The sequence below is a fragment of the Aureimonas sp. AU20 genome (assembly GCF_001442755.1).
Taxonomy (GTDB): domain Bacteria; phylum Pseudomonadota; class Alphaproteobacteria; order Rhizobiales; family Rhizobiaceae; genus Aureimonas.
In genome coordinates, this window is sequence record NZ_CP006367.1 from 3676277 (window position 1) to 3733947 (window position 57671).

The following is a 57671-nucleotide window of genomic DNA, read 5'->3' on the forward strand; positions in this document are numbered from 1 at the left end:
TCGTCTACAACCGCAATCTCATGAGCGATGCGGAAGCGCCGCGCACGCATCTCCAGCTTGCCGAACTCCTGGAGCGCGAGCCCCGGCGCTTTGCCGGCCGGGTCGGCACCTACGACGTGGCGCGCAGCGGGGTCGGCTATCTCCTGGCGACGCAGGATCAGGCGATCTCCTCCTATTTCTGGCGCCTCGCCGCCGCTTTCGGGCGCACGCAGGTTCAGCTCAGCGCCTCAAGCCCGGCAATTCTCGACCGGCTGGTGACGGGCGATCTCGCCATCGGCTACAACATCATCGGCTCCTACGCCTTCGCGCGGCAGGACGCGGGCGCTGATATCGGCATCGTGGTGCCGGACGACTACGTGCTCGTCTTCTCCCGTTCCTTTCTGATCCCCGAGGACGCGCCGCAGCCCGCGCTGGCCGAGGCCTTCATCGATTTCACCCTGTCGCCTCAGGGCCAGGCGGTTCTGGCCGGCCCCGCCGCCTTCGGCGCGCTTCTGGATGGCGAAGGGCGATGGACGGCCGCGCGCATCACCGCGCTCGGAAAGGGCGCGGTGCAGCCCATCCGCTTCGGCCCTTCGCTGCTGGTCGGCCTCGACCGGCAGCGCCGCGAGCGCTTCCTCGCCACTTGGAGCGAGATCGTCTCGCCGCACTGAGAGACTGTCTTGCCCCCCCTTAACGAATTTGGAACGTTTCGAGGGATGGGGCGAAGCTGACAGGTTTTTGACAGGTCGAGCGGGCTAGTCTGAAAGGGATGGCCGGGGAGGCTTGAGGCACAGTCTTGGGAGAGCCGGCGAAACGCTCGCAGCGTTTCGCGCCGCTCGAATGTCTGGAGGGACATTCTTGCGGCCGGTCGATCCCCATTCGTTTCCGTTGTCTTTCCCTCGCGACTCGTGCCCCGCGCACGAGCCCGGCCCAAGAACATCCGGCCCCATTCGGCGGCCTTTCGTTTTGGGAGAAACACCGATGAAATCCATGGTCTTCGGCGCCTTCGTCGCGCTTGCCCTCGCCTCCACCTCGGCCTTTGCGCAGAGCGCGCCCGCCTACGAGATCATGGCGCCGGCCTCGCCCGGCGGCGGTTGGGACCAGACCGCCCGCGCCATGCAGAACGTGCTTCAGGAAACCAAGCTCGCCAGCAACGTGCAGGTGGTCAACGTTCCCGGCGCCGGCGGCACGATCGGCCTCGCCCAGTTCGCCTCCACCAAGTCCGGCAATCCCAACGCGCTTCTCGTCGGCGGCTACGTGATGGTGGGCGCGATCCTCACCAACAACTCGCCGGTCAGCCTGGACGACGTGACGCCCGTGGCGCGCCTGACGGGCGAGGACGAGGCGATCGTGGTGCCGGCCTCCTCGCCCTACAAGACGATCGCCGATCTCGCGGCGGCGATGAAGGAGAACCCGGGCGCCGTCGCCATCGCTGGCGGCTCGGCCGGCGGCACGGACCATATCGCGGCGGGCCTCTTCGCCCAGGCCGTGGGCGCCGACCCGAAGGGCATCAACTACATCGCCTTCTCGGGCGGCGGCGAGGCGCTGGCGGCCATTCTCGGCCAGCAGGTCGCGGCCGGCATTTCCGGCTACGGCGAGTTCGAGGCCCAGGTGAAGGCCGGCACGCTGCGCCTTCTCGCCACGACCGGCGAGCAGCGCGTGCCCGGCTCGGAAGCCCCGACGCTGAAAGAAGCGGGCATCGACATGGCGCTGCAGAACTGGCGCATGGTCGCCGCCGCGCCCGGCGTCTCCGCCGATCAGACCGCCGCGCTCGCCGCCAATCTTGAGAAGATGGTCGGCACGCCGGAGTGGAAGGCGGTTCTCGAGCGCAACAACTGGCAGAACACGTTCCTGGCCGGCGACGCCTTCAAGACCGAACTCGCCAAGAACATCGCGGACACCAAGCAGGTGCTGACCGCGATCGGCCTCGTCCAGCAGTGAGCGCCCCGCTCGCTCCCGCGCGCCGCCCCGACAGGGCGGCGCTTGCCATCGGCATCGGGCTCGGCGTTCTCGGCCTCCTGGTCGGTTGGGATGCGCGCAATGTCGGCGGCGGCACCTATGCGCGCATCGGGCCGGCCACCTTTCCCTATGTCATCTCCGCCGTTCTGATCGCCCTTTCGATCTGGACGATGGTGGAAGCCTGGCGCGGCCAGTTTCCCGAGCGCGACCATGACGAGGGCAAGCCCGTTCTCTGGATCGTGGGAGGCCTTGCCGCGCAGCTCGTGCTCCTGAACACGGCGGGCTTCTCCATCGCGACGGGGCTTCTCTTCGCCGCGACGGCGCGCGCCTTCGGCAAGCGCAAGCTGCATGTCTCGGTGCCGCTCGGCATCCTCATCAGCTTCGCGATCTGGATTCTGTTCTCGCAGGTCCTGCGCCTGTCCTTGCCGGCCGGCCCGCTGGAGCGCCTGTTCTTCTAAGGCAAAGGCATAAGAGCCGGGCGGCGCGCCTGCCACCCGACCGGCAAAGGCGGCTCGGCTAAACGCCCACGTCGCCCGCGACGCCGGCGTCCCGCCGACCCTGCAAAGACCCGCTGCCCGGCTGCGGCAAAAGCCGGACAGAAATCCGGCCTGCCCCACCGGACGGCCCGCTTCCGCCCCGCCTCGCCGCGGTTCGCCCCTTCCTCGTCGCATTGGTTCAGCCGATGGATACATTCGCCCTTCTGGGCCAAGGCCTGCTCACGGCCGCCCAGCCCATGAATCTCTTCTACGCCCTGATCGGCGTGACGCTGGGCACGGCGGTCGGCGTTCTGCCGGGCATCGGCCCGGCGCTGACGGTGGCCCTGCTTCTGCCCGTCACCTACCAGCTCGACGCCGCCGGCTCGCTCATCATGTTCGCCGGCATCTACTACGGCGGCATGTATGGCGGGTCGACCACCTCGATCCTGCTCAACACGCCGGGCGAAAGCGCCTCGATCATCACGGCGCTGGAGGGCAACAAGATGGCGAGAGCGGGCCGAGGCGGACCGGCGCTCGCCACGGCCGCCATCGGCTCCTTCGTCGCCGGCCTGATCGCGACGCTGGGCCTTGCCTTTCTGGCGCCCGTCATCGTCTCCTTCGCCCTGTCCTTCGGGCCGGCGGAGTATTTCGCGCTGATGATCCTGGCCTTCGTCACCGTTTCGGCCGCCTTCGGCGACTCGGCGCTGCGCGGGCTGACCAGCCTCGCGCTCGGCCTGACGCTTGGCCTCGTCGGCATCGACCTGCAGACCGGCCAGGCGCGCCTGACGCTGACGCCCGTCGCCAAGTACTTCCGCGATCTCGCCGCCGATCCGGCCGCGCCCCTGCACGCGGTCTGGGCCTCGCTTTCCTCCTTTTTCGGCGGCATCTCGGCCAATCTTCTGGACGGCATCGAGGTGACGACGCTGGCCGTCGCGCTCTTCGCCATCGGCGAGGCGCTGGTGGTGGCCGCCGCCGCCAGTCGCACGCCCGACACGATCCAGGCCGTGAAGGGCTCGCTCTGGATGACCAAGGAAGACTGGAAGCGCTCCTGGAAGCCATGGCTGCGCGGCACGGCAGTCGGCTTCCCGATCGGCGCCATGCCGGCGGGCGGCGCCGAGATCGGCACGTTCCTGTCCTATTCCATGGAAAAGAACCTCTCCAAGCACCCGGAAGAGTTCGGCCATGGCGCGATCGAGGGCGTGGCGGGACCGGAAGCGGCCAACAACGCCTCGGCCGCCGGCACGCTGGTGCCCCTCCTGACGCTCGGCCTGCCGACCTCGGCCACCGCCGCGATCATGCTCGCCGCCTTCCAGCAGTTCGGCCTCCAGCCCGGCCCGCTGCTCTTCATCACCTCGCCGCAGATCGTCTGGGGCCTGGTCGCCAGCCTGCTCATCGCCAATCTCATGCTGGTGGTACTCAACCTGCCGCTGATCGGCGTCTGGGTCCGGCTTCTCACCATTCCCCGCCCCTGGCTCTATGCCGGCATCCTCGTCTTTGCGACGCTGGGCTGCATCGGCGCCAATCCTTCGGCGGTGGAACTCGGGATGCTGCTCCTGTTCGGCCTGCTCGGCTACATGCTGCGCCGCTTCGGCTACCCGATCGCGCCGGTCGTGGTCGGCCTCATCCTCGGCCCCATGGCCGAGCAGCAGCTGCGCCGCGCGCTGGCGATCAGCCAGGGCGACCCGAGCGTGCTGGTTCACTCGGTCCTGGCGGTGACGCTTCTGACGCTGGCGCTTCTCGCGCTGGTCGTGCCGATGATCCTGCGCGCCCGGGGCCGGGGCAAGCTCCTGGCGGCCATGGCCTCCGACGAGGATTGATCGCTCCCGATCCGGGAGCCCGCAACGAAAAAGGGCAGCGCCTCGTGGCGCTGCCGTTTTTTCATGACCGGTTTGGAGTGGAGGGTCCCGCCCTCGCCCCAGCTTACTTGCGGTTGATGCCGTAATAGGCCTCGGGGTCGATGCCCACGGCCGTCAGTGCGGCGCGGCTGGGGCTGCGGCCCGCTTCGGCGGCGGCGGCACAGGCAGCAGCGCCACCGATCGTGCCGGCAATGCCGCGCAGCTGGCGGCCGAAGGTGCGGATGCGGGAGGTCTGGGTCATCGGTCTCGTCCTCGATCTGTTGCACCGAAGATGAGCCTTCGCACCCTTGCTTTGAAGAGCCAAAGCCGATGGGGAGCCATGCATCAAAGCATGGCTTGTGGATTGGATGCTGAACTGTCTGCGCTCGGCTGCCAGAATTTCGGCCTTACACATGGTCCGATGTGACCGTCTCATGCTTCCAGCGCATTCCTTAAATCGGTTGAACGGACGTTTCCTCGCCCCGAGCAGGCGTCGCCGGGTACTGGGCTCCTTGGTTTTCGCCCGTGCGACGGAACCTCCACCGCGCCCGTGCATTGGGCGCGGTCGACGCTGCGAACAAATTCGCGTGCGAGCAAAGGATGCTGCCTTGGATATCGTGACGTCGCAGATGCTCAAGAAGGCGCTTCCGCTGTTCACCGCCCTTGCGGTGACGGTGCTGATCCTGACGGTGTCCTCCATCCTCTATCTCGGCCGCGAAATCTTCGTTCCCTTCGCGCTCGGCATTCTTCTGTCCTTCATCCTGGCGCCGATCGTCATCAAGCTGCAGCGCTACCGCGTGCCGCGCATCCTGGCGATGTCCGGGGCCATCCTGGCCGCGACTGTGGTGATCCTCGCGCTCGGCTTCCTCATCGCGACACAGGTGACGGGCCTCGTCGGCGAAATCCCGTCCTACCGGGTAACGGTGGAGCAGAAGCTGCGCTCCCTATCGGAATCGGCCCAGGCCGAGGGCAACGGGCCGTTCAGCCGCGCCGCCGTGGCGCTGGAAGAAATGGCAGCGGACATCCAGAAGCTCGCTGCCCCCGCCGAGGCCGACGCCAACCAGCCCAAGCCCATTCCGGTGACGGTGGAGAACAACGGCAGCGTCTTCGCCACGTTGAGCGCCGTCGCCATTCCGCTTCTTTCGCCCATCGCCACGTTCGGCGTCGTCATCATCTTCGCGATCTTCATCCTCCTCCAGCGGGAGGATCTCAGAAACCGCTTCATACGCCTTGCCGGCACGGACGACCTGCAACAGACCACGGCGGCGATCGACGACGCAGCCAAGCGCCTTTCGAAGCTGCTTCTGTTTCAGCTGGGCGTGAACGCCGCCTTCGGCGCGATGACCGCGCTCGGCCTCTGGCTCCTCGGCGTGCCGAGCCCGATCCTCTGGGGCATTCTCGGCGGCATCCTGCGCTTCATTCCCTATGTCGGCGGCTTCGTCGGCGCCGGCCTTCCCATGCTGCTCGCCTTTGCGGTCGATCCCGGCTGGTCCATGCTGATCTGGACGGCAGTTCTCTATCTCGGCGCCGAAGCGCTGCTCAGCAATGTCGTGGAGCCCGTGCTCTACGGCCATTCCACCGGCCTCTCGCCGGTCGCCATCCTTCTGGCAGCGACGGTCTGGGCGCTGCTCTGGGGCCCGATCGGCCTGATCCTGGCGACGCCCCTCACCATCTGCCTCGTGGTTATGGGCCGGCACGTGCCGCGCCTCGCCTTTATCGACGTGATGTTCGGCGACCGGCCGGCGCTTTTGCCGGCTCAGATCTTCTACCAGCGCATGCTGGCCGGCGCGCCGCAGGAAGCGGCCGATCAGGCGCGCGAGTTCCTGCGCGAGCGCGAACTCGCCACCTATTACGACGAGGTGGCGCTGGACGGGCTGCGCATCGCGCACGAGGACGTGGCGCGCTTCGCGGTGAAGGGCGAGCGGCTGGAAACGCTGCGCGCGGCGACGCTCGAACTGGTGCGCGAGGTCGGCACGATCAACCCTTCCAAGCGCCGCCGCAAGGCGCACCTGACGGCGGAAGCGGCGGCGGCCGTGGACGCGGTCGGCCCCGACCAAGAGGTGACGCGCATCGTGCAGCGGAAGGGCGATCTCGCGCCGGAATGGCGCGGGCAGACACCCGTCATCTGCCTGTCCGGCAACAATGCGCTGGACGCCGCCGTTACCACCATGCTCGCCCAGGTGTTGGAGCGGCACGGGCTCGGCGCACGCCACATCGCCTTGTCGGAGCTGCGCGAGAAGCCGCCGACCGCCAAGGATGCGGAAGGCGTGGCGCTCGTCGTCCTGTCCTTCATCGAGCCGCTGTCGACCGTCCATCTTCGCCAGGCGGTGCGCGCGGTGCATCGCGTCGCGCCCAAGGCGCGCATCATGATCGGCATCTGGCGCCAGCGCGACCCCGCCATGCTTCAGGAGCTTCAGCGCCGCGTCCATGCCGACGCGCTGGTGACCACGCTGAACAAGGCGCTGGCCGCGGCCCTCGAAATGTCCGGCCAGCGCATGGCGCAGGCGCCCGAACCCCGCCCCGCCCCGCGCCCCGAACGACCGGGCAATAAGGTGGAACCGGAAGCCGCCGCCGTGGCGCTCTGAGGCGCGCTCAAGCGGGTGCGGGATCGCATCCGCTTCGGCGTGCGTGAAGAGGACTGGAGTTGAGACCCGCCCGCGCTGGCGGGACGAAATCTTCAAACGCGATCAGGCCCATCCCAACGGATGGGCCTTTTTCGTATGGGGGCGGCAATCCCTCAAGCGCGCCGCGTCCGACTGAACTCAGGGCCACGTGGAGCGCGACGCGGTGGCTTGAACGGTAATAGTCTCAACAGGTCCATGCTCGGCACCTCTGCCTCCGCCCGGCCTGACAGCCGCCGACGTCAGGGAGGATGGCGACGAGGCCGCTGACTCCCATCCACTATAGACCCAGGGCATCACTTCTTTTCAGGCCGTCCGAAACCACGCCCCCAAACGAAAAAGGCCGCGCTCGAAAGCGCGGCCTTTCCAGAAGTCTCGAATCTCGGACGAGATCAGTCCTGCGACTCGGGGCGCATGAAATGGACCCGGTCCACCGCCGACTTGCGGAAAGCTTCCGCCACATGGGCGAAGGCTTGGTGGGCGGCGTCCGAAACGTCGTCGTTCTGTTCCGGCTCCAGAAGGAAGACCAGGAACGAGCGGCCCGTCGCCATGTAGTCCGTGCCGAAGTCGAAGTGAGCGAGCTCGCTGCGGTTCGGCAGGTTGGTGTCGATGATGGAGACCCAGCGCTTGCCCCCGGGCGCGGAGGGAAGCTTGAAGTTCACCACGTCGTCATGCGCGTTCAGGACGAGAAGCATCGTGGCGTCGCCACCGAGGCGCCGGATGCCTTCCGCTTGCGCGCGGCCGTCCAGCAGCAGGCCGAAGCAGCGCGCGCCGGCATCCTGCCATTCGCCGTCCTGCATCTCGGAGCCGGAGGGCGAAATCCAGGTCACGTCCTTGGCGCCGATCTCCTCGTCGAACGTGCCATGCAGGAAGCGGCCTCGGCGCAGCATGGGCAGCGACTGGCGCAGCATGATGAGCTTCTGGACGAACTCGGCGAGTTCGACGCCCTGTTCGGTGACGTTCCAGTCGACCCACCCGATCTCGTTGTCCTGCGCATAGGCATTGTTGTTGCCGTTCTGCGTGCGGGCGAACTCGTCGCCCGCCAGGATCATCGGCGTGCCGCGCGAGAAGAGCAGCGTCGTGAAGAAGTTGCGCAGCTGGCGGAAGCGGACCTCGTTGATGGCGGGATCGTCCGTCAGCCCTTCCACGCCGTAATTGTAGGAGAGGTTGTGCGAATGGCCGTCGCGATTGTCCTCGCCATTCGCTTCGTTGTGCTTGTCGTTGTAGCAGACCGTGTCGTGCAGCGTGAAACCGTCATGGGCGGTGATGAAGTTCACCGAAGCCCACGGCCGGCGGCCGCGCTTGTCGAAGAGATCGGCCGAGGCCGAAATCTTGGAGGCCACGGCCGGGATCTTGCCCTGCTCGCCCTTCCAATAGGCGCGGATCGTGTCGCGATAGCCGTCGTTCCACTCCGCCCAGCCCGGCGGGAAGCGGCCGACCTGATAGCCGCCCGGACCGCAGTCCCAGGGCTCGGCGATGAGCTTGACCCGGGTGAGCAGCGGGTCCTGCATCGTGGCGTGGAGGAAGGAGGACTCCTCCGAGAAGCCGTGCGGCTCGCGCGCCAGAATGGTGGCGAGGTCGAAGCGGAAGCCGTCGACATGCATCTCGCCGGCCCAGTAGCGGAGAGAGTCCATCACCAGCTGCATGACGCGGGGATGCGAGGTGTTGACCGTGTTCCCCGTGCCGGTGTCGTTGATATAGTAGCGCTTGTTGTCCGGCATGAGCCGGTAATAGGAGGCGTTGTCGATGCCCTTGAAGGAGAGCGTCGGCCCGTTCTCGTTGCCTTCGGCCGTGTGGTTGTAGACGACGTCGAGGATGATCTCGAGACCCGCATGGTGGTAGGTCGAGACCATTTCCTTGAATTCGTTGACGAAGGGCGAGCCCATGTAGCGCGGATCGGGCGCGAAGAAGCCGAGCGTGTTGTAGCCCCAGTAGTTCCGCAGACCCTTCTCGACGAGATAGCTGTCGTCCACGTAGGCGTGGATCGGCAGCAACTCGACCGACGTGACGCCGAGGCTCTGGATGTAGCGAACGACGTCGTGATGGGCGAGGCCGGAGAACTTGCCGCGATCACGCTCCGGCACGGACGGATGGCGCTGCGTGAAGCCCTTCACATGGGTCTCATAGAAGATCGTCCGTTCCCACGGCACGTTCGGGCGGGTCTCGGTGCCCCACGTAAAAGCGGGGTCGATGACCTGGCTCTTTGGCACGAAGGGCGCAGAGTCGCGCTCGTCGAACGATAGGTCGCCGTCCGGGTGGCCGATCGTGTAGCCGAACAGCGCGTGGTCCCATTTCAGCTCGCCCACATGCTGCTTGGCATAGGGGTCGAGCAGCAGCTTGTTGTAATTGAAGCGGTGGCCGTTCTCGGGCTCGTAGGGGCCATGGACCCGGTAGCCATAGACCTGGCCGGGGCGCGCATCCGGCAGATAGCCGTGGAACACCTCGTTCGTGTATTCCGGCAGGACGATGCGCTCGAGCTCGTTCTCGCCCGTCTCGTCGAACAGGCAAAGCTCGACCTTGGTGGCGTTGGCCGAGAAAAGGGCGAAGTTGACGCCGAACCCATCCCAGGTCGCGCCTCGGGGAAAGGGCTGGCCCGCCTCGACCCGCGTGCCGCCGCGCCCGGCGCGCGGAAGGCTCTTCAGCAGGGAAGCTGTCGTGTTTTGGATGTTCACGGACGATAACTCGCGTCAGGAGGAAGACTGCGAGCGAGGAAAGGCGGGAAGCGCGGTTTGGTTCCGCGCCTTGGATGGAACGATTTTTCGCTGAAGGCGAATGCGATCGTCCAACCTCGGGTTCGGCCTGAACTCTTCGCGGGCTGCGGCGTTGAGGCGCGGCAGGAATGGCCAAGGGGGAACACCATCCATGAAGATCGAAGCCGTCATGACCCGGCATGTCGAATATGCCGCACCGGACGATGCCGTCTCGGACCTCGCTGTCATTATGGGGGATCTCGACGTGGGCGCGCTGCCCGTCGGCTCGGACGACGAGTTGCTGGGTGTCGTCACCGATCGCGACATTCTCTTCCGCGTCGTGGCGCGGGGCCTGCACCCCGCGCAGGTTTCGGCGCGCGAGATCGTGTCGACGCCGGTGATCGCCTGCCACCCAGGCGACAGTCTCGGCGCGGCGATGGACCTTATGGCCAGCAACCATGTGCGCCGGCTGGCGGTGCGGAGCGAGAGCGGCAAGGTCGTCGGCTGGGTGACGCTGGCCGATCTCTCCCGCAAGCTGCTTCTGGATTCCGACGTCGTGCAGAACGGCTTGGCCGAGATCAGTCGCGATAGCGGCGGTTGACGCTGCCGACCACCTCCTGCGACAGGCCGAGGCGTGCCGCCAGATACGTGAGATAAAGCTGGCCGGCAGCCTGCCGCGAGCCGGCCGCCAGAAGCGAGACGGCATAGGCATGGGCGGCCCGGTCGCTCGCCTGCGCCCCGGCGACGAGGACGTTCACCGACAAAGGCGCGGCGGCGGAGGCGCGAAAGCGCTCCAGAACCGCCTCATCCGCCCCGCGCCGCGCGAGCCGCGCTTCGGCGGCGGCAAGCGCCACCTCCCCGCCGCCGCCGGCCATCGCCGCTGCGGCTGCGACATCCACCAGGAAATCCCGCTCCGCCCCGGCCAGCGTGCGAAAGTCGATCGTCAGCGGGTAGGAGATCTGGTGGCGGTTCGCCAGATGCGCCCCCAGAAGCTTGGCCGAGAGAACCTTCAGCGTTTCCGCGCGCTGGCGGCGCATGGACTGCGGGAGGGGCAGCGGCTCGGCGAGCGTCGCCAAAGCCGTGTCCGGGAGGATCGTCTCCAGCGCCAGCCCCTGCCCGTCGCGCGGGCCGGCGGCGCGGCCGGCAAAACGCCAAAGCCAGCCGAACGCCATTACTGCGCCGCCGCCTCGGTCGCGGTGGCCGGCAGCAGCGCCTCGATCTGCCCGAGCAGGCGCGAGAAATCGACCGGCTTGGCATGATAGTCGTCGCAACCGGCCGCCAGCGTCTTTTCCCGGTCACCCGACATGGCATGGGCGGTGAGCGCGATGATCGGGATGCGGGGGATGGAGGGGTCAGCGCGGATGGTGCGGGCCGCCGTCCAGCCGTCGAGAATGGGCAGGTTCATGTCGAGCAGCACGATGTCGGGCGCGGCGACCTTGGCCTTGTCCACCCCGTCCTGCCCGTCATGGGCGAGAATGACCTCGTAGCCCCGGCGCTGCAGGCGCCGCGACAGGAAGTCCCAGATTTCCTCGTGATCTTCCACCAGCAGGATACGGGTCATCGGATGGGCTCCAGTTCGGATTCCTGCCCCGCGGGCAGAGCTTCGCTCGGTGTCTTGCGTGTCATAACGCGGATCTGGCCCGCAAGCTCCCGAAGGTCGACATCTCCCTTCATGAGAATGCGGGAGGTCTGTCCCTGCAGCCGCTCGAACTCCTCGCGGGTGAGGTCCTTCGAGGTCAGGACGAGCACGGGAATGTCGCGCCATTCGGGGCGCGAGCGCAGCGCGTTGAGGAAGCCGAACCCGTCCATCACCGGCATGACGAGATCGAGAAGGATGAGGCCCGGTTTTTGAACGGCGACGCGCTCCAGCCCTTCCTGCCCGTTCACCGCCGTCACCACGTCCAGCCCCTCGCGCTCCAGGAGGGTCGCGGTGCGCTGAAGCGCGTCCTCGTCGTCGTCCACCGCCAGAACCAACGAATTATCGGGCGTGCGGTAGCGCGTCATGACGCTTTTCAGCTTGGTCCATTCCACCGGCTTCAGGAGATAGTCCGAAGCGCCGAGGGCGAAACCGAGACTGTGCTCGTCGATGATGGTGATCATGATAACGGGAATGTCCGTCAGCTCCGGGTCGGCCTTCAGTTCGGTCAGCACCGTCCACCCGTCCATCTTGGGCATGGTGACGTCGAGAAGGATCACGTCGGGCTTGAGCATCCGGGCCATTTCCAGCCCGCTCAGGCCGTCCGCCGCCGTGCGGACCGAGAAGCCTTCCTTGCTGAGGAAGCGCATCATCAGCTCGCGCGCATGCGGATCGTCGTCGATCGCGAGGACCAGACCCGCCGCGCCGTGCGGCGTCGCCTCGCCGATCGTGACCGGCGCCGTCAGCTCCGCCTCTTCCGGAGGCACTTCCACCTCGGCGGGAATGCGGATGGTGAAGGTCGTGCCGGCGCCGGGCTCGGAGCGCACGCCGATGTCGCCGCCGAGCAGGCGGCAGAAGGCGCGGGTGATGGCAAGGCCGAGGCCCGTGCCGCCGAACTTGCGCGTGGTGGAACTGTCGGCCTGCGCGAAGCGCTCGAACAGGCGGCCGACCTGCTCCTGCGTCATGCCGATGCCGGTGTCCGACACTTCGAAGGTGATCCAGTCGCGCCCATCGCCCGCCGAGCGCTTGGCGTGGAGGGTGATGACGCCGTTCTCGGTGAATTTCGAGGCGTTGGACAGGAGGTTGATGAGGCACTGGCGCAGCTTCACCTGATCGGTGTGCATCGGCCCCAGCTCGCCCTCACGCTCCACCACGAGGCGGTTGTTCTTCTTGGCGACGAGCGAGCCGACCGTGGAGGCCACCTCGTCGATCACCGTGCCGGTCTCGAAGGTCTCGGCGAAGATGTCCATACGCTCGGCCTCGATCTTGGAAAGGTCGAGCACGTCGTTGATGAGGCTGAGGAGATGGCGGGCATTGCCCTCGATCTTCTTCAGGTCGGACAGGAGATGCTCGTGGCCGAGATCCTCGACCTCCTCTTCCAGCATCTCGGCATAGCCGATGACGGCCGAGAGCGGCGTGCGCAGCTCGTGGCTCATATTGGCGATGAACTGCGACTTGGCGCGGTTGGCGTTCTCGGCCGTCTCCTTGGCGGCGGCCAGCTCGTCCTCGGCCTCGCGCTGGCTGGTGACGTCCGTGTTGGTGCCGAACCAGCGCCGGATCACGCCCTCCTCGTCGCGGATCGGGATCGCCTGGCTGAGGAACCAGCGATAGGAGCCGTCGGCGGCGCGCAGGGGGAACGTGTCCTCCCAGGGCTGCCCCTCGGAGAAGCGCTGCATCAGCCCCTGGCGCACCCGTTCGAGATGGTCGGGATGGTGGACCTTGGTCCAGCCGAGGCCCTTCATCTCGTCCATCGTGGCGCCAGTGTAGTCGAACCAGCGCTGGTTGTACCAGTAGATCTCGCCGTTCGAACTGGCGGTCCAGGCGAACTGGGGAATGTTATCGGCGATGGCGCGGAACTGCTCGTTGGTCTCGCCGAGTTCGGCCGCCGTGCGCTTCTGGTCGGTGATGTCGGTGTGGGTGCCGATCCATTCCAGAATGTCGCCCTCGGGCCCAAAGATCGGCACCGCGCGGGCGATCATGTCCCGCCACTCGCCGTCGAAGCGGCGCACCCGGTGCTCGATCTTGTAGACCGATTTGGACTTCACCGCCTCGTTCCAGATGTCGGCCGAGCGCTGCCGGTCTTCCGGGTGGAGGGCGTCGATCCAGCCGAAATCGCTGTAGGCTTCCTCGCTCTGGCCGGTGAAACGTGCCCAGCCCGGCTGCTCGCCGCTGAAGCGACTGGAACTTGGCACCGACCAGACGATGGCCGATGTCGCCTCGATCAGCGAGCGGAAGCGGCTTTCGGACGCGGCGAGCCGCGCTTCGGCGCGCATACGCTTGGTGGCGTTGACGAGAGCGACGCCGGCGCCGACGACCTCCGGCCCCGCCCGGCGCCCTTCGGCATGAAGCGGGTAGAGGCTGGCGAGATAGACGCGCTCGTCCTCCCCTTCGCCGACCCGCAGTTCCACGTCGTTGTGCACCGCGCCGCGCCGCAGCGTTTCTTCGAACAGGCGCGACAGGCGCTTTCGGTCGGCGGGGAAGAGATCCAGCACGTTCGCGCCCGGCTTCGGAGCAAGGCCGCCTTCGCCCGAGACGGCGCCGAAGGCGGCGTTCATGCGCCCGAGCGTCAGGTCGCGCGAGACGAAGGCGGTGCCGATCGGCGCGTTGCTGATGACGGAACTGAGAAGATCGGCGTTGCGCCGGCCCTCGATCTGCCGGCGAAAGGCCAGGATGGCGAGCGCGGCGGCCGAGGAGATGGCGAGAAGAAAGGCGAGATTGGAGATGAGGTCGGTTCGCCGCCCGGCCGCCATGGCCTGATCGACTCGAATCTGCGCATTGCGCTGAACGGTCGCGACCTCGGCGCGAATCTGGTCCATGACCTCCCGGCCCTGGCCCGAGCGAACCAGTTCGGCGGCGGGCTCGAAGCCCCCGTCGGTGCGCAGGCGCACAACCTCGGCCTCGAAGGCGCGCTCGGCCGCCGTCAGTTCGGTCAGGCGCCGGAGCCGGGCCGGGTCGGCGCCCGCCGCCTCCCAGTTCTGGCCCATCCGGTTGAGCTGCGCGTCGAGCCCGGCTTCGGCCAGGCGATAAGGCTCCAGGAAGACTTCGGTGCCGCCCAGAACGAAGCCGCGCGCCGAGGTTTCCAGCGTCACGATCATCGACAGGAAGCGTTCAGTCTGGGTTCCGACCTCCGTGTTGGCGGTCACCCGCACGTCCCGCATCCGCGTCTGCCACACCGTCCAGCCGAAGGCGGCGATGGCCAGGACCAGAAGCACGGCGGCCGTCAGCCCCGTCCGCCCCATGCCGTCCATGCGTTTGCGGCCGGTGTCATTGTCGGATGCGCTTCCGACGCCATTCTTGATCATCGTCGTCCCCCGGACGCGGGCGAAACACCTGCGCGACGGGCGGAACAACGCATCGTCCCTCCTTTCGTTCAGCCGCCGGGCGCCCCCGGCGGCAATTTTGTCGCGAGTTCCCCTGATGACACTCGATCAAGCCCTGGCGTTCGGACTTGTCGGCCTCACCGTGGCCGGGTTCGTCTGGGGGCGGCTGCCTTACGACCTGATCGCGCTGGCCGGCCTCCTGGCGGGCGTCGTGACCGGCATCGTCCCGGTCAAGGCGGCCTTCACGGGCTTCTCGGACGACGTGGTGGTGATCGTCGTGGCCGCGCTTCTGGTGAGCGCGGCGATCGCGCGCTCGGGCGTGGTGGAGGACATCATGCGCCCCTTCATGCCCTTCATGAAGACGCCGCAGCGGCAGGTCATGGTGCTGGTCGGCGCGGTGACGCTGCTCGCCATGTTCACCAAGAATGTCGGCGCGCTCGCCATGTTCATGCCCGTCGCCGCGCAGGTCTCGCGCAAGAGCGGCACCTCGATCTCGCAGCTTCTCATGCCCATGGCCTTCGGCTCGCTGATCGGCGGCCTCGTGACGCTGGTCGGCACCTCGCCCAACATCATCGTCTCGAAGATTCGCCAGGACATCACCGGCCAGCCCTTCGCCATGTTCGACTATGCGCCGGTCGGCCTCGGCGTCGTCGCGGTGGGCTTTCTCTTCCTGTGCTTCGCATCCAACCTCATTCCCAAGCGCAAGCCGGCGGGCGCGGCCGGCGACGCTTTCGCGCTCGACGCCTACACGGCGGAAGCGCAGGTGCCGGAAGGCTCGGCCTTCTCGGGGCGGACGGTGGCCGATCTCGAAGCGGCGGCCGACGGCGACATCGCCGTGCGCACGGTGATCCGCGAGCGCTTTCGCCGGCTGGAGCCGACCCCGAACCTTCTGATCCGCGAGGGAGACGACCTTCTTCTGGTGGGCGAGCCGGAGGGTATCGAGCGCGCCGTCGCCCGCGCCGGGCTGCGCCTCACGGGCGAGCCGACGACGCAGGCCGGCGACATCGAAAGCGAAAGTGTGGTGGAGGGCGTCGTCACGCCCCAGTCGCCCATGGTCGGCTCGCGCATCGCCAAGCTTTCGCTCCCCTCCGCCCATGGCGTGACGATCCTCGCCGTCAGCCGATCGGGAACCGAAATCCGCCAGCGTCTCCATTCGCTGCGCCTGCGCGAGGGCGACGTGCTGGTCCTCAAGGGCACCAGCGAGACCGTGCCGGAAGCCCTGGCGGCGCTGAAGATCCTGCCGCTGGCCGAGCGCTCCATCGTACTCGGGCGCAACCGGCGCTCCTTCATTCCGCTGGGCGTGCTCGCCGTCGCCATGCTTCTCACGGCGACCGGGCTCGTCAGCGCGGTCGCGGCCTTCTTCGGCGCCGCCGTGGTGCTGCTTCTCCTGCGCGTCATGAGCATGCACGAGGCCTATTCCACGGTGGAGGCCTCGGTGATCGTGCTCCTGGCCGCGCTGATCCCCCTGTCGGAGGCGATCCAGACCACGGGGGGAACGGACCTCATCGCCGGCTGGCTGTCCACCGCGCTGCACGGGCTTTCGCCTCTCACCTCGCTCTTCATGGTGACGCTGCTCGCCATGTCGGTGACGCCCTTCCTCAACAATGCCGCGACCGTGCTCATGCTGGGGCCGATCGCGGGCAGTTTGGCGCAGCGGCTCGGCCTCAATCCCGACCCGTTCCTGATGGCGGTGGCGCTGGGCGCGGCCTGCGACTTCCTCACGCCGATCGGCCACCAGTGCAACACGATCGTCATGGCGCCGGGCGGCTATCGCTTCGGCGACTATTGGCGCCTCGGCCTGCCCTTGTCGCTGATCGTTCTCTTCGTCGGCGTGCCGCTCATCGCCTTCTTCTGGCCGGTGGCGGTGTGATGTCGCCGCACGGAGCTTTGGGGGAACCGCCGTTCGCGATAGCTCGCGAATTCAGCATGGGTTTGTTCGGAAAAGCCCCTTCCCGCCGCTAGGTTCTGCGGCAGAAACGGACCGCCGCCCCGGCGGCGTCCCTGGAGGGAAGGCAACCCATGGCTCGCATTCTCGTCGTTCCCGGCTGGCGGGGCTCCGAAAACGGACATTGGCAGCGCCATCTCGCGGAAAGCGACCCGGACGCGCTCCTGGTGGAACAGGAGGATTGGGAGAACCCGATCCTCACAGACTGGCTGCACACGCTGGAGGCGCACCTAGCGGCAGCGCCCGGCGCCGTGCTGGTCGCCCACAGCCTCGGCGCGGTGCTCGTGGCGCATCTGGCCGCGCGACCTTCGGCCCAGCATGTGGCGGGCGCGCTTCTGGTGGCGCCGGCCGACACCGCCCGGATGGCGCGCGGCGACCCGCGCTTCCTGTCCTTCGCGCCGATCCCCCGCGCGCCCCTGCCCTTCCCCTCCGTGGTGGTGGCCTCGCGGGACGATCCGTTTATGAGCCTGTCCACCGCGCGCTCCTACGCGGGCGCCTGGGGCTCGGGCTTCATCGATCTCGGGCATGCCGGGCACATCAACCCGGCCAGCGGCTTCGGGCGTTGGCCCGAGGGCGAGACGCTGGCGCGCGACCTCGCCAACGGCTGGGATCACGAGGGGCCGCATGCGGCGGGCCCGAGCCTCTCCTCCGTCGCCCACGCGCCGATCTTCTCGTTCGGCGTCAACATGGCGTCGAGCGGGTAAGCCACCGAGGCCGACGGTGGGCGGGAAAGCCCACCCGCCGCCTTCAGCCCAGCGCGAGCGCCGGCGTGCGCCCGTGCTCTTCCAGCTCCCAGACGGCGTGCCAGGCGCCGGCCTGACGCTCCACCACGAGATAGTTCCGGTCGGCCGTGTAGACCGGCCGTTGGCCCGGCAGGGGGCGCAGGCGGATCTTGCGGCCCTTGAGCGGCGATTCGCCGAGCCGCGACAGGAGCCCCAGCCCGATCGCCATGGCGCGCGGCGGCTTGGGGTGGGTGATGCCGGAGGCGACGAGCTGGTGCAGCTGGCTGCCGTCGCGAAGATCCATCGTGCCGCGCGTCGCCAGATGGATTTCGCCCGAGACGATGGTGACGGGCGAGCGGCGGCAGACCGCCTCGCCTTCCATGAGCGCGAGAAAGCGCCGCCATTCCGCCCGATGCGCCCGGCTCTGCCACTGGTCGCGCAGATCGTCCTCGTATTGCTGCGGCCGGGGGTAGAAGTCGAGCAGCGCTTCCACGAGGCTGAGACGCGGGCCGAGCGCCGGCACGCTGGAAACGACGATGCGCCGCGCACCCTCGGGTGCCGCCGTCAACGTGGCCTCGAAGGCCGCCCAGCCCGCCTCGCCCATGACCCGGTCGGGCCGGCGCTCGGAGCGCAGGTCCGGCAGGAGAACCGACAGGCCGGGGAAATGCGCCCCTTGCGTGAAGCTCCGCCCGGTCCGGTCCGGGCAGGTTTCCGGCAGCAGGCCGTCGGCGGCGCCGAGCTGGAAGAGAAGGAACATCTCGCGCGCCGCCGCGAACAGGCCGAGCGCCACCGGGCTCTCCTGCAAACCGGGCGGATGGCTGCCCCAACCGTCGAAAATGTCGTGATCGTCCCAGATCATCAGCGAGGGAACGGCGGCGAAGAGCGCGGCCGCCGCCGGCTGGCGCAGGAGGTCGAGATAGCGGCGGAAGAAGTAGGAGCGAACGGCCTCCTCCATCTCCGCCGTCCAAGCGACGCCGGGCCTTTCCTCGTTGGGCAGCTCGCCCCAGCGTTCGACCTCGGGATGGGCCTTGATGGCTTCGTCTGCGTAGAGCTGGTCGCCGCCATGGAGGAGAAGCGCGAAAGGCCGACGTGCGTGCTCACTCTGCAACCGGCGCCACATGACGTCGCGATCCTCGTGCGAGCGCGCCTCGTCGTCATGCTCCTGCCCGTTGCAGGACACGAAGCCGACCGCGAGGTCGCCGCTCATGTCGGTGGCGACGCGAAAGCTCCCGCCGTTCACGCCATAAGCGGCGGTCGGCGACAGGGGAAGCCGGAGATCGCTGCGCCAGACCTCGTGGCCGAACAGCGCGCCGAGTCGAACCGGCTCGCCCGCCGCCCCGCCGGGCGCCTCGAAGACCGGGGCCGGATCGCCCTGGCGCGTGACGGCGACCGCCGCCATCCGGGCTCCGTGCTCGTCCGCCCCGCGCGCGAAAAGGATCGGCCCTGCCGCAAGGCCGGTCTTTCCGTCATGTCCGGTCAAGAGAATCCCCTTCGCCGCCCTGGCTCGTTTGCCGGCTCCCAATGTCGGAAGTCGGCGGGCGGATGCAAGGGCAGCGCGCCCACACCAAGCGCGCTGGTTGCAGGGTCAGAGCCCGTTTGACAACTCGGTCGGGTCGGCCCGACGCGTTGTCAAACAGTCCCTTAGAGAATGGGCGAAAGGCTCCGTGCCGCCTCGTTCCGGGCGAGGCCGCCGGGCAGCGGGCGGTGGCTGGCGCCGGTTTCGGCGTTCAGGCACTGCACGTCGTCGGGCGAGAAGAAGACGCTCAGCCGCTCGCCGCGCGGCGGCGGAGGCGCGGCGGGGTCGTTGAACGTGTCGATCAAAAGTTCGTTAGCGCCGAAGCGGGCGCGGATGCGCACGACCGAGCCGAGAAACGCCACGTCGACGATCTCGCCTTCCAGCCGGTTGCGCCGGTCCGGCCCGGCCTGGAGCGACAGAGCCTCGGGGCGCAGCGCCAGCGTGACGCGGCTGCCCGGCTGGGCGCCCGGCGTCTCGGCATGGATTTCCTGCCCCGCCACGATCACCCGGTCGCCATGCGCCGCTTCGCCTTCCAGAAGGCCTAGGGTGCCGACGAAGGAGGCGACGAAGCGCGTGCGCGGCCGGTTGTAGATTTCGAAGGGCGTGCCGACCTGCTCCATCCGCCCCTCGCTCATGACCACGATCCGGTCCGACATGGACAGGGCCTCTTCCTGATCATGCGTGACGAAGATGGTGGTGATGCCGAGCTCGCGTTGCAGCTCGCGAATTTCCTCACGCAGCGACACGCGGATCTTGGCGTCCAGCGCCGAGAGCGGCTCGTCGAGCAGGAGGACACGCGGCTTGGGCGCGATGGCGCGGGCGAGCGCGACGCGCTGCTGCTGGCCGCCGGACAGCTGGTAGGGATAGCGATCCTTCAGATGCTGGAGCTTGATGAGGCCGAGCATCTCGTCCACCCGCGCGGCGATCTCGGCCTTGCCGAGGCCGGCGATCTTAAGCCCGAAGGCGACATTGTCCCCGACGCTCATGTTGGGAAACAGCGCATAGGCCTGGAACACCATGCCGATGCGCCGCGCGTTGGGCGGGGTGTCCGTCACGTCCTCGCCGGCGATGCTGACGCGGCCGGCGCTGGGCGTCTCGAAGCCGGCGACGATGCGCAGCATCGTGGTCTTGCCGCAGCCGGACGGGCCGAGAAAGGAGATGAACTCGCCTCGCTCGACCTCCAGATCGAACTCGCGCAGCACGGGCACGCCGTTGAAGCTCTTGCGAACGCCCTCGATCTTCAGAAAGCTCATGGCGTGGCCCGTTTGCGAAAGGGAAGGGAAAACAGGCGCGCGCGGGGCCGACCCGGCCCGCGACCGCCCGCGACCTGCAGAAGCACCATGCAGGCCCAGGTGACGAGGAAGGAGATCACCGCCAGCGCCGCCGGCTCGTAGGCGCGGTTGGCGCCGACATTCTGCAGATAGGGCCCGAAGGCCGGCCGGTTGAGAAGGCTGGCCAGCACGAACTCACCGATCACGATGGCGAAGGTGAGAAAGGCGCCCGACAGGACGGCCGGGCGCACATTGGGCAGGATCACGTTCCAGAGGATAGCGCCGCGCTTGGCGCCGAGACTCTCGGCCGCTTCCGTCAGCGTGCGGATGTCGATCGCCTGCAGGCCGGTGTCCACCGCACGATACATGTAGGGGAGCGCCAGCACGCTGTAGCCGAAGACCAGCAGCACGTTGGTGCCGGGCACCGTGGCGGTGAAGGGCAGCCAAGACGAGGAATTGTAGAGCCGGAGATAGCCGAAGACGAGCACGATCGGCGGGATCACCAGCGGCAGCAGCGTGACGAACTCCACCACCGGCCGCATGCGCGGCAGGCGCAGGCGCACCCAATAGGCCGTGGGCACGACGAGCGCGGCGCCGATCACGATCGTGGCGAGCGCCGCCACGGCCGAGAACAGGAACGTTTCCTGAAAGCGCTGGTCGGCGAAGACGACGCGGTAGGCCTGGAAGCTCCAGGTGCCGCGCAGCATGGACAGCGAGAACTGGAAGGTCGCCCAGAGCGGAAGCAGGAAGTAGAGGGCCGCCAGAAGGACGATGAGGGTGGAGACGATGCGGCGCGGCTTCATTTCAGCCACCGTTCGGCGCGCGCGCGCAGCCAGATGTAGAGAAGATTGGAGCAGCCGGTGATGACGATCATGCCGAAGGCCAGCGCATAGCCGAGATTGGGATTGTAGAGCACATCGCCCCGGATCTGCGCGTAGAGGAGGATCGGCACGATATTGAGCGAGGAGCCCGTCAGCGCATAGGCCGTGGCGATGGCGCCGAAGGCGTTGGCGAAAAGGAGCAGGAAGCAGCCGAGAAGGCTGGGAAACAGCACCGGCAGGCCGATCATGCGCCAATATTGCCAGTTGGTGGCGCCCAGGATCGAGGAGGCCTCGCGCCATTCGCGCTTCAACCCGTCCAGCGCCGGCGCGATGATGAGCACCATCAGCGGGATCTGGAAATAGAGATAGGTGAGCGTGAGCCCCCAGAAGCTGAGGAGGTTGAAGCCCATCCGGTAGATGTTGATGCCGAAGGCCTCGTTCAGGAACCAGGTGACGAGGCCGAGCCGACCGACCGTCGCCAGGAAGGCGAAGGCAAGCGGGATGCCGGCGAAGTTCGAGGCGACGCCCGAGAAGGTGACGACGCTGGAACGCACGAAGGACGGCAGCCCTCCGTGCACGATGGCATAGGCGACGAAGAAGCCGATCAGCGCGCCGAGCCCGGCCGAGGCGAGGCTGATGCGGATCGAGATCCAGTAGGCGGCCAGGATCTGCGGCTGGAAGAGAGCCGTGAGATTGGCCAGCGTGAACTCGCCGGCCGGATTCTGAAAGGCACCGATGATGAGATAGAGCGTCGGCCCCACCAGGAAGAGGAGCGCGAAGAGGAGGAAGGGCACGACGCCGAGCCAGGCCATGGACAGGCGCGCGCGCCGCTCGGCCAGCGGACCGGAGGCCCCTGCCCGCCCCTGGGCCGCGCCGCTTTGGCCGAGGCCACCGGGGCCCGCTCCGCCCTGCGGCGCTTCAAGAAGTCCGACGCTCGATGCCAAGGCCACTCCGCGATCTTGCCGAAGGCGCCCCCGCCCCTCCGATCAGACGCGGAAGACGAGAGCTGCCCGTTGGAACGATGTCCGCTCCCCGCCCGTCAGCCCGGCACGAGAGCCGAGGGGTCGGAACGGGAAAAGGCCGCCGGCGAGCGGCGGCCTTTCAGAAGTTTGGGGTTACTGGACTTTGGCGCCCACGACCTGATCCCACTTGGTGGTGATCTCGGCCTTGGCGCCGTTCTGCTCGTCCAGCGTCGGGAACTTGGCCCGCTCGTAGGCGGCCGCAGGCGGCAGCTTGGCCAGGAGGTCCTGCGGGATCTTGCCGGCCTTGGCCATCGCGTTGAAGCGGATCGGGTGGCAATAGCCCTTGAGGTAGTTGATCTGCCCCTCGTCGGAATAGATGTATTCCATCCAGAGCTTGGCGGCGTTCGGGTGCGGCGCGTAGGCGCTGATCGCCTGAACGTAGACACCGGCGACTACGCCGGACTTGGGCACCACGACCTCGACCACAGGATTGCCGGCCAGCGTGTCGCGGCCTGCCAGGGCGTTGTAGTCCCAGCGGATCATGATCGGCGTCGTGCCCTGCGCGAGCGAGGCGGGCTTGCCGATCACCGGCACGAAATTGCCGGCTGCGTTCAGCTGCTTGAAGAAGTCGAGGCCGGCATCGGCGATTTCGGTGGCCGAGCCGTTCGGCTTGGCGGAAAGGCCGGCGGCGTAGACCGCCTGGATCGCCTGCGCCGAGGCGCGGGGGTCACCCGCCAGCGCGACGGAATTGGCATAGTCGGACTTCAGGAGGTCGGACCAATCCTGCGGCACGTCCTTCACGATGTCCTTGTTCACCTCGAAGGTGAGGACACCGTAATAGTCGCCGTACCAGAAGCCGTCGGCATCCTTGGCGTCGTCGGGGATCTCGCTCCAGGTCGCGACCTTGTAGGGCTGGACCAGCTTGTCGGTCTTGGCCTGCGGGCCGAAGGACAGGCCGACGTCGATCACGTCGGGCGCCTGCGGGCCGGTGTTGCCCTGGTTGGCCTTGATGGCCTCGATCTCGTCGGCCGAGCCGGCGTCGGGGTTCAGCTCGTTGACCTCGATCCCGTACTTGGCCTTGAAGCCCGAGATCATCTCGCCGTAGTTGCACCAGTCGTGCGGCAGGGCGATCGTAGTGAGCTGGCCTTCCTTCTTGGCGGCGGCCACCAGCTCGTCCATCGACTGAGCCCGCGCGGCGGGCGCGGCGGCGGCCATCGCGAAGGACGCGACCGCCAGAATGGAAACACCGCGATTCAATGTCCGGCTCATGTCAGCCCTTCTCCCTTGATGCCGCCCTTTGGCGGATCCGCGCTGCGAGCCGATGCCCGCCGTCTGCGGCTAGCACGCTCGCATGACAGTTCGGTGTCAGTTGAACAGGCCTTCAACCGCCCCGGCTCCTGGGTGACATGTGATCGGCTTATCGAAAACGAGGCAAGCAAAAAGAAAAGGCAGCCTGTGCGTTTCCCCAAGGGAGCCACGGCCCATCGAAAAAAAGGGCCGGCTTGGTGCCGGCCCTTCTCAAAGGTTTGGATTGTCGCGTCTTCGAGGCGCGTTCGGCTTACTGGCCTTTGCGGGCGTCCGAACGGCTCTTGAGCAGACTCGCCACCGTGGTCACCACGAGGATGCCGACGATCACGGAGAGCGAGAAGCTCGTCTCGATATGCGGCAGGCCCTGGATCGGCTGGCCGCCGTTCAGGAAGGGCAGCGTGTTGGCTTCCATGGCGTGGATCACCAGCTTCACACCAATGAAGGCGAGAATGAGCGACAGGCCGAGGCCGAGATAGACCAGCCGGTCGAGCAGGCCGCCGAGCAGGAAGTAGAGCTGCAGAAGGCCGAGCAGCGCGAAGGCGTTGGCGGTGAAGACGATGTAGGGCGCGTCGGTGAGACCATAGATCGCGGGGATGGAGTCCAGCGCGAAGAGAAGGTCGGTCATGCCGAGCGCGATGATGACGATGAACATGGGCGTGAAGAAGCGCTTGCCGTTCTCGATCACCGTCAGCGCGTTGCCGCGATAGTCGTCGGTGGTCGGCAGGTGGCGCTGGAAATACTTCACCAGGGCGTTCGGCTCGTATTCCTCGTCGGTCGACTTGGCGCCGTGCGAGAAGCTTTCCACCGCGAGCTTGTAGGCGGTGTAGAGCAGGAAGGCGCCGAACAGGTAGAAGACCCAGGAGAAGCGTTCGATGGCCGCCGCGCCGAGCGCGATAAAGATGCCGCGCATGATGAGCGCGATCACGATGCCGATCAGAAGCGCCTTCTGCTGATAGGCCGCCGGCACGCGGAAGCTCTTCATGATGATGACGAAGACGAAGAGATTGTCGACCGAGAGGGACTTCTCGGTGATGAAGCCGGCGAAATACTCGATACCGTGCTCGCGGTCCCAGAAATGCCAGACGCCCCAGCCGAACAGGAGGGCGAGCGCGACGTAGAAGGTCGACCAGAGGGCCGCTTCCTTGAAGGTCGGCTCATGCGGCTTGCGCACATGGGTCAGGAAGTCGAACACGAAGAGCGCGGCGATGCCGCCGATCGTCGCGAGCCATACCCAGGTCGGCACCACATCGGGGGAAATCCCCGTCAGGGCGGTCTCCGCCGCGGCATTCGATATCGTCTGGTCCAACTATCCCTCCTTGGCGACGGACGACATGTCCGCATGGCCCAATCCGTCCCGCGCGGGCCGCCACCGGCTGTCCCGGCGGTCTCGGCAGGCTGTGGGCGGTCGGCTCGTTCGCCAACCGTCCCCACGCCGCGACGCGGCGCATAGGTGTGTTGTTTTTTTCGCGGTGCAACGGCGCCGCGCGTGAATTCGGACAGTGTGTGGGAAACAACGCCGCCGATCCGCGCGCCGCGCGACAGATCAAACCGGTTTAACCGGCCGAGGGCTTGGGTTTTTCCGCTGGAAAGACAAGACGATCAGCTCGTCTTATCACATCGATTTGAGGAAGACTTGAAGCGGCACGGAGCGCCGCTTCCTCTTCTTGCCCTTCTGGAACGCCTGTTCAGGCCGCGTTCGCATGGGCGCGCAGCGCGTCCATGTTGGCGCGGTAGCTCGCCTCGTTGCCGCCCTTGTAGACCGCCGAGCCGGCGACGAACGTATCGGCGCCCGCCTTGACGATCTCGCCGATCGTCTCGGGCGAAACGCCCCCGTCCACCTGAAGGCGGATCGGCCGGTCGCCGATCCGGGCGCGCAGGCGGCGGATCTTCTCCAGCGTCGAGGGAATGAAGCTCTGGCCGCCGAAGCCGGGATTGACCGTCATCACGAGGATCAGGTCCACCCGGTCGAGCACGTATTCGACGGCGCTTTCGGGCGTCGCGGGATTGATCGCCACGCCCGCCTTGCAGCCCAACGCGCGGATGGCCTGGAGCGAGCGGTCGAGATGGCGCGTCGCCTCGGCATGGACGGTGATCCCGTCGCAGCCCGCCTTGGCGAAGGCTTCAAGATAGGGATCGGCCGGCTCGATCATGAGATGGGCGTCGAAGAACTTCCGGGACGCCCCGCGCACGGCCGCCACCACGGGCGGGCCGAAGGTGATGTTGGGCACGAAATGCCCATCCATCACGTCGAGATGGATCCAGTCCGCCCCGGCGCGGTCCACCGCCGCGATCTCCTCGCCCAGGCGCGAGAAGTCGGAGGAGAGGATGGAGGGGGCGATGACGAGGTCTGCGGCCACGGCTCAGATCCCTCCGGTCGGGCGGTGAAGAAGAAGCGGCGATTCGGCGGCGAGACTGTCGGGATCGGCGAAGGTGCGGCCGATCTCCAGCACCTCGTTGCGCGAGCCGAACACCACCGGCGTGCGCTGGTGCAGCCCCTCGGGCACGATGTCGAGAATGGGATGGATGCCGTCGGTCGCCGCGCCCCCCGCCTGCTCGGCGCAGAAGGCCACCGGGCTCGCCTCGTAGAGAAGCCGGATGCGGCCCTGCGCATAGCCCTTGCGGCTGTCGCCGGGATAGAGATAGACGCCCCCGCGCACGAAGATGCGATAGGCGTCGGCCACCATCGAGGCGACCCAGCGCATGTTGAAATCGCGCCCGCGCGGGCCGTCCTTGCCGGCGAGACACCGGTCGACATAGAGGCGCACCGGCGCGTCCCAATGGCGGACATTGGACGCGTTGATCGAATATTCCTTGGCGTCCTCAGGTATGCGCAGCGTCTGGGCGTAGGTGAAGCGCTGCGTCTGGGACGACCAGCCGAACACATGCGTCCCCTCGCCCACGGTGACCACCAGCAGGAGCTGCGGCCCGTAGACGAAGAAGCCGGCGGCGAGCTGCCGGCGGCCGGGCTGGCGGAACACCGAAGCCGGGTCGGCCCGGTTTTCGGCCTCGACCGGCAGGACGGAGAAGATCGTGCCGATCGAGACATTGGTCTCGATGTTGGAGGAGCCGTCGAGCGGGTCGATGGCGAGCGCCAGCGTCCCTTCCGCGTTCATCGCCACCGCCTCGTCCTGCTCCTCGGAGCCGTAGAAGGCGACGGGCGCGTTCCGCGCCGCCGCGACGAAGAGCCGGTCGGCCTCGAGATCCAGCACCTTCTGCACGTCGCCGCCGCCATTGGCCGCGCCCTCGGCCGAGGTGGCCTGGCCGCCGCCGAGCGCACCGCCGGAGCTGATGAGGGTCTGCAGCCGGATCGCCGCCTCGGCCAGCTGCGAGAGAAGCGACACAACATCCCGCCCGATCGGGCTCTTGGCCGAGGTGGGCGCGAAATACTCGTCGAGCGTAGCGGTCATGCGTCGTCCCCTCAGTCCCCTCGGATAGGCTGTGGATATAAGGATGCGCCAAGCTTCGCAAACCGGAAAATGGCGGGACGGCCCTTCGGGCGGGCCCTCCCCTCTATCCCTCCCCGCCCTCCAGAAGCGGCGCGTGGCGCAGGGCGGCGAGGTTGGGGGAGCCGGTGCAGAAGCAGGCAATGCGCAGCTGCGCGATGACATTGGAAAAATGCGCGACCACCGCTTCCGTGGAGTGATCCGCGCCGGGCAGCGCGGCGGCCGCTTGGCCGGCGAGATCGGCGCCCAGGCGAATGGCCCGCGCCGCGTCCAGCCCATGGCGCACGCCGCCCGAGCCGATCACCACCGCATCGGGGCAGGCGGCGCGCACGTCGGCAATGGCGCGGGCGGTGGGAATGCCCCAGTCGGCAAAGAGCAGCGCCGTGGCGCGCGCGCCGGGATCGGCGAGCCGCTCGGCCTCGATCGCGGCCCAGCTCGTGCCGCCGGCGCCCGCCACGTCGATGGCGCCGACGCCGGCCTCCATCAGGCGCCGCGCCAGCCGGCCGGAAATGCCGTTGCCGACCTCCTTGGCGACGATCGGCCGGCCGAGATCGCTGGCCAGCGCCTCGATCGCGCCGAGAAGCCCGCGCCAGCGCCGGTCGCCCTCCGGCTGTACCGCCTCCTGCAGCGGGTTGAGATGGACGATCAGCGCGTCCGCCTCGATCATGTCCACCGCCCGGCGCGCCTCGTCGAGGCCCCATCCGGCCAGAAGCTGCGCCCCGCCGATATTGGCGAGGATCGGCACGCTCGGCGCCAGACGCCGAAGCGAGCCGTCGAGCCCGCCCTGGCCGCGCCCTTCGAGCGCGATGCGCTGCGAGCCGACGGCGAGCGCGAGGCCCAGCGCCTCGGCCGCTTCGGCCAGCCGCTCGTTGATGCGGGCCGCGCGCTCCATGCCCCCGGTCATGGAGGAAATCAGAAGCGGCGCGCGCAGGGGCCGGCCGAAAAGCGCCGTGGAGAGATCGACCTCGTCCAGATCCAGCTCGGGCAGCGCGGCGTGCTCGAATCGCACGGCGTCGAAGCCGGATTCCACGCGCGGGCTCGCGAGCTTGGGGCGCAGGACGATGTCGAGGTGATCACCCTTTCGCGAGCGGATGTCGGCGTCTGGCACGGCGTGTCCTCTTGGCGGGTGCGAATCGGCGCGGGCGAGGCGCCCTTCTACTCCTGTTTGCGGCCGGAGGGATGGAACGGGGCGCTATGTCCTTTCGTCGCAGACATAGGTCGCATCGGGCGCGGCGCACTTCCCGCCACGACTTGGAGTGCTACTAATTCCTGTTCAGCTTGGATTTCCCATGAAATGCTGGCCACGAAGACGCTTGAACAAGGTTACGACGCGACGATGATAGCCGGACCGCAGACGACCCGCGATCTTCTGGCCGAGGTGGATGGCCGGCTGGCCACCCTGACCCCCGGCGTGATCGAGGGACAGTCGCCGCTGGACCTTGCCCTGCGCGACGGCGTGCTGGCGCCGGGCAAGCGGCTTCGCCCGCTGGTGACGCTGCTGGTGGCAGAAGCCTTGGGCGGCGCGCGCGCGGCGGCGCTGGACGCCGGTTGCGCCTTGGAGATGATCCATGCCGCATCGCTGATCCTCGACGACCTGCCCTGCATGGACGACGCCGAGTTGCGGCGCGGCCGCCCGACGCTGCACCGCGCCCATGGCGAGGATGTCGCGGTTCTCTGCGCCATCGCGCTTCTGTCGGAGGCCTATGGCACGCTGGCGCGCCTGGAAGGCGTGGACGGGGCGCGGCGCGGCGAGTGCGTGGCGGTTCTGGCCGAGGCGGTGGGCACGCGCGGCCTCGTCGCCGGCCAGTATCAGGATCTTCGCGGCGGGCGCGGCCCGCGCCCCGTCAGCGAGATCGACGCAGCCAACGGCCTGAAGACCGGCTCGCTCTTCACCGCCGCCGTGGAGCTCGGCGCCATCCTGTCGGGCGCCGGGGCGGAGCGACGCGCGCGCCTCAGGGGCTTTGCCAGCGAGCTGGGCCTTGCCTTCCAGCTGCTGGACGATCTTCTCGACGCGGCCGGCCCGAGCGCCGTCGTGCTCGGCAAGGATGTCGGCAAGGACGCGGCCAAGTCCACCATCGTCTCGATCATCGGACCCGAGCAGGTGGGCCGGCGCATCGACCGGCATGTGGACGAGGCGCGCTCGCATCTCTCGGCCGCGCTCGGGCCCGCCTCGCGGCTGGAAGCGCTGGTGATGGACGTGTTCGACCGTTCGCTGGGCGCCCGCCATCTCACCGAGGCCGCGCGAGAGCGCGAACCCGAGCTCGGCGCGTTATAATGCCTGCAATGGGGCCGCAGGCCCCGCCGACTGTCGAAAGCATTGCCATGACCACGAGCTGGCTCGCACTGACCCTTATCGCCATCGGCGTCTTTCTCGTGATGGAGATCGTCGCCTGGGCCGCACACAAATACATCATGCATGGCTGGGGCTGGGGCTGGCACGAAAGCCACCACGAGCCGCACGAAGGCCTGTTCGAGAAGAACGACCTTTACGCCGTGGTCTTCGCCATCTTCGCCATCGGCCTCTTCGCGCTCGGCACCTTCGCCGCGCTGCCGATCGTCACCGCCATCGCCAGCGGCATCACGCTCTATGGGCTGTTCTACTTCATCGTCCATGACGGGCTGGTGCACCAGCGCTGGCCCTTCCGCCACATCCCGCACAAGGGCTACGCCAAGCGCCTCGTCCAAGCGCATCGGCTGCACCATGCGGTGAAGGGGCGCGAAGGCTGCGTGTCCTTCGGCTTCCTCTACGCCCCGCCGGTGGAGAAGCTTTCGGCCGAACTCAAGTCGTCCGGCCGGGTGCGCGAGGAGCAGGGCGAGCGGCGCCCGACGAACTGAGCCCGCCCCTACTCTCCGACCACGGCGAGGGCGAACCCGTCCCAGCCCTTGACGCCCACGGTCTGGATCGCGGTGGCCCGGAGCCTTGGATGGTTGCCCAGCAGGCGCAAGGCGGCCTGCGATCCCTGGACGTTCGGGTCGGCGCTGCCGGTGTCGGCCACTGCGCCGCTCCGGATCACATTGTCGAAGACGATCGTGGTGCCGGGCCGCGAGAGGCGCAGCGCCCAGTCAAAATAGCCGGGATTGTTGGGCTTGTCGGCATCAACGAAGACGAGGTCGAACGGCCCTTCGAGGGTGGGCAGCACGTCCAGCGCCGCGCCGATCCGAAGGTCGATCCGATCCGCCATCCCGGCCCGTTCGAAATTCCGGCGCGCGACTTCGGCATGGGCCGCCTCGCGCTCGATCGTCACCACCCGCCCGCCCGCCGGCAGGGCGCGCGCCAGGCAGATCGTGCTGTAGCCCCCGAGCGTGCCGATTTCGAGCACGCGCTTCGCTCCCGTCATGGCGACGAACAGCGCGAGCATTCGCCCCTGCGCCGCCGACACGTCGATCGGCGGCAGACCGGCCGCCGCATTGGCCGCCAGCACGGCGTCGAGCACGGGGTCGGTGAGGTTCAGGACCTCGCCGAGATAGCTATCCACCTTCGCCGACACGGCCGGGTCGGTTTCGACATGCGACATGGGCTTCTCTCCGAAGGCGAATCGGCGAAAGCTTAGGCGCCACCGGCCGCCTGCGGCAATCCTCTGGCCAAGGGAATTCCAGGGGGCGTCAGCGCCCCGGATCAATCCTCGGCCTTTGCCAGAGGGCCGGGTCGCGCGCGGGGTTGGCAAGCCTGCGGGGGCCGAACGCGGTGCCGGCGCCGCGAAGGATGGCGCCGAGCTTTTCGCCCGTGCCGGTGGAGATGCGTCGGCCATGCGCCGCCGCGCCGCGTTCCACGAGCTTCAGGCCGATGCGGCGATAAACGAGGGCGGCGGTCGCCACCGCCCAGGCCGAGCGGCGGGGGAGATGGTCGATGCCGATGCGGGCGGAGGCGTAATAGGGCTCGGCCGCTGCGACCAGCCGAGCCTGTAGGCGCGCGACGGGTTCGGCCTTTGCCGGGTCGAGGAGGTCGGCGGGCGTCAGCCCCTCCTCGCGCAGCCAGCCGAGCGGGAGATAGACCCGCCCCTCCCCGGCATCGGCCACCACGTCGCGCGCGATGTTGGTGAGCTGAAAGGCGAGGCCGAGATCGGCGGCGCGATCCAGCACCGCCTCCTCGCGCACGCCCATGACGGCCGACATCATGACGCCGACGACGCCCGCCACATGCCAGCAATAGGCGAGAAGCGCGTCCAGCGTCTCGTAGCGCTGCCCGTCCACATCCAGCGCGAAGCCTTTCAGATGCTCCTCGAACAGCGCGGCGGGCATGGAATGGCGGTGCGCCACGCTGGCGAGCGCCAAAAAGCTGGGATGGAGACGCGCCGTCTCGCCGGCCAGCGCGCGCGCCGTGTCCCCCCTCAGACCCGCGATGCGCGCCTCCGGCGGCTCGGGCGCATGGACACGGCCCTGCCCGCCCTCCTGCCCGTCCACCACATCGTCGCAATGGCGGCACCAGGCGTAAAGGCGCATCACGTCGCGCCGCGTCGCGGGGTCGAACAATTGGGCGGCGGCGGCAAAGCTCTTGGAGCCCTTGGCGATGGAGTCCTCGGCGAAGCGGTCGAGCGCCTCGCCCTGCGTCTGGCTCATGCGGCGGGGTCGAGGATAAGGCCCGCCGTCGCCTTAGCCGAGCCGACGACGCCCGGCACGCCCGCGCCGGGATGCGTGCCCGCGCCGACGAAGTAGAGATTGGGGATTTCGTCGTCGCGGTTGTGCGTGCGGAAATAGGCGGACTGCGTCAGCACCGGGTCGAGCGAGAAGGCCGAGCCGTGATGGGCGTTCAGCTCGGACTTGAAATCGTCCGGCGTGAAGATGCGATGGGTCACGAGATCGGCTCGCAGGCCCGGCATGTATCGTTGCTCGAGATAGTCGAAGATGCGCTCGGCATAGCGCGGCCCTTCCACGCTCCAGTCGAGCGGCGCGTTGCCCAAATGCGGCACGGGCGAGAGCACGTAGTAGCTGCCCGCCCCGTCGGGCGCGAGCGAAGGGTCGGTGGCGCAGGGGCTGTGGAGATAAAGCGAGAAGTCGCCGGCCAAGGTTTTGGCCTTGAAGATCTCGTCGATCAAGGCGCGGTAGCGCGCGCCGAACAGGACGGTGTGATGCGCCAGCTGCGGCTGATGCCGCTTTAGGCCGAAGTAAAGGACGAAGAGCGACATGGAGAAGCGCTTGGTCTTGAGGCGCTTGGCCTCCTTCGTGCCGCGCGGCGTGTGGCCGAGCAGCGCGTCGTAGGTGTGGACCACGTCGGCATTGGAGGCGACGAGATCGGCCGCGAGGCGCCGACCGTCGTGCAGGGTGACGCCCGTTGCGCGGCGCCCCTCCGTTTCGATGCGCGCGACCTCGGCCGAGAGTTCGACCCGCCCGCCGATATCCTCGAACAGCTTGACCATGCCGGCGACCAACGCGCCGGTGCCGCCTTTGGGAAACCAGACGCCCCATTCGCGCTCCAGCGCATGGATCAGCGCGTAGATCGAGGAGGTCGCGAAGGGATTGCCGCCGACCAGAAGCGAATGGAAGGAGAAGGCCTGCCGAAGCTGGTCGTCCTTGATGAAATCCGAAACCTTGGCATAGACGGAGCGCCAGGCCTGCAGCTTGGCCAGCTTAGGCCCGGCGCGGATCATGTCGCGGAAATGGAGGAAGGGTACGGTGCCGAGCTTGAGATAGCCCTCCTCGAACACGGCGCGGCTATAGGCGAGAAAGCGCTGGTAGCCCTCGACATCGGCGGGGCTCTTGGCGCCGATCTGCCGGTCGAGCTCCGCCTGGTCGTTGGCATAGTCGAACTGGTAGCCGTCCTCCCAGCAGAGGCGATAGAACGGGCTGACGGGCAGAAGCGTGACATAGTCCGCCATGCTGCGGCCGGCCGCTCGCCACAACTCTTCCAAGGCGCTGGGATCAGTGATGACGGTCGGCCCCGCGTCGAAGACGAAGCCCTGATCCTCGTAGACATAGGCGCGGCCGCCGGGCTTGTCGCGCTTTTCCAGAAGCGTCGTCGCGATGCCCGCCGCCTGGAGGCGGATCGCCAGCGAGAGCCCTCCGAAACCCGACCCGATCACGATGGCCGTTTGCGGCCGGGACGGGGTAGGCGAAGGCGGCGATGCAGATGTCATGCGGTATCCCTGAGGCGAGACGGCGCGGCGAGGATGCGCAAGGCACCGCGCACCGACACGGGCGGTTTGCCCACGAAGATGCGCAGCTTGTCGGAAAATTCCAGCCGTGCGGCGTAGAACCGCGCCACGACCGGATCGGGCAGCCGATAGAAATGCTCCAGGATGCGGTAGCGCTCGGCCGGCTCTCCCGCCCCGAAGAGAAGCCGGTTCAGGAGCCTGAAATAGGCTCGGTCGCTCCAAAGGTTTCGAGCATGCTGGGCGAGCAGCCGCGACAGGGCCTCGGCCGAAAGGTCGGGCGCCGAGGAGACGAGATCGGCGACATGCACGGCGTCGGGCAGCGAATAGCCGGTGGTCGGGTGGAACAGGGCGCGGGCGAGGCCCACGGTCGGCACGCCGGCGGCCTCCTCGATCAGTCGCTCCATGTCGCCGCCGAGCGCGATGGGCAGCACGCCATCCTCTTCGCGCGTGAGCCGAGCGAGCTGCCAGCCCTGCCGCTTCGCATAGGCCGCGATCTCGGCGCGTAGCGTTTCGCGGTCGAGCGCGACGTCGTCGGCGTAGTAGGTGTCCTCGATCAGAAGCCGCGTCGGGGAAAAGGGCAGGACATAGACGAAGCGATAGCCGCCGGCCTGCGGCACGGTGGCGTCCATCACCACGGGGCGCGTCACCCCATGCGGGATGGCGGTCTCCCATTCCTGGCCGAGGAACTTCTGGAAGCCAAGCGAGAGATGGGCGCTGCGGCGCTGCCCGCGCCCGTCGATCACCGCGCGGGCGCGCAGCACCTCGCCGCTTTCCAGCGTGACGCTGCTCCCCGTCAGCGCCCGAACCGGCGCGCCGAGCTTGAGGCGCTCAGTCAGCCGCTCGCGCAGCACCATGGCGAAGCGCTCGGAGGAAACCGAAGCATAGCCAGTTTCCACGCCGCGCGCGCGGCGGGGAAAGCGCACGTCGTAGCCCGGCCAGCGATGGGCAACGAAGGGCTCGATCCAGCCATGTTCGACGGGCGAAAGATCGCCATCGTGGAAGCTCCAGGTGTGGTTGCCGCCAAGCTCCGCGGCGCTTTCCACCACGAGCAGGTCGAGGTCTGGCCGTCGCTCACTGAGGCGATGGGCGATCAGCCCGTTGGCGAGCCCGCCGCCGGCCAAGATCAGGTCGAACACCCGCTCGCTCATGCCGGCTCGGGCTCCCGGGCCCGGGTGGGAACGGGCGAGACGAGGAGCCTTTCCGCCCAGTCGGCCGCCGCCTCCGAGCCGCCGGCCGAGAGGATCTCGCGGCCGATCCGCGCCGCGTTGCGGCGGAAGCTGGGGTCGCGCAGCATGAGGGAAAGTGCGTCGGCCACCTCGCCCGCCTGAAGGCGGCGATGCGACAGGCGAAGCCCCGCGCCATGGTGGAGCAGCCGCGCGGCGACGCCCGGCTGGTCGTAGGCGATGGGCAGCGCCAGAACGGGCACGCCTGCCTCCATCGCGTCCAGCACGGTGTTGAGCCCGGCGTGGGACACGCAGAGATCGGCCTCGGCCAGCACCGCGCGTTGCGGCAGGAAGTCGGTCACCACATCGGCGTCGATCAATCCGGCCTCAGCGGCCGAGAGCCGGCCGCAATGGGCGACGGCCAGCTGCGCGCCGATGCGCCGGCAGGCGCGGGCAACGGCCTGAAACACGCCCAAGCGATGGCCTTGCAACGTGCCGAGCGAGGCGAAGACGAGCGGGCGCGCGGGGTCGCGCCGAAAGGGCAGCTCCTCCTCCGCGCCGCGCGCGCGAAACGGCCCGAGCGCATGAAGCCGCGCCGCATCGGGGCGGGGATAGTCGAAGCCCGGCACGGTCTGCGACAGGGTGGCGAGCGGCGACAGGCAGTCCTCCATCCGCTCGCGTGGGCGAAGGCCGAGATCGAAGCAGGCCGCGCGCAACGTCTCGCGCTGGCGGCGCAGGAGCAGGCGGGCGACGCGCTCGCCGCCGCGATTGCGCTTGCGCCCCTCCGGCGAGGGATCGAAAGGCCAGCCGAGAAAGGGCGAGGGAATCGTCGGGTCGGGATCGATCGGCAGGGCGGCAGCGATCGACAGGAAGGGAACGCCGAGATGCTCGGCCAGAAGCGCGCCCGCCGGCTCCATCTGATCGGCCAGCACGGCCTGCGCGCCCCAGCGCGCGGCAAGGCCGGGGCCTTCCCGACAGAGACTTGCCGTGCGCGCCGCGCCTTCGCGCACCGTACGCAGGATGCCGAACAAGCCGGTCGGCCGATCGGTCAGCGCGGGGCCGGCCTCGAACGCGCCGGTCTCCCAGACCGCGACGCGGGGCGAGCCGACCAGCGCCCCGCCCCCGGCATTGAGAAGAAAGGCCACGGCATGGCCGCGCGCCACCAGCGCCTCGCCCACCGCCTCGAAGGCGCGGACATGGCTGACGAGCGGCGGGCAGACGAGAAGGAAACGGGTCATGAGGCAAAAGCGGCGGGCAAGGGTCCGCGAACACCGGGACCTCGCGCACCATATGGCGCAGACCCGCCCGCGATCCATCGCGGCGCACCGATGATTTCGCCGGCGTCCGGAGGGGCCGCGCTGGCGCCTCGGCGGTTTTCCAGCGTGGTTTTCACGCAGAGCGGCGAAGTTGCCGAGACGGGCGCGTTGAAGACACTTGGTCGCTTTGCGGCGGGAAGTGTGTGCTGGCGTTTCCGTCGCTCGCATGACGCCGATTTCAAATGACGATCAGCAACGGTTCCGGGTGATGGACTGGTCCGCAATGCGCGTTGGAAAACCGTGGACAAGCCTCCAGGACCGATGGCCTCGCACGATGCAGAGGCAGCTTCGGGTGGCGCGCGAAACACAAGGCGGCGGGACACCATCGGAAGACGTCGACGATATCGGCTCATGACGGCGAAGGCAGGCGGGTCGACACGACCGGCTCCGCCGCCTTGGTCAATGTTTGAGTTCAGGAAGCCATTGCGACCAGATGGAAACGGGCACCCTTGGCGCACCCAAGCCGAAGCGGAAAGCGTCCAACGCATCCTTTCGCTTAAGGTTCGCGCGCGGCTTGCGCGATCGGCCGCAGCGCCCCCGCGCAACCCTTGGGCGGACCGGCGCGTTGGGCCGGAATGTTCGGTTCGGATCGGTCGGCAGCCGTGGCAGTCAGACCGGCCGGTGGGTGTGGAGTGCGACGACGATGAGCGACATGTCCCATCCCCATCGGCCCGAAGGCCTGTCCGCCCTGCCCGCCGGATTGGCCGGACAGGTGATGGTGGGATTGGGCATCCTGGCGGCGATGGCGGCTTGGCTCGCCTGGATGGACCGCCCGCTGACCTGCCCCTGCGGCACGGTCGCGCTGTGGGACGGCGATCCGCATTCGCCCGGCGCCTCGCAGCAGTTCGCGGACTGGTATTCCGCGCTGCACGTCATGTACGGGATCGGGCTCTACGCCTTTATCCGGCGGATGGCGCCGCGCTGGCCCTTGAGCTGGATGTTTCTGGCGGCGCTCGCCTCCAGCGCGATCTGGGAGGCGATGGAAAACACGCCTGCGATGATCGCCCTGTTCGGGGACGCGCCGGGAACGCCGAGCTACGAGGGCGACAGCATTCTCAACGCCTTCGGCGACACGCTGTTCGTAGTGCTCGGCTTCTTTGCCGCGCGCGGGCTTCCGGTTCCCGCCACGCTTTTCCTCGCGCTGGCCCTGGAAGGCGCCGTCGCCTTCACGATCGGCGACGGCTTCATCCTGGGGAGCCTGCGTCTTCTGGGCGTCGGGGTGTAAGAGTACCTGACAAAATCTCTGGGCGGAGGATGGTCGAGGGATTTTCGTCGGGGACAAGGAGCGAAGCGCAGTCGATGCCGGCGGCATCGGCGAGCATTCGCGACGAAGTCCACGGCGAAAAGACCCGGCCAGCCGACCCCAAGAGATTTTCGTTAGGTGCTCTAAGCCCTCAGGCGTAGAGCGGATTGGCCGAGGCGATGGAATAGGTCGGGCTCATGCCCTCGTCCATGGCGATGGCGTAACGGGCGCGGACCGTTTCGTTCGAGATGCCGATGGCGGCGAGATCGGCCGCGACCTTGTCGAAACCGCCGCGACCACCGGGCTTGGCGACGCCCGCGCCGATCACCGAACCCGCATAGGCATCGATCTCCTGGCCCTCGAGGCCGAGCTGGCGCGCGGCCCACAGGCCGACGATCCGGTCCGCGCGGGCGCGGTCCTGGAACGAGCGCCGCTCGCGGGCGGCGTAGAGATTTTCCTGCATTTCGCGGCGACGATCGATCGACATCTGGCTTTTCCTTTTCCCCTCGCCGCCTCTCTCTGCGGCATGGGAGGACTTTGCCTTGGAACGCCTCAAATTCGACTTTTCAGAATGGAGTCAATTGAATCGATCGCCGAAAAAAGAGTGTTGCGAAATCCTTAACGGCCCTCGCCCTCTTCCCTCACGATCTTGCGAGCGAAAACTCAGGCCCGCCGCATGCGGGACGTCATGCCCGGCGCGCGCTTGCCCGAACTGCCCGCGCCGGTGCGCCAGTCGCTGCCCGCGATGGACACGACGCGGTTGCCACGAAAGTCGGTTTCGGCCGCGATATAGCCGCGCTCGGCCATGTAGGTGAGCAGGAAGCGCCCGCGCGAGGGCGAGTGGCTGCCATAGGCGCGGGCCAGCGTCTCGTCGCTTGGGCAGGGCTCGCCGTCGCGCGCCGCCTTGGCAAGCAGGAGATAGACGCCCTGCATATCCTCCGGCAGCTCTTCCGAGCGGCGCACCACCTCGATCCAGTTCTCGTCCTCGCCCGCCGCGCCGATGCCGGCGCGCGCCAGGGCAAGGCGGCGGCGGAAGCCGGCCATGTCGAGCCCGCCGTCGCCCACGCGCTTGAGGCGGCAATGGGTGACGAAGTCCTGGTAGAGCAGCTGCACGGGGCGGAACGCCGCCTCGGGATCGGCCATCAGATCGGCGAAGATCGCGTCCACCACGACCTGCCGCTCGGCCTCGGCCTCCGGGTCGGGCTCGTTTTCCTCCTCCAGCCGGGCGGGCGCGGGCGCGCCGGCGCGGTTGGCGGCCACGCGCTCCAGAAGCTCGCGCGTCGGCAGCGGCTCGCGCCGCACGGGTGCCGGCAGGGTCTCGGGCTCGTCCGCCCCGGCGGTGAAGATCAGGTCCGCCATGGCCTCGGGGCTGGAATCGGGCAGCGCCATGAGAACCGGGCGACCGGAGCGGCCGGCGGTTTCCACCGGGCCGATGCGGATCGGGATCGGCCGGCGCGACAGGGCGGGGCCGAGCGCCACGAAATGGCCGGGCTCGAGATCGCGAAATCGCTCGGCCTGCCGCCGGTCGAGGCCGAGAAGATCGGCCGCGCGCGCCATGTCGATGTCGAGGAAGGTGCGGCCCATCAGGAAGTTCGAGGCCTCGGCCGCGACGTTCTTGGCGAGCTTGGCGAGGCGCTGCGTCGCGATCATCCCGGCGAGGCCGCGCTTGCGGCCACGGCACATGAGATTGGTCATGGCGCCGAGCGAGATGCGCCGCGCCTCGTCCCCCACTTCGCCCGCCATGGAGGGCGCGAAGATCTGCGCCTCGTCCACCGCGATCAGCATGGGGAACCAGTAATGCCGGTCGGCGTCGAACAGGCCGTTGAGGAAGGCCGCCGCGCAGCTCATCTGCAACTCGGCGTCGAGCCCTTCGAGGTTGAGCACGACGGAGGCGCGGTGCTGGCGAATGCGCGCGGCGATGCGTCCGAGCTCGGACGGGGTGCGGTCGGCATCCACCACGATATGGCCGAAGCGCTCGGAAAAGGAGACGAAGTCGCCCTCCGGGTCGATGATCGCCTGTTGAACCCAGCCCGCGCTCTGCTCCAGCACGCGGCGGAAGAGATGCGACTTGCCGGAGCCGGAATTGCCCTGGACGAGAAGACGGGTCGAAAGAAGCTCCTCGAGATCCATCTCCGCCGGTTCGCCCGTTGCGGTGGTTCCGAGATCGACCGCGACCTTGGTCAAAGCGCACCTCTTCGGAAAAACAGGCCTGAGCGCGCGGCAAGCCACGGCGCGGGGGACGGCCCGACAGGGGTTGGATAGTTCTATCTAGCGGGCGCCATTCACCATTCATAGCGGACCGAGTGTCCCATCCACAGTTTCACGAACGGTCGCTCGTCATCGGTCATCCCTGGCTACGACGTGAGTTCGGATGATCTCGCCTCAGAGCACAGACTTCGGGGAACCCATGCATCGTGAACCAATCCATCGCAGACTATCCAGCGTATAGATCGTTTACGATGCAAGCCAGGTCGTTGAAATTAGAGTTTCGTTTACGAGTAGCTACTCGCTTGCTTCACCTGCAATTAAGTTGCTTCAAGTTATATACTTCCAGGGGATCAGGAGATTACCCAGGGAAACTTACGAACGCAGAGGGCGTTTCGATGCGCTTGACGATAAAGTCCAAACTTGCCGCCAGCTTCGGATGCATCCTCGCCCTGAGCGGGGGCATCGGCTATTTCGGAATGGCGAGCCTTGATCGAGCAAACTCCACCCTGGACAATTTTGCAGCCGGACCCTTCGTGCAGTCGAGCGCGGCCAAGGATTTCCAATCGTCCCTGCGCGCGATCCGGCTCGACATCCGACGCATGACCGACAGCGCGGACCCGGCCGTGATCGAGACCATCAAGCGCCAGTATGATGGGGACTGGGCCAACATGGAGGCGGCGCAGAAGGCGCTGCTCGCGTCCATGCCCGCCGCCGAGCGGGATCGGTTCAAGGATCTCGACGGGCTGCTCCACGACTATCGCCCGCTGACGGACGAGGCCATCGCCGCCGCCTCGCAGGCCGACGCCAACGAGGGCAACACCGCGCTCACCAAGACCGCTCCGGCCGTAGAGGCCTATCGCGCCGCCCTGAACGATCTGGAAGCGCGCGGCAAGGAGGCCCAACTCGACGCCGCCACGCTCACTCAATGGCGAGTGCAACTCGACGCCCTGGCCAGCGGCGCGCAGCTGGACATGTTGAAGACGATCAACCTTTCCGACAGTACGGCCATCCTCGCCGCGAGCGACCGGCTGAACGCGACCAATCAGGCCTTCGAAACGGCCCTTAGCGGCATGACCGCCGCCGCGCCCGCCCTGTCGCGAGAATGGGACGCGGTGCGCCAGCGCTGGCAGGACTCCTTCGCGGCGACGCGCAAGGCAGCCGATCATGGCGCGGAGAACTGGTCCGAGAAGGTCACCCTTCTCCTCGGCAAGATCCGCACCGTGGAAAGCAAGCTGTCCGAGCAGTTGGATACGGCGGCCGCGCGCGCCAACGAGGTGACGCAGGCGTCTCTGGCCGATGCCAAGACCTCCTACGACCAGACCCGATTCTGGCTTCTGACCATGCTGGTGGGCTCGGTTCTCGCCGGAACCGCCGCCGCCGCCTGGATCGCCCTGTCCATCTCGCGCGGCCTCGGCCGCTCCGTGAAGCTGGCCGAGGCAATCGCGCAGGGCGACCTGACGCAGCGGGTCGAGGCCAAGGGGTCGGACGAGATCGCCGATCTCCAGCGCGCCATGGGCCGCATGGTCGTCAACCTGTCCGAGATCGCCTCGGACGTGACGACATCCGCCTCGCAGGTCGCCGCCGGGTCGACGCAGGCAGCCGTCACCGCCGAGCAGTTGTCCGCCGGCTCCACCCAGCAGGCCGCGACCACGCAGCGCCTTTCTTCCGGTGCCAGCGAACAGGCTGCCGCCACCGAGCAGGCCTCGGCCGCGATGGAGGAAATGGCGGCCAATATCCGCCAGAACGCCGAGAACGCCACCACCACGGAAAAGATCGCGACGCTCGCCGCCACCAATGCCGCGCGCAGCGGCGAGGCCGTGCAGAAGTCGGTGGACGCCATGCGTACCATCGCCGCCAAGATCTCGGTGGTGCAGGAGATCGCCCGTCAGACCGACCTTCTGGCGCTGAACGCGGCGATCGAGGCCGCGCGCGCCGGCCAGCACGGCAAGGGCTTCGCCGTGGTCGCCTCGGAAGTGCGCAAGCTCGCCGAACGCTCGCAGCACGCGGCGCTGGAAATCGGCGCGTTGTCCGGCGAAACGCTGGGCGTGGCCGAGGAGGCCGGCACCATGCTCGGCGCGCTGGTGCCCGACATCCGCCGCACGGCGGAGCTGGTGGCCGAAATCTCGGCCGCCTGCCGCGAGCAGAATATCGGCGCCGAGCAGATCAACCAGGCGATCACGCAGCTCGACCAGGTGACGCAGCAGACCGTCGCCTCCGTCACCGAGCTCGATCAGGTGACGCAGGCGTCGAGCGGCGCCGCCAACGAGATGTCGGTCACGGCCGAGCAGCTTTCGGGCGAGGCGCGGCGTCTCGCCGAACGGGCGAGCTTCTTCCGCGTCGATCCGGCTCACACCGCGAAGGGCGCCGAGACCGCCGCGACCCAGCCCGTCCGCATCCAGATCGGCCCCTCCGCCAAGGCCAATGTCCGCGAGTTGCAGGCTGCGGCCCAGCAGTTCGCTCCGGCGGCTGGCGCGGCCAAGGGCAAGGAGGCCGCGAAGGCGAACGGGTTCAACCTCGAACTCGACTCGAACTTCGAGCGCATGAGCGCCTGACGGCCGAGCCGAAAGGCTGATCGGAAAAGCAGACGGGGCGGACGATCGGATCGTCCGCCCCGTCTTTCGTTCGGGAAGCGGTTCGCTGGAGTGCTTGAGAGCGCCCGTCAGCCGACGGCGATCTCCGGCACTTCCCGCTTCACCCGCGCCATGTCTTCCTCGAAGGCCGCTGTCTCGCGCCGCTGCGCTTCGGGGTCGGGCAAGCGCAGGATATAGGCGGGGTGGACCGTCACGAGGAGCTTGGTCTTCCCGTCGGGCAGGTCGATCAGGCGCGAGCGCGTGTCGCGGATCGTCACGGCATGGCCGAGCACGGAGGCCGCCGCCGTTGCGCCGAGAGCCACGATGAGCTTGGGCTGGATCAGCTCGCGCTCCTGCTCCAGCCACCAGCGGCAGACCTTGACCTCGCCCATATTGGGCTTGGCATGGATGCGCCGCTTGCCGCGCGGCTCGAACTTGAAATGCTTCACCGCGTTGGTGACATAGGCTTGGGTGCGGTCGATGCCCGCCGCCGCCAGCGCCGCGTCGAAGACCTTGCCGGCCGGGCCGATGAAGGGCTCGCCCGCCAGATCTTCCTGATCGCCCGGCTGCTCGCCGACGAAGATGACCGGCGCGTCCGCTGGCCCCTTGCCGAACACGGTCTGCGTCGCCGGCTCCCAGAGCGGGCAAGCCTTGCAGTGCATCGCCTGTTCCCGCGCCTCTTCCAGATCGTCTGGCGCTTTGTTGAAGCCGTTGAAGACCGGAGCCTTCGCAACCCTTGCCATCTCGCCGCGCTCCTTTGCCCGTTCGTGACGAAAACTCGGCAAGGTCGGCGCGGTTTCGATCATGCGGCGCGATGCCTCTTCCGCCCCGCGCACGAGCGGTTCGATCAGCGCGGCCTCGGGCAGGTTGTGCCAGTATTTCTTCGGCATCTCGGCCTGCATCGCCTTAACCTTCAGCCGCGCCGGGTTGAAGATCGAGCGGTAGTAGGTGAGCCAGAGCGCCTCCATAGCGTCCTCCGGCGGCTTGTCGGCGGGGTCAGCACCGGGCGCGAAAGTCAGCTCGGCCCCGTCCCAATGGACGGAGCGCTTAGGCGTCAGGATGCTCCAGATCATGCCGGGGAAGCGGCGCATGAAGAAGGGCGCGGTGAACTCGACCACGTGATGGAAGGGCTCGAACCAGGCGACATAGAGAAAGCCGCCCGCCTCCGTCTCGATCTCGCGAAAGCGCACGAAGGCCTTCATCTTGTGGCTGTCGCGCCGAACCGCCTTTTCCATCTCGTGCGCGTGGGCGACGTCGGGGTCGGCCAGGATTTCCAGGAGCTTGCGCTCGCCCTGAAGACGCCACAGGAGCCGATAGGCGAAGCTGAAGCGCTCGGGGTCGCTATGGCAGACGAGCTTGCGGGCGAGATCGGGAAAGCTGCGCGGCACGGAAAAAGGTGGCGCGTCGGCCGGAGCTGGCGGAAGCGGCTCCGCGAAAAGCCCGCCCGCACCCTCTCCCACTTGGAAGCTCAGCGCCTCGGGCGCGATACGGAGCGCCAGCGCGCTTCGCGCGGCGTCGCGCCAACCGTCGAAATCGGCGGGAAAGGCCAGCCTCGCCTCGAACATCGCGCCCTCTCCCGCGTGAACCTTTCGGCCTCAACGTCGGGTCGCGCCGTTCGGCTCCAGCGCTGTTGGTTGTCTGCAGCATCCCGCCGCGAAGCGATGCGCCATTCGGAAGAACGGGGCGGCTGACCGCCGCCCCATCCCGAACCGTCTCAGTTGGAAGAGGGCTTGGCGGCCTTGCCGTCGGCCTCTTCTTCCGCCTCGTCTTCCTCGTCTTCGTCCTCATCCTCCTCCAGATCTTCTCCGAAGGGGAAGGACTCCACCATCTGCTCGACGTCCTCGTAGATTTCGTCGAGGAATTCCATGGCCGCGTCGGCGTCCTCGGTGCCCTGCGTCACCAGCATCGCGAGCTGGATCTTCAGGACGCTGGCGACGTCGTCCAGTTCCATCCCCTGGAAGATCGCCGCGATCTTTTCGGAGATCTCGTCGGTCTTGGCTTCGGTCAGCATGGTCGGGTCTCCTTGGGTTCGGCTGGAGAGAAGAAGGCGATCGTCGGCCGGTGGTTCCGGGTTTCCCGGTCTCGCGCATCCTCTTTGGGCAAGCAGGGCTCCGCTCACCTGGGGCGCCTCTAGCAGAAAGCGAGCGGGCGCACCGGCTTTTTAGCCGCCATCAACGGCAATTTCACGAAACAGGCCTTGGGCACGCCGCCCTCAGGCAGGAGAAGCCCGGCGCGGCGGGCGGCGGGTGCGCGCGGGAGAAGCCGGCGAGGCAGCTGGCGGCGGGGGCGAGGCCGGCGCGGCGGCGGGCGCGGGAGCCCCATCCCCCGCCCCATCCCCCGCCGCGGCCTCCCCGCCCTCCGGCGCCAGCGCACGATAGACCGTCATGCGCGAGACCTTGAGCGCGCGGGCGATGTCGGTCACGCCCTCCCCGGCCGCGCGGCGGCGGCGGATCTCGGCATTGGGCGCGGTGCGCGGGCGGCCCTTGTAGATGCCGCGCTGCTTGGCGGCCTCGATGCCGGCGCGCTGGCGCTCCAGAATGAAGCGATGCTCCATCTCCGCCACCATGCCGAGCACGGTGACGACGATGCGGCCGAGATCGCCGCTGGTGGTGAGTTCGGGATCGAGGACCCTCAGCGAAGCCCCGGCCTTGTCGAGATCGTGGACGATGTTCAGCACGTCGCGCGTCGAGCGCCCGAGTCGGTCGAGCCGCACCACGACGAGTTCGTCCCCCTCACGCAGGAACTGAAGGACCGTCTCCAGCTCGTCCCGCCCGGCCATCGACTTGCCGGACTGCTTTTCGGAGCGGACGATGGTGCAGCCCGCCGCCTTCAGCCGCTCCACCTGAAGCGTCAGGTCCTGGTCGGCGGTGCTGACGCGGGCATATCCGATTCGAGCCATGGGCGATCCGTCACGCTAGGGTCCCCTGTTGTGCGACGCGCCCGACCAGGGGTCAAGCCGCGTCGCCCCCTAGCGCTTCGCTTGGCCGCGGACGCGAAAAGGCCGGGCGGAGAGGGCTCCGCCCGGCCTTTCGTTTCAGCGATAGCCCGTCGTCAGTAGACGTAGCGGTTCACGACGCCTTCCAGATATTCCTGCCGGCCCGAACGGGGCTGCGGCTGGAGGCCGAGGCCGCGCTCGGCCACCGCCTCGAAGCTCGATCCGCCCGAAAGGATCGTCTGGTTCTCCGGCTTGTCCCAGCCGGCATAGCGCTCGGCCAGCGGCTTCTCCAGCGCGCCTTCGTTCAGCATGCGCTCGGCCGAGATCAGCGCTTTCGCGCAGGCGTCCATCGAGGCGACATGGGCGATTACGAGATCCTGCGGGTCGATCGACTGGCGGCGGATCTTGGCGTCGAAGTTCAGGCCGCCCGTGGTGAAGCCGCCATGCTTCAGCATCTCGTGGAAGACCAGCGTCATTTCCTTGACGTCCATGGCGAACTGGTCGGTGTCCCAGCCGAGCAGGTCGTCGCCGCGATTGATGTCGAGCGAGCCGAACAGATCGTTGGCATAGGCGAGCTTCACTTCGTGGTCGAAGGAATGGCCGGCGAGGATGGCGTGGTTCTGCTCGAGATTGAGCTTCACGTCGTTGACCAGATCGTACTTCTGCAGGAAGCCGAACACGGTCGCCGTGTCGAAGTCGTACTGGTGCTTGGAGGGCTCCTTGGGCTTGGGCTCGATCAGGATCGGGCCCTTGAAGCCGATCTTGTGCTTGTAGTCGACCAGCATGGACAGGAAGCGGCCGAGCTGGTCCAGCTCGCGCTTCATGTCGGTGTTGAGCAGGGTCTCGTAGCCCTCGCGCCCGCCCCAGCAGACATAGTTCTCGCCGCCCAGACGATGCGTGACGTCGATCGCCGCCTTCACCTGGCCGCAGGCATAGGCGAAGACGTCCGGGTCCGGGTTGGTCGCCGCGCCCGCCATGTAGCGGCGGTTGGAGAAGAGGTTCGCCGTGCCCCAGAGAAGGCGCGTGCGATGGGTCTTCATCTTCTCCTCGAAGATGTCGGCGATCACGTTGAGGTTCTTGATCGACTCGCCCAGCGTCTCGCCCTCGGGCGCCACGTCCACGTCATGGAAGCTGAAGAACGGCGCGTCGAGAATCTGGAACAGCTCGAAGGCGACCTCGGCCTTTTCCTTGGCCTTGGCCAGCGGATCGCCGCCCTGGCGCATCCAGGGGCGGTTGAAGGTCTCGCCGCCGAACGGATCGCCGCCCGGCCAGGTGAAGGAGTGCCAGTAGCAGATGGCGAAGCGGAGCTGGTCTTCCATGGACCGGCCCATCACCTGCCGGTTCTTGTCGTAGAAGCGGAAGGCCAGGGGATTGGTGCTCCCCTCCCCTTCGAAGCGCACGCTGGAATCGAGCCCGAAGTAACCGTTCGCTTGGGTCATGGCGGTCCTGGAGTGACGGGCGCGGCGACAAGCCGGGCCTCTTGATTGAGCTACGTACCTCAAAAACCCCCGGCACCGCAATCCCGCACCGATCGGGCGCGGCTCACGGCAGGTTGTCCTTCATGAGGATTTCAATGCGGATGCGCTCCTGCGCCTCATCCAGCTGGGTGCCGGTGAGTTCCGCCGAAAGCGCGCGCAGCGCCGAGCGGGCCTCGTGGCCGGGGTCCTGAACGATCAGCACGTCGATCGCGCCGCTCTCGATCAGGGGCCGGGTTTCGGCGGTCAGCTCATGCGCGATCACCAGCGGCTGCAGGTCGTATTCCGACAGGGCGGCGGCGAGCCCGGCATTGCCGGCGCCGGCGCTGTAGATCGCGGCGGGCGGGGCGGAGCGATGCAGGAAGCGGCGCACGGCCTCCTGCGTCAGGTCGGGGTCGTCCTGCCCCTCCATCACGGCGTCGAGGCGCAGCAGCGGGTAGCGCGCGGCCAGCACCTCCTGAAACCCATCCAGCCGATCGCGATGGTCGCGCAGCGCCCGCGCGCCCAGAAGCACGGCGACCGAGCGCGGCTCCGATCCGCTGAGGCGCCCGGCGAGCGCCGCCGCGACGCGGCCCGCCGCGCGATTGTCGACGCCGACATAGCGCGCGCGCGCCGAGCCCGGCACGTCGGAAACGAGCGTCACGACGGGAACGCCGCGCGCGCCGGCCGCATCGATGGCGGCGGCGACAGTGGGATGGTCGAGCCCGACCGCCAGAACCGCGTCGTGCGAAGCGCCGGCGCGTTCGATCTCGGCGGCAAGGCCGGCCGGGTCGAACGTGTCGACCTCCATCAGATCCAGCGCCAGGGCGCGGGCGGCGGGGCGGCGCGAGGCGCGCTCCAGCTCGTCCCGAAGCCGCAGCATGAAGGGATTGGAGCCGCGCGGCAGAAGCGCGGCGACGCGAAACCGCGCCCGGCGGGCCAGCGCGGCGGCGCCGGGATGGCGCTCGAAGCGCAGCGCCGCCATGGCCGCCTCGACCTTCTCGACCGTGGCGAGGCGCACGCCGGGACGCCGGTTGAGCACGCGGTCCGCCGTGGCGAGGCTGACGCCCGCCGCCCGCGCCACGTCGCTCAAGGTCGGCGCCGGGCGCTCGCTTTCCTCCGCCTCGGAGGTCGAACGCCTCGCGCCATCCCCTCCATCCATGCCAGCCCCCGCGCTTGCGCTTTTTGGGCTAGACTCGCATGGGCCGCCGCGAATGTCGCCGGTTTTCCCGACGCCGTCCGCAGCTTTGACAATCGGAATGCGAGACGACAGGAAGACGGGAGACCGAACGCCCGGGGGAGCGCATGAGCCTGATCTTCGTCCTGAACGGACCGAACCTGAACCTTCTCGGCAAGCGCCAGCCGGAGATCTACGGGCGCGAGACGCTGGCGGATGTCGAGCGCGACTGCCGCGAGCTTGCCCGGGAGTTGGGCCAAGAGATCCGGTTTCACCAGTCGAACCGCGAATACGAGATCATCGACTGGGTCCACGAGGCGCGAGAGGCGGCGGCCGGCATCGTCATCAACCCCGCCGCCTTCACCCACACGTCGGTCGCCATTCTCGACGCGCTCAACGCCTTCGAGGGCGTCGTGGTGGAGGTGCATATTTCCAACGTCCACAAGCGCGAAAGCTTCCGCCACCATTCCTTCGTCTCGCTGCGGGCGGACGGCGTGATCGCCGGGCTGGGCACGGAAGGCTATCGGCTGGCGCTCCGCCACGTCGCCTCGCGTCTGGCCGCGAAAGCGAACGGCTGACACGGCAAGTCCCAGCAACGCCGGGCTTTCGAGGCCTGGACGAGACAGGCACCGAGAGCTGCGCCAGGGCTGCCTAAGAGCACCTAACGAAACCTCTGGGCGGAGGATGGTCGAGGGATTTTCGTTCGGGGGCGAGGAGCGAAGCGTAAGTGATGCCGGCGGCAGGGCCAAGCATCCGCGACGAAGTCCACGGCGGAAAGACTAGGGCCAGCCGACCCCACGAGGTTTTGTTAGGTGCTCTCAAGCCTTGGCGATCGGTCAGGCGCGGAGCGCGCTTGCGTCTCGCCGCACTTGGCTCGCCAAAAACGAGGGTGCTGGACGATTTGTGTTGCTTAGCATACTAAATTGGATCGATCGCGCCGGCCCGCTCTTGCCCGGCGTGGCCTTCCTGCCGAGTTCACGTCATGCGTATTGCCCAGGGTCATCTGGCGTCCTGGCCCCAGACCCCACGTCCCGCCCCTTTCCCCTGGATCAGTTCGGCGCTTCTGATCGGCTGTCTGGCGCCGCTTCTAGGCCATGCGCTCATGGCGCTGTCCGCCTCGATTTTCCAAGAGAACGGCGCAATCGAGGATGCGCAGGCGCTGCTTCTGGCCTTTGCAGCGCTCGGCTTCCTAAACGCCTATCGCCGGGCGGGCGATGCCAAGGCGCTGTTCTGCGTGGCGATGGGCGCGCTGTCGATCCTCGCGCTCCAGCGTGAAATCCCGGCCTGCGAAAGCGCCTTCTTCGAAGGGGGCCTTTGCGTGCCTCGCGCGGCCAAGATTCCTTTATCCGGCGCGGTCGCCCTTATCGCGGGCATGCTGGCGCTCGCCAAGCGGCCGCGCTGGCGCAGCTTTCTCGACCTTCGCAATCTCGCCTGGGTCTGGCCCGTGGGCATCGCCGCCCTTCTGCTCGGCGCGGCGGAGCTTGCCGAACACGCCCTGCATCAGGAGATGGAGGAAACGCTGGAATTCGGCGCCTATGCCTATCTCGCGACCTTCGCGATCTGGATCGCCCGCGCGCCTGCGGTCGATAAGGCCCACCGGAAAGCGGTGAAGCCCGAAACACGATAGGGCCTGTTAAGCAAAAGGCGGAGAGGCCGAGGCCGCGCCACGTCAGGACGCGTCGCCGCCTTCGATCAGGCCCCGCAGAAGGCGCTCGTCCGGCCTCGTCCCGGGCTCGGCTTCGCCATCGGCACCGGGCCGTCCGTCCAAGAGACCGTCGAGATCCAGTTGCGCGATCTCGTCGTAGAAGCTTTCGGGCGAGACCTGAAGCTGGCGGCTGATGCGAAACAAGCGGCTGGTGGACAGGCGGCTTTCTCCCGCCTCGTAGCGCAGGATCTGCGCCTCCGAGACCCCGATCCCCTCGCCGAGGCGCTCGGGCGACCATCCCAGCGCTTCCCGCAATTGTTTCAGGCGTTTGCCCAGCAGCAGATCGAGAGGGTCGTTCGGCACGTGGTCCTTCGCGCAATCGATAAAGCGTCGAGCGTTCGACGCACCCGCCGCCGCGTTCGCGCGGGCGGCCCGGAGCCCTGCGACGAGAGACAGCCTTGCGTTGTTTCGGCTCCCCTTTAGGTCGTATTTTCGCCGAACTCAAGGGAGCGGACCGCCGCAGGACCCGGCGGCGGTCCCGATGGAGCGACCGCCCCTAACGCTCCAGGAAGGCGCGGTTCATGCTGTCCTGCACGGGCTTCACGAGATAGTTCAGGAAGGTCCGGTGCGAGGTTTCGATGAAGATGTCGGCCGGCATGCCGGGATTGACGCGAAGGCCCGGCACCCGCTCCACCTCGTGCTCCTGCAAGGTGACGCGCACGACATAGACATCGCCCATGCGGCCCGGCCGGGGGTCCGGCACCGTGTCGGCCGAAACATAGGTGACGAGGCCGCGCATCTGCGGCGTCGTGCGCTGGTTGAAGCTGGTGAGGCGCACGCCCGCCGGCTGGCCCGAGCGCACGCCGTTGATGTCGGTCGGGTTGATCAGGGTCTCGATCACCAACTTCTCGTCGCGCGGCAGGATCTCGGCGATCTGCCGGCCGCTTTCCACGACGCCGCCGGCCGTGTGGTAGTTCAGCTTGACCAGCGTGCCCGAGACGGGCGCGCGCACCTCGGTGCGGCCGAGCACGCTCTGGGCGGCAAGCAGCTGCTCGCGCATGTCGTCCATGTCGGCCTCGATGCCCTGAAGCTCCTGCGTCGCGCCTTGCTGGACCTCCTGGCGCGCCTGGGCGATCTGACCGTCGAGCCGGGCGATCTGCGAGCGCATGTCGCCGAGTTCCCCTTCGATCCGCCCGAGCGAGCCCTCAGCCTCGGCCGCCGCCCGCTCCACGGTGAAGAGGTCGGAGCGGCGATAGAGCCCTTGTTTGAAGAGGATGGTCTTGGCGGCCAGTTCCTGCCGGATCAGGCTGCCCTGCCGCTCCACCGCCTGGCGCTGGGCCTGCGAGCCCTCCATGCGCCGGCGCAGCGATTCCTGATTGCGCAGGAGCACGGCGATCTGGCCTTCCAGCGCCCGGCGGGCGGCGGCGAAGACGCTGCGCTGCCCTTCGAAGACGCGGTCGGCCTCCTTGCGGTCTTCGGCGTCCACCTCGATCGCGCCGAAATCCAGCGTCTCCTCCCCTGAGATCATGGCCTGGAGGCGGGCGGCGCGCGCCTGGTAGCTGGCAATGCGCAGGAGCAGGCGGCGGACATTGGTGCGCGCCGCCGTCTCGTCCAGCATCACGAGCGGCTGGCCCTTCTCCACCCTGTCGCCCTCCTCCACCAGGATGGCGCGGATGATGCCGCCTTCGAAGTGCTGCACCTGCTTGTTCTTGCCGGTGGCGACGAAGGTGCCGTGCGAGACCACGGCGGCGGCGAGCGGGGCGGTGCTCGCCCAGGTGCCGAAGCCGCCAAAGATGACGACCGACAGCGCGAGGCCGCCGATCACCGTGCCCCGGATGGTGCGCGGCACGCCGACATACCAATCCTCGATCACCTCGCCCGGCCGGGCCGGGCCACGCGTCGCGCCCCCATTTTTCGCGCTCATGGGACTCTCCGCTGAACGGGAACGTTGCTCTCGCCGGCCGTCTGGCCGGAGATCATCGCCAGGATCTGGTTGCGCTCGCCGATGGCCGAGATCGCGCCCTTGTCCATCACCATGATCCGGTCGACGCAGCGCAGGAGCGAATGGCGCTGCGTGATGGCGACCACCGTCGTGCCGTTGGCCTTGGCCTTGGTCATGGCAAGCGCCAGGGCGCGCTCGCCGTCCGTGTCGAGATTGGAGTTCGGCTCGTCCAGCACGACGAGGCGCGGATTGCCGAAAAAGGCGCGCGCCAGGCCGATGCGCTGCTTCTGCCCGCCCGAAAGCGGCGCGCCGTCGGCGGCGATCACCGTCTCGTAGCCTTGCGGGAAGGAGGCGACGAGCTCGTGGATATCGGCCAGCATGGCCGCCTCGAACACGTCCTCGTCGAGGGCGTCGTCGCGCATGCGGGCGATGTTGACCTTGATCGAGGCGGGGAAGAGCTGCACGTCCTGCGGCAGGTAGCCGATGCTCTCGCCGAGCTGGCGCGGGTCCCAGTTCTTGAGGTCCATCAGGTCGAGCCGGACATTGCCAGCCGTCGGCACGATGGAGCCGACCAGCATGCGGCCGATCGTGGACTTGCCGGCGCCCGACGAGCCGATGATGCCCAGCGCCTCGCCGGGCTTCAGCGAGAAGGAAAGGCCGTTGAGGATCACCTTCTTGTTGGGCGGCGGCACGTAGAGCACGCGGTCGACGTCGAGCCGCCCTTCCGGCCGGGGCAGGCGCAGGCGCTCGACATTCAGCGGCGAGTTGAGGAGGAGATGCGAGATGCGCCCATAGGCGGCGCGCGACTGGATATAGGTGCGCCAGCCCTCGATCGTGCCCTCCACCGGCGCCAGGGCGCGGCTGGAGATGATCGAGGAGGCGATCACCATGCCGCCGGTGAGCTGGCCGTCCAGCGAGAGATAGGCGCCCCAGCCGAGCATGCCGACCTGCGCGAAGAGGCGCAGCGCCTTGGACAGGGACGAGAAGAAGACGTTGCGGTCCTGCGCCGCGACCTGCGAGCGGAGAGAGGCCGCGTTGTCCCGGCCCCAGAGGCGCACGGCCTCGGGGATCATGCCGAGCGCGTTGATGATCTGCGCATTCCGCGACAGGGCGTCGAGCGTCATGTTGGAGCGGGCGTTGTGGCCGGCGGCTTCCGCGAAATGCACCGCCGTTGCGCGCTTGTTGAAGAAGGCGACCGTCAGGAGCACCAGAACGGAGACGACGACGATGGCGCCCATATGCGGATGCACCAGCCAGACCGCGAAGATGAAGAGCGGCGCCAGCGGCGCGTCCAGCATGGCGAGCAGCGTCGAGCCAGTGAGAAAGGCGCGGATGTGCTGAAGGTCGGCGAGGATCTGGTAGTCCTTGCCCGAGCCCGACAGGGCCGAGCGCGAGGCGGCCGCCAGAATGGGCGAGCCGAGCCGCGTTTCCACCTCGACGGCGGTGCGCATCAGGATCGTGCGCCGGATGAGGTCGAGCGTCACCTGCCCGATGATGGCGCCCACCACGATCAGCGTCAGCATCACCAGCGTGTCGAGCGAGCGCGAGGTGAGCACACGGTCCGAGATCTGGAACAGGTAGATCGGCACCGCCAGAACCAGGACGTTGACGAGGATCGTGAAGGCGAAGACCCAGGCGATGTTGCGCCGGACGCGCGCCTTGGTCTGCTCCAGCGCGACGCGGAAGTTCACCTGCTGGCTCTTGCGGGTGATCTGCGAGGCGCCATCGTTGGCGGCGGCTCTACCTTCTGGCAGGAGCGGTCCGCCCGCCTCGCCCTCGATCGTGGTGCCGCGCAGCGGCGGCGGGCCGGCGCGCTTAGGCTCGGGCGCGCCTTGCGCGGCGGCGGCCGCAGCCGGCGGCCGGACGGGCTCGGCGGCGGCCGGCGCGAGCGGCGGCGCCTCGATCTCGATCAGCGGCGGCGCGGCCGGCGGGGTGGCAGGCGCGCGCGGCGCTTCGGTACGCGGGGCCGCTGAGGCAGTGGTTCCTGCGGCCGGTGCGGCGGCAACCTGAATCGGCGCCCCTTGCGGCGCGGTGGCGGCAGGCGCGGCGGCGGCTCGCGCTGCCGTCGGCTGCGCGGGCACTGGCTCGGGCACCGACACCGACACGGGCGCCGGGAATGGGTCCTGCCCCTCGGCGCGCATGGCGGTCACCGCCGCCTGCATGGAGGCGAAGATTTCGCGCTCGCGCGCGTCGCGCTCCGGGTCCGACAGGCGCGGGCCGGGTTTTTCCTCGTTCATGGCTTGGATCCCCCTCTTGGTCGTCTTCTTGGTCTTGGATCGGTTGCGGCGCGGCCCTTTCGGCCGCGCCAGGACAGGCGGCCGCCTCAGGAAAGGATGCCGCCCACCCCGTCCGCCCCCGCATCGTGGGCAAGGGTCGCGTGGCTCTGCGACAGGGCGTTGGAGAAATGGTTCGCCCCGTCGCCCTGGATGTCGGAGACGAAGGCGATCACCTCGGGCGCCAGCGTCCCGGTGTCGAAGGTCTGGATGTCGGGCCCGCTCGCCACGAGATCGGCCTGAAGCAGCATGGAGCCGGAATAGTATTCGCCGCCGAGAAAGCGGACATGGCCGGCATCATCGACATCGACGATCCTGGCCTCGTTGAGCAGCGTGTTGCCGCCGGTCGTCACCGTCCACTGCGCGTCGGGCGCCACCGCGTTGGCGATGCGCGCCAGCGTGCCGTCGGCCATGCGCACTGTGTCGGCATCGTCCAGGATGTTGATCTGCGAGATGACGTTCATCTCGATCACGTCGCCGGTGATGTAGAGAACGCGGACATTGTGGGCGCCGAGAAAGGCGAGATCGGAGCCAAGGCTCGGGTCGCCGCTGGCGAGCTTGCTCTGGAAGGCCGAGACAAGGTCGCGCATCTCCGGTGAGAAGGCCGCGAAATCCCCCACCGCGCCGACATTGTGGATCGAGGCGTGGTTGATCAGGAGATTGCCGGAGGTCGAGACCGAGCCGCCCGTTCCGGCGGCGTCGGAGACGATCCGGTCGCTGTCGTTCAGGACGTTGATCTGCTGGATGAAATTGCCCTCGTAGACGCTGCCGCCGACGATCACGAGGTCGTAGGAGCCGAGAAGCTTGGAGAGCTGGGCGACGTTGAGGCTCTCGTTGCCGCCGGTCGCGGCGCGCACCGTGGACTCCATCGAGGAGAGAACCACCTGGTCGCCGTCCAGCGTCAGCTTCACCTGCCGCAGGAAGTTCGCGATCTCCAGATTGCCCTCGATCACGTCCACCTTGTAATTGGCGGGAAAGCCGTCGCGCGGATCGAGGCCGGGCCTGGCGCCGGGCGTCGCGTCGGTGCGCTCGAAGACGGCGATGTTGAGGCTGCGCGTCGTATCGGCGATCGCGGTGGACACGGCCTGGCCGAGCCCGTCGGCCGTGTCGGCATCGGCATGGATGTTGAGCTGGCGGATCGAGTTCACCTCGAACCAGTCGCCCTTGACGGCGGTCACGGCGCCGAGGTGCCCGACATTGATCAGGATCGCCTGGTTCACCGAAAGATTGCCGCCGGTCGTGAGGTAGGGCTGATCCTCCGGCAGATCGGCGGGTTTGCGCATGTCTTCGACCAGCGCGGCGATGTCGGGAGCGGCCTCCAGCCGCTCGCCATTGACGAAGACGCCCTCATGTCCGACCGGCGCGCCGAGCTCGGAGGGCTCATCGCCGGCGGAGGCGGCGGTCCCTCGCAGCACGCCGGCCAGTTGCGTCGGCATGTGCGGAATGCTGGGGAGGGACATGAAGTCCTTTGCCGCCGTCAGCATCGCCTCGAACTGCTGCGTCACATGCCCCACCACGGCGAGCGGATCGGCGTCGGGGTCGAGGATCAGCGTGTCGCGATCGTCGAGAAGGCCGATCTGATCCTGGATGGCGAAGAGCGAGTCGGAGGGAACCGAGCGGTAGTGATAGAGCGCGTCGTGCGGCGCGGAGCCCATCGCTTCCCAACCGGCGGAACTGGGAAGATCGGTGGTCGCGGGCGCGTGGGCCAGCGGCAGATGCAGCGGGTCGATCGACACCTCGACATGGGGCGGCGCAAGGCGCCGGCCGGTTACCTCTTCGATCTCGAACCGATCGTTGGCGAGGCGGATGTGAGGATCGCTGACGGGAGGGGAAAGGCCGGCGCTTCGTGCCTCCGGGGCTTCGTCCCGCCCGGCCAGCGGATGGACCCTGGCCAGATGCGGGCTGCCGGAAAGGAGCCGGTCGTGACTCCCGGGATCGACCTCGTTGACGCGGAACAGGCCGATGAAGCGCGCGATGGTTTCCTGGGCCTCGATCATGAGCATCGGATCGCTCCTTTCGAAACCTCGGTTCTAGGCGGAGGGCTAGGCGGGGCTTAGGAGGAAAAAGGGCCCACGCCGCTCCGGGGAGACGACGCGAGCCCAAGGATGGAGCGCCCGAGGGGGGCAAGGGCGCTCCGGCTGGAGATTTAGGCGTCGCCGAAGTCGGCCCCGCCCGCGTCGCCGCCCACCACGGCCATGTCGACGCTGGTGAACTGGATGTTCGCGCCCATCGAGATGTCCATGTTGAGAGCTTCGTGGCCGGCCGAGACGCCCGCCGCCGCGCTGTTGCCCGCCGAAAGCGTGGAGCTGTCGCCAGCGGTCAGCGTACCGTTGTGCATGGCATCCGCCGTGCCGCCATAGAGGCCCGAGGAGCTGAGGGAGAAGCTGCCGCTGCCGCTCTGCATCTGCAGGCTGGTGCTCGGCTGGTTCAGCCAATCGCTGTCGTTGAGCGTCGCGATCTGCTGGATGGAGAAGACGTTGCCGTCTCCCAGAAGTGCCTGCCCGCCTTCCGCGTTTAGGGCGTCGCCGCCGATCGTGCCGATGATGCCGTCGAGCTTGTTGCACAGGCCCGTCACGTCGATCAGGTCGTCGTCGGAATTGAACGAGTCGGCGACATGGGTGCTGCTGTCGTTCAGCGAGTCGGCCAGCGAGACGTTGGTGCTGGCGTCGTTGTTCGAGTGGTTCGTGCTCGAATTGGAGTTGTCGTTGCCAGAGTCGGAGACGCTGTTGTCGCTGTAGTCGTTGCCGGTGTTCGAATTGTCCGAATTGTCGGAGTTGTCCGAATTGTCGTTGTTGGAGTCGGTCGTGCTCTTGTCGTTGCCGATGTCGGACACGCCGCCCACATCCAGCGAGGTCGAGTTGTCGTTGCCCGAATCCGCGACGCTGTTGTCGCTATAGTCGTTGCCCTGGTTGGAATTGTCCGAATTGTCGTTGCCCGAATCGTTCACGCTCTTGTCGTTGGCGATGTCGGACACGCCGCCCACGTCCAGCGACGTCGAATTGTCGTTGCCGGAGTCGTTGACGCTCGAATTGTTGCCCTGGTTCGAATTGTTCGAATTGTCGTTGTTCGAATTCGTGTCGCTGTTGTCGGACAGGTCGCTGCTGACGTTCGAACCATCGGCCGACTGGTCGTTGCCCTGGTTCTGGTAGCTCGGCGAATTGACATAGGCTTCCGCGACGGAGCCGGCCAAGGCGGTGGCGTTGCGATCGACGCTCATGATTCTCTCCCGTTGAAGGATAAGGGCCGCCGTCGCTCCTCTTCTGCGGGAGACGGACATCCGGCCATGTTGGATGGAATGGGGTTGGTCCTCGCCTTCCTGCCCTCCGGCCCGATACGATTGCGGCGATCCGGGACGTCGGCAAAAAGGTTACGCAACTCGAAGCCCTGTGGCCGAAGCCGCTTGGGCAGTTTTTCCGGGGCGCTTTACTCCGCCCCTTGCGTCCGCCCCGGTCTTTCGAACTGGTTAAGACATCGTTAAGATTGCTGAAGACGAAGCTTTTGTCTTGCGGGGAAGAACCCAGCGCATCGTCGGGAGTTTTCCGTCAGGAAGAGAAAGAAGATCGACCGCCCCTAGAATGAGAGGCCAAGTCTCTTCGCATTCGCAGCAAGATTTTCGGCCGGATGGACTTGGGCACAGCCCATCGATTCAAAGAAAAAGGGAAGCCCCGCATGAAGCCGCCGAGCCAATTGCCGCCGAGACCCGATTTCGAGACGATCGAGGCGGCGGCGCGTGATGCGGGCGCCACGGCCGCGCGGGGCGACGTCTTCACGCTGATCGGCCAGCTCTCCTTCAGCTGGTCCAACAACGAGAGTCTCCTGGTCTATTTCATCATGCTGCTTCTGGGCTGCGACCGGGAAGCGGCGCTGATCGTCTTCGGCACGCTCAACACCAGCCGGGCTCGGGTCGATCTCGTGCAGCGGCTCGCCCGTGTGAAGCTGACGGACCGTGCCTTGTCGGGCGAGATCAAGCGGCTCATGACCCGCTTCGACACGGGCACGCGGCTGCGCAACGACCTGCTCCACGCCATGTTCACGGTGGACGCTGCGGGGCACATCACCCATACGCACGCGATGCGATTGGAGGAGCGCGCCAAGGGCCTGCGCTTCGGCGCGGCCAAGTCGATGGATAGCGAGCGCCTGGAGGCCATCCGCGGTGAGATCAGGGCGATGAATGAGTTGAACCGGGATCTTTGGACGTTTCTGCCCCGCCTGGAGGCCAGCCTGCGCGCTTGCCCGCGCGGGCGCTCGAGAGAGGATGGCGGCGCGTGAGGGACAATTTTCAGTCTATAGTTGTATGTAAGGCTGACGCGGTGTGGGAGGAGACGTCCATTCCCTTCTCCTCACTGCAGTTGCATCACCCAAAATTCCTGGGGAACGGCGTGTCTGGGTGTTTTCATCGAGGCGCCGGGAACGCCTGACGAAGCCTTGGGGAAGGATGGTCAAACCGGGCTGTCCGGGGGTTAGAGCGCAAGGCTCGGAGGGCACGCGGACGCGTGACGGCTGATCCATGGCCAAGTTTATGACGACAAACAGAAAGCCCCGCGCTTTCAGAGGCGCGAGGCTTTCAAGGGCTCCAGGCCCAAGCTCGTCGACGATGCGGGATCAGTGCGGCCGGCGCTCGTCCTGCTGGGTCTCGAACTCGGTGATCGAGTTGAACCAGCCGGCCCTGTGCGCATAGCGGATGATGTCGGAGCGCGAGGCGAGGCCGAGCTTGGCGATGGCCCGCGCCTTATAGGTCTCGACCGACTTCTGGCTGATGTCGAGATCCCTGGCGATCTCCTTGGCGCTGTAACCATAGGCCGTCCGGCGCAGGACCGACATCTCGCGCGCCGAGACGCGGCTCGGCAGGGCGCCGAAGGGCGTGTAGATCGCCTTGTCGAGCCGCGCCGGCTGGGGCGCGGTCATGATCGGCACGAGGCGCGGATCGAGATAGGTCTCGCCGCCGCCGACGCGCCGCGCGGCGTCCACGAGGTCGGGCTCGCGCGCCGACTTGAGGAGATAGCCCCGCGCCCCTGCCGAGAAGGCCGCTTCCACCGCCTCGCGCGTCTTGGCGTGGCCGAGCAGCAGAAGCCCTGAACGCCCGTTCAAGGCACGGCAGAAGGCGACGAGCGCGTCGTTGTCGAAGCCCGGCATGGCGGCGTCGACCGCCACC

General features: G+C 67.8%; 47 protein-coding genes (2 of these 47 running past the window's edge). 15 read left to right on the forward strand and 32 right to left on the reverse strand.

Translation table 11 applies throughout. The features are described from left to right. The 4 genes from M673_RS16770 to M673_RS16785 all read left to right on the forward strand — a co-directional run. Window positions 1-650 carry the end of a sensor histidine kinase gene (locus M673_RS16770; protein ID WP_061977372.1) on the forward strand. Its footprint begins 1882 nt before the window's first position, so the window shows 650 of its 2532 coding nt (coding positions 1883-2532); the start codon falls outside the window, past its left edge; its stop codon occupies window positions 648-650. Window positions 651-969: 319 nt separating this feature from the next. Further along, complete coding sequence (locus tag M673_RS16775) at window positions 970-1920, forward strand: Bug family tripartite tricarboxylate transporter substrate binding protein (RefSeq protein ID WP_187301337.1); 951 nt, start codon at window positions 970-972, stop codon at window positions 1918-1920. Next, entirely contained in the window at window positions 1917-2396 is a 480-nt protein-coding gene (locus M673_RS16780; protein ID WP_061977376.1) for a tripartite tricarboxylate transporter TctB family protein, read from the forward strand. Before M673_RS16775 ends, M673_RS16780 begins: the two co-directional genes overlap by 4 nt. A gap of 224 nt (window positions 2397-2620) precedes the next feature. Continuing rightward, window positions 2621-4231 (forward strand): tripartite tricarboxylate transporter permease, encoded by a 1611-nt coding sequence (locus M673_RS16785; RefSeq protein ID WP_061977378.1) that lies wholly within the window; start codon window positions 2621-2623, stop codon window positions 4229-4231. Between the two features lie 103 nt (window positions 4232-4334). Here M673_RS16785 and M673_RS24690 read toward each other — a convergent pair whose 3' ends face one another. Beyond that, on the reverse strand, window positions 4335-4511 hold the full coding sequence (locus tag M673_RS24690; protein ID WP_156421125.1) for a hypothetical protein: 177 nt from the start codon (window positions 4509-4511) through the stop codon (window positions 4335-4337). A 355-nt stretch (window positions 4512-4866) separates the two neighbouring features. Between M673_RS24690 and M673_RS16790 the strand changes: the two genes are divergently transcribed. Continuing rightward, a complete protein-coding gene (locus M673_RS16790) occupies window positions 4867-6834 on the forward strand; it encodes an AI-2E family transporter (RefSeq protein WP_244493207.1) in 1968 nt (655 codons plus the stop codon). 428 nt (window positions 6835-7262) lie between these two features. On the opposite strand, the gene glgX is transcribed toward M673_RS16790, so the two are convergent. Continuing rightward, window positions 7263-9536: a glycogen debranching protein GlgX gene (glgX, locus tag M673_RS16795; RefSeq protein WP_082639751.1), complete on the reverse strand. Its 2274-nt coding sequence runs from the start codon at window positions 9534-9536 to the stop codon at window positions 7263-7265. A 196-nt stretch (window positions 9537-9732) separates the two neighbouring features. Between glgX and M673_RS16800 the strand changes: the two genes are divergently transcribed. Further along, entirely contained in the window at window positions 9733-10161 is a 429-nt protein-coding gene (locus M673_RS16800) for a CBS domain-containing protein (RefSeq protein ID WP_061977382.1), read from the forward strand. Here M673_RS16800 and M673_RS16805 read toward each other — a convergent pair. Genes M673_RS16805 through M673_RS16815 form a run of 3 tightly spaced genes read right to left on the reverse strand, consistent with a single transcriptional unit; the run spans window position 10139 to window position 14498 of the window. After that, window positions 10139-10732, reverse strand: a complete 594-nt coding sequence (locus M673_RS16805) for a DUF533 domain-containing protein (RefSeq protein WP_061977384.1) — start codon at window positions 10730-10732, stop codon at window positions 10139-10141. The genes M673_RS16800 and M673_RS16805 overlap by 23 nt on opposite strands. Next, window positions 10732-11121, reverse strand: coding sequence for a response regulator (locus tag M673_RS16810; RefSeq protein WP_061977386.1), 390 nt, complete (start codon window positions 11119-11121; stop codon window positions 10732-10734). The genes M673_RS16805 and M673_RS16810 overlap by 1 nt, the downstream gene beginning before the upstream one ends. After that, entirely contained in the window at window positions 11118-14498 is a 3381-nt protein-coding gene (locus tag M673_RS16815; RefSeq protein ID WP_061977388.1) for a response regulator, read from the reverse strand. The genes M673_RS16810 and M673_RS16815 overlap by 4 nt, the downstream gene beginning before the upstream one ends. Before the next feature lie 115 nt (window positions 14499-14613). Between M673_RS16815 and M673_RS16820 the strand changes: the two genes are divergently transcribed. After that, the gene (locus M673_RS16820; protein WP_061977390.1) at window positions 14614-16386 is read left to right on the forward strand and encodes an SLC13 family permease; all 1773 of its coding nucleotides are present in this window, start codon (window positions 14614-14616) and stop codon (window positions 16384-16386) included. A 149-nt stretch (window positions 16387-16535) separates the two neighbouring features. Further along, window positions 16536-17165 (forward strand): RBBP9/YdeN family alpha/beta hydrolase, encoded by a 630-nt coding sequence (locus M673_RS16825; protein ID WP_061977392.1) that lies wholly within the window; start codon window positions 16536-16538, stop codon window positions 17163-17165. Between the two features lie 43 nt (window positions 17166-17208). On the opposite strand, the gene M673_RS16830 is transcribed toward M673_RS16825, so the two are convergent. From M673_RS16830 to fni, 9 genes are all read right to left on the reverse strand, one after another. Continuing rightward, window positions 17209-18663, reverse strand: a complete 1455-nt coding sequence (locus tag M673_RS16830) for an alkaline phosphatase D family protein (RefSeq protein ID WP_061977394.1) — start codon at window positions 18661-18663, stop codon at window positions 17209-17211. Window positions 18664-18824: 161 nt separating this feature from the next. Further along, complete coding sequence (locus tag M673_RS16835; RefSeq protein WP_061977396.1) at window positions 18825-19952, reverse strand: ABC transporter ATP-binding protein; 1128 nt, start codon at window positions 19950-19952, stop codon at window positions 18825-18827. Continuing rightward, complete coding sequence (locus M673_RS16840; protein WP_061977398.1) at window positions 19949-20773, reverse strand: ABC transporter permease; 825 nt, start codon at window positions 20771-20773, stop codon at window positions 19949-19951. Before M673_RS16840 ends, M673_RS16835 begins: the two co-directional genes overlap by 4 nt. Then, window positions 20770-21603 (reverse strand): ABC transporter permease, encoded by an 834-nt coding sequence (locus tag M673_RS16845; protein ID WP_061977911.1) that lies wholly within the window; start codon window positions 21601-21603, stop codon window positions 20770-20772. The genes M673_RS16840 and M673_RS16845 overlap by 4 nt, the downstream gene beginning before the upstream one ends. A 303-nt stretch (window positions 21604-21906) precedes the next feature. Continuing rightward, a complete protein-coding gene (locus M673_RS16850) occupies window positions 21907-22968 on the reverse strand; it encodes an ABC transporter substrate-binding protein (RefSeq protein ID WP_374700930.1) in 1062 nt (353 codons plus the stop codon). Window positions 22969-23311: 343 nt separating this feature from the next. Then, entirely contained in the window at window positions 23312-24367 is a 1056-nt protein-coding gene (locus tag M673_RS16855) for a TerC family protein (protein ID WP_244493206.1), read from the reverse strand. 379 nt (window positions 24368-24746) lie between these two features. Beyond that, window positions 24747-25418 carry a ribulose-phosphate 3-epimerase gene (gene rpe, locus M673_RS16860; RefSeq protein WP_061977402.1) on the reverse strand — a complete coding sequence of 224 codons (672 nt, stop codon included), beginning with the start codon at window positions 25416-25418 and terminating at the stop codon, window positions 24747-24749. A 3-nt stretch (window positions 25419-25421) separates the two neighbouring features. Then, window positions 25422-26468 carry a class 1 fructose-bisphosphatase gene (locus M673_RS16865; RefSeq protein ID WP_061977404.1) on the reverse strand — a complete coding sequence of 349 codons (1047 nt, stop codon included), beginning with the start codon at window positions 26466-26468 and terminating at the stop codon, window positions 25422-25424. A 103-nt stretch (window positions 26469-26571) separates the two neighbouring features. Then, window positions 26572-27612 (reverse strand): type 2 isopentenyl-diphosphate Delta-isomerase, encoded by a 1041-nt coding sequence (fni, locus tag M673_RS16870; protein WP_061977406.1) that lies wholly within the window; start codon window positions 27610-27612, stop codon window positions 26572-26574. A 228-nt stretch (window positions 27613-27840) separates the two neighbouring features. Here fni and M673_RS16875 point away from each other — a divergent pair, with 228 nt between their 5' ends. Both M673_RS16875 and M673_RS16880 read left to right on the forward strand, forming a co-directional pair. Then, window positions 27841-28779: a polyprenyl synthetase family protein gene (locus M673_RS16875; RefSeq protein WP_061977913.1), complete on the forward strand. Its 939-nt coding sequence runs from the start codon at window positions 27841-27843 to the stop codon at window positions 28777-28779. Window positions 28780-28826: 47 nt separating this feature from the next. Next, the gene (locus M673_RS16880; protein WP_061977408.1) at window positions 28827-29339 is read left to right on the forward strand and encodes a sterol desaturase family protein; all 513 of its coding nucleotides are present in this window, start codon (window positions 28827-28829) and stop codon (window positions 29337-29339) included. 8 nt (window positions 29340-29347) lie between these two features. On the opposite strand, the gene M673_RS16885 is transcribed toward M673_RS16880, so the two are convergent. From M673_RS16885 to M673_RS16905, 5 genes are all read right to left on the reverse strand, one after another. Then, window positions 29348-30019, reverse strand: a complete 672-nt coding sequence (locus M673_RS16885; RefSeq protein WP_061977410.1) for an O-methyltransferase — start codon at window positions 30017-30019, stop codon at window positions 29348-29350. Between the two features lie 88 nt (window positions 30020-30107). Beyond that, window positions 30108-31061, reverse strand: coding sequence for a phytoene/squalene synthase family protein (locus M673_RS16890; protein ID WP_061977412.1), 954 nt, complete (start codon window positions 31059-31061; stop codon window positions 30108-30110). Beyond that, window positions 31058-32575 carry a phytoene desaturase gene (locus tag M673_RS16895; protein WP_061977414.1) on the reverse strand — a complete coding sequence of 506 codons (1518 nt, stop codon included), beginning with the start codon at window positions 32573-32575 and terminating at the stop codon, window positions 31058-31060. Before M673_RS16895 ends, M673_RS16890 begins: the two co-directional genes overlap by 4 nt. After that, window positions 32572-33741 (reverse strand): lycopene beta-cyclase CrtY, encoded by a 1170-nt coding sequence (crtY, locus tag M673_RS16900; RefSeq protein WP_061977416.1) that lies wholly within the window; start codon window positions 33739-33741, stop codon window positions 32572-32574. Before crtY ends, M673_RS16895 begins: the two co-directional genes overlap by 4 nt. Further along, window positions 33738-34994, reverse strand: coding sequence for a glycosyltransferase (locus M673_RS16905; RefSeq protein WP_061977418.1), 1257 nt, complete (start codon window positions 34992-34994; stop codon window positions 33738-33740). Before M673_RS16905 ends, crtY begins: the two co-directional genes overlap by 4 nt. Before the next feature lie 721 nt (window positions 34995-35715). Between M673_RS16905 and M673_RS16910 the strand changes: the two genes are divergently transcribed. Then, window positions 35716-36297, forward strand: a complete 582-nt coding sequence (locus tag M673_RS16910; protein ID WP_062215178.1) for a DUF2585 family protein — start codon at window positions 35716-35718, stop codon at window positions 36295-36297. Window positions 36298-36466: 169 nt separating this feature from the next. Here the strand turns inward: M673_RS16910 and M673_RS16915 are convergent, their stop codons facing one another. Both M673_RS16915 and M673_RS16920 read right to left on the reverse strand, forming a co-directional pair. Continuing rightward, a complete protein-coding gene (locus M673_RS16915) occupies window positions 36467-36802 on the reverse strand; it encodes a DUF1476 domain-containing protein (RefSeq protein WP_061977422.1) in 336 nt (111 codons plus the stop codon). A gap of 176 nt (window positions 36803-36978) precedes the next feature. Then, window positions 36979-38499 carry a helicase HerA domain-containing protein gene (locus tag M673_RS16920; protein WP_148640108.1) on the reverse strand — a complete coding sequence of 507 codons (1521 nt, stop codon included), beginning with the start codon at window positions 38497-38499 and terminating at the stop codon, window positions 36979-36981. 419 nt (window positions 38500-38918) lie between these two features. Here M673_RS16920 and M673_RS16925 point away from each other — a divergent pair, with 419 nt between their 5' ends. After that, a complete protein-coding gene (locus M673_RS16925; RefSeq protein WP_061977424.1) occupies window positions 38919-41075 on the forward strand; it encodes a HAMP domain-containing methyl-accepting chemotaxis protein in 2157 nt (718 codons plus the stop codon). 107 nt (window positions 41076-41182) lie between these two features. Here the strand turns inward: M673_RS16925 and M673_RS16930 are convergent, their stop codons facing one another. The 5 genes from M673_RS16930 to M673_RS16950 form a co-directional block, all read right to left on the reverse strand. Further along, the gene (locus tag M673_RS16930; protein ID WP_061977427.1) at window positions 41183-42658 is read right to left on the reverse strand and encodes a UdgX family uracil-DNA binding protein; all 1476 of its coding nucleotides are present in this window, start codon (window positions 42656-42658) and stop codon (window positions 41183-41185) included. A 149-nt stretch (window positions 42659-42807) separates the two neighbouring features. After that, window positions 42808-43104 carry a hypothetical protein gene (locus M673_RS16935; RefSeq protein WP_061977428.1) on the reverse strand — a complete coding sequence of 99 codons (297 nt, stop codon included), beginning with the start codon at window positions 43102-43104 and terminating at the stop codon, window positions 42808-42810. Window positions 43105-43305: 201 nt separating this feature from the next. Beyond that, on the reverse strand, window positions 43306-43992 hold the full coding sequence (locus tag M673_RS16940; protein WP_061977430.1) for a recombinase family protein: 687 nt from the start codon (window positions 43990-43992) through the stop codon (window positions 43306-43308). Between the two features lie 152 nt (window positions 43993-44144). Beyond that, window positions 44145-45467, reverse strand: a complete 1323-nt coding sequence (gene xylA, locus M673_RS16945; RefSeq protein ID WP_061977432.1) for a xylose isomerase — start codon at window positions 45465-45467, stop codon at window positions 44145-44147. A 103-nt stretch (window positions 45468-45570) separates the two neighbouring features. Beyond that, complete coding sequence (locus M673_RS16950; protein WP_061977434.1) at window positions 45571-46644, reverse strand: LacI family DNA-binding transcriptional regulator; 1074 nt, start codon at window positions 46642-46644, stop codon at window positions 45571-45573. Between the two features lie 143 nt (window positions 46645-46787). Between M673_RS16950 and aroQ the strand changes: the two genes are divergently transcribed. Both aroQ and M673_RS16960 read left to right on the forward strand, forming a co-directional pair. Then, on the forward strand, window positions 46788-47237 hold the full coding sequence (gene aroQ / locus M673_RS16955; RefSeq protein ID WP_061977436.1) for a type II 3-dehydroquinate dehydratase: 450 nt from the start codon (window positions 46788-46790) through the stop codon (window positions 47235-47237). A 404-nt stretch (window positions 47238-47641) separates the two neighbouring features. Then, a complete protein-coding gene (locus M673_RS16960; RefSeq protein ID WP_061977438.1) occupies window positions 47642-48286 on the forward strand; it encodes a hypothetical protein in 645 nt (214 codons plus the stop codon). Between the two features lie 42 nt (window positions 48287-48328). On the opposite strand, the gene M673_RS16965 is transcribed toward M673_RS16960, so the two are convergent. From M673_RS16965 to M673_RS16985, 5 genes are all read right to left on the reverse strand, one after another. Then, the gene (locus M673_RS16965) at window positions 48329-48667 is read right to left on the reverse strand and encodes a helix-turn-helix domain-containing protein (RefSeq protein WP_061977440.1); all 339 of its coding nucleotides are present in this window, start codon (window positions 48665-48667) and stop codon (window positions 48329-48331) included. Between the two features lie 193 nt (window positions 48668-48860). Beyond that, window positions 48861-50228, reverse strand: a complete 1368-nt coding sequence (locus tag M673_RS16970) for an HlyD family type I secretion periplasmic adaptor subunit (protein WP_061977442.1) — start codon at window positions 50226-50228, stop codon at window positions 48861-48863. Beyond that, entirely contained in the window at window positions 50225-52483 is a 2259-nt protein-coding gene (locus tag M673_RS16975) for a type I secretion system permease/ATPase (protein ID WP_244493205.1), read from the reverse strand. The genes M673_RS16970 and M673_RS16975 overlap by 4 nt, the downstream gene beginning before the upstream one ends. A gap of 86 nt (window positions 52484-52569) precedes the next feature. Beyond that, window positions 52570-54522 carry a hypothetical protein gene (locus M673_RS16980; RefSeq protein WP_061977444.1) on the reverse strand — a complete coding sequence of 651 codons (1953 nt, stop codon included), beginning with the start codon at window positions 54520-54522 and terminating at the stop codon, window positions 52570-52572. A 143-nt stretch (window positions 54523-54665) separates the two neighbouring features. After that, window positions 54666-55736, reverse strand: a complete 1071-nt coding sequence (locus M673_RS16985; RefSeq protein WP_061977446.1) for a hypothetical protein — start codon at window positions 55734-55736, stop codon at window positions 54666-54668. A gap of 452 nt (window positions 55737-56188) precedes the next feature. Here M673_RS16985 and M673_RS16990 point away from each other — a divergent pair, with 452 nt between their 5' ends. Further along, window positions 56189-56788 carry a hypothetical protein gene (locus M673_RS16990; RefSeq protein WP_061977449.1) on the forward strand — a complete coding sequence of 200 codons (600 nt, stop codon included), beginning with the start codon at window positions 56189-56191 and terminating at the stop codon, window positions 56786-56788. A 333-nt stretch (window positions 56789-57121) separates the two neighbouring features. Here the strand turns inward: M673_RS16990 and M673_RS16995 are convergent, their stop codons facing one another. Then, window positions 57122-57671: the 3' portion of a LuxR C-terminal-related transcriptional regulator gene (locus M673_RS16995; protein ID WP_061977451.1), read on the reverse strand. 155 nt of this gene lie beyond the right edge of the window; the window shows 550 of its 705 coding nt (coding positions 156-705); the start codon falls outside the window, past its right edge; the stop codon is at window positions 57122-57124.

Coding starts and splice junctions, on each gene's coding strand:
- M673_RS16775 (WP_187301337.1), top strand. CDS start 970: ATGGTCTTCGGCGCCTTCGTCGCGCTTGCCCTCGCCTCCACCTCGGCC.
- M673_RS16785 (WP_061977378.1), top strand. CDS start 2,621: ATGGATACATTCGCCCTTCTGGGCCAAGGCCTGCTCACGGCCGCCCAG.
- M673_RS24690 (WP_156421125.1), bottom strand. CDS start 4,511: ATGACCCAGACCTCCCGCATCCGCACCTTCGGCCGCCAGCTGCGCGGC.
- M673_RS16800 (WP_061977382.1), top strand. CDS start 9,733: ATGAAGATCGAAGCCGTCATGACCCGGCATGTCGAATATGCCGCACCG.
- M673_RS16805 (WP_061977384.1), bottom strand. CDS start 10,732: ATGGCGTTCGGCTGGCTTTGGCGTTTTGCCGGCCGCGCCGCCGGCCCG.
- M673_RS16810 (WP_061977386.1), bottom strand. CDS start 11,121: ATGACCCGTATCCTGCTGGTGGAAGATCACGAGGAAATCTGGGACTTC.
- M673_RS16815 (WP_061977388.1), bottom strand. CDS start 14,498: ATGATCAAGAATGGCGTCGGAAGCGCATCCGACAATGACACCGGCCGC.
- M673_RS16820 (WP_061977390.1), top strand. CDS start 14,614: ATGACACTCGATCAAGCCCTGGCGTTCGGACTTGTCGGCCTCACCGTG.
- M673_RS16825 (WP_061977392.1), top strand. CDS start 16,536: ATGGCTCGCATTCTCGTCGTTCCCGGCTGGCGGGGCTCCGAAAACGGA.
- M673_RS16835 (WP_061977396.1), bottom strand. CDS start 19,952: ATGAGCTTTCTGAAGATCGAGGGCGTTCGCAAGAGCTTCAACGGCGTG.
- M673_RS16840 (WP_061977398.1), bottom strand. CDS start 20,773: ATGAAGCCGCGCCGCATCGTCTCCACCCTCATCGTCCTTCTGGCGGCC.
- M673_RS16845 (WP_061977911.1), bottom strand. CDS start 21,603: ATGGCCTGGCTCGGCGTCGTGCCCTTCCTCCTCTTCGCGCTCCTCTTC.
- M673_RS16850 (WP_374700930.1), bottom strand. CDS start 22,968: ATGGCCGCCGCCGCGCCCGCCGCGCGGGCTCAGTCGATGGACGAGCTG.
- M673_RS16865 (WP_061977404.1), bottom strand. CDS start 26,468: ATGACCGCTACGCTCGACGAGTATTTCGCGCCCACCTCGGCCAAGAGC.
- M673_RS16875 (WP_061977913.1), top strand. CDS start 27,841: ATGATAGCCGGACCGCAGACGACCCGCGATCTTCTGGCCGAGGTGGAT.
- M673_RS16880 (WP_061977408.1), top strand. CDS start 28,827: ATGACCACGAGCTGGCTCGCACTGACCCTTATCGCCATCGGCGTCTTT.
- M673_RS16885 (WP_061977410.1), bottom strand. CDS start 30,019: ATGTCGCATGTCGAAACCGACCCGGCCGTGTCGGCGAAGGTGGATAGC.
- M673_RS16890 (WP_061977412.1), bottom strand. CDS start 31,061: ATGAGCCAGACGCAGGGCGAGGCGCTCGACCGCTTCGCCGAGGACTCC.
- M673_RS16895 (WP_061977414.1), bottom strand. CDS start 32,575: ATGACATCTGCATCGCCGCCTTCGCCTACCCCGTCCCGGCCGCAAACG.
- crtY (WP_061977416.1), bottom strand. CDS start 33,741: ATGAGCGAGCGGGTGTTCGACCTGATCTTGGCCGGCGGCGGGCTCGCC.
- M673_RS16905 (WP_061977418.1), bottom strand. CDS start 34,994: ATGACCCGTTTCCTTCTCGTCTGCCCGCCGCTCGTCAGCCATGTCCGC.
- M673_RS16910 (WP_062215178.1), top strand. CDS start 35,716: ATGAGCGACATGTCCCATCCCCATCGGCCCGAAGGCCTGTCCGCCCTG.
- M673_RS16915 (WP_061977422.1), bottom strand. CDS start 36,802: ATGTCGATCGATCGTCGCCGCGAAATGCAGGAAAATCTCTACGCCGCC.
- M673_RS16925 (WP_061977424.1), top strand. CDS start 38,919: ATGCGCTTGACGATAAAGTCCAAACTTGCCGCCAGCTTCGGATGCATC.
- M673_RS16930 (WP_061977427.1), bottom strand. CDS start 42,658: ATGTTCGAGGCGAGGCTGGCCTTTCCCGCCGATTTCGACGGTTGGCGC.
- M673_RS16935 (WP_061977428.1), bottom strand. CDS start 43,104: ATGCTGACCGAAGCCAAGACCGACGAGATCTCCGAAAAGATCGCGGCG.
- M673_RS16940 (WP_061977430.1), bottom strand. CDS start 43,992: ATGGCTCGAATCGGATATGCCCGCGTCAGCACCGCCGACCAGGACCTG.
- xylA (WP_061977432.1), bottom strand. CDS start 45,467: ATGACCCAAGCGAACGGTTACTTCGGGCTCGATTCCAGCGTGCGCTTC.
- M673_RS16950 (WP_061977434.1), bottom strand. CDS start 46,644: ATGGATGGAGGGGATGGCGCGAGGCGTTCGACCTCCGAGGCGGAGGAA.
- aroQ (WP_061977436.1), top strand. CDS start 46,788: ATGAGCCTGATCTTCGTCCTGAACGGACCGAACCTGAACCTTCTCGGC.
- M673_RS16960 (WP_061977438.1), top strand. CDS start 47,642: ATGCGTATTGCCCAGGGTCATCTGGCGTCCTGGCCCCAGACCCCACGT.
- M673_RS16970 (WP_061977442.1), bottom strand. CDS start 50,228: ATGAGCGCGAAAAATGGGGGCGCGACGCGTGGCCCGGCCCGGCCGGGC.
- M673_RS16975 (WP_244493205.1), bottom strand. CDS start 52,483: ATGAACGAGGAAAAACCCGGCCCGCGCCTGTCGGACCCGGAGCGCGAC.
- M673_RS16980 (WP_061977444.1), bottom strand. CDS start 54,522: ATGCTCATGATCGAGGCCCAGGAAACCATCGCGCGCTTCATCGGCCTG.
- M673_RS16985 (WP_061977446.1), bottom strand. CDS start 55,736: ATGAGCGTCGATCGCAACGCCACCGCCTTGGCCGGCTCCGTCGCGGAA.
- M673_RS16990 (WP_061977449.1), top strand. CDS start 56,189: ATGAAGCCGCCGAGCCAATTGCCGCCGAGACCCGATTTCGAGACGATC.